This is a genomic window from Staphylococcus sp. GDY8P198P, assembly GCF_017891615.1.
GTDB lineage: Bacteria > Bacillota > Bacilli > Staphylococcales > Staphylococcaceae > Staphylococcus > Staphylococcus cohnii.
This window is the reverse complement of record NZ_JAESJQ010000005.1, coordinates 288,358-346,028: the sequence shown is the minus strand read 5'-3', so window position 1 is coordinate 346,028 and position 57,671 is coordinate 288,358. Positions and strand designations below refer to the sequence as shown.

The window sequence follows — 57,671 nt, the reverse complement described above, 5'->3', positions numbered from 1 at the left end:
AAAAAATTATATAAAAACCCATATTCATTAACCATGTAGGAACCATGTATTTGAATACGGGTTTTTTAAATTATTAATTTTCAATTGCTTGAATAAATCTTTTAGTGATTTCTTTAGGGCGTGTAATCGCACCGCCGACGACTGTACAGTGAACATTTAATTCTGTAACTTGTTTAAACATTTCAGGTGTGATGACATTTCCTTCAGCTATGACTTTCGCATGAACATGTGATAGCACATCTTTTAAAAATTGGAAATTATCTTCATACAAAATATGTCCTTTTGTATAACCAGTATAGCCACGAAGGGTAGTTCCTATGTAATCAAAACCTAATTTATCAGCATATTGTGCTTCTTCAAGTGTAGAAATATCAGCCATGATTTCTATATTTGGTGCATGCTGACGTATATATGAAACAAGTTCTTTAAGTGATTCTTTAGGACGTGCTTGCTTTGTGGCATCAAGAGCAATGACTTCACATTTACTTTCTAGTAATTCATCGACTTCTTTACGTGTTGCAGTGATAAAAACATCAGAATTTGCATAATCTCTTTTTACAATACCGATGACAGGTAAATTCACTTCTTGTTTTATAGCAATAATATCTTCTTTAGAATTTGCTCTAATGCCTACAGCCCCACCTTCGTATGCAGCTAAAGCCATTTTTGACATGATAAAAGATGAATGTAATGGCTCATTTTCCAAGGCTTGACATGAGACAATTAATCCTTGTGGTAACATAATTATACACTCCGTAACTTTAGTAGATTTAATAAAATACTTTATTATCTAATAGATTTATATTTTTAATATAACACCAAGAAAATAATAATCAATATATTTCATTGTTATGAAAAACATTTTCATTTATAATATAGCTAATATTGGGATGGGAGGATGCACAAAATGAAATTCGAAAATCGCGTTCAACGTTATCATCATTTATTTACCAAAACAGATAAACAAATCGTAGCATATATTCAAAACAATGACTTTGACGACACATTTTCAACAATTAATTCATTAGCATATGCGATTGGTACTTCACCTGCAACAATCACAAGGTTTAGTAATAAATTAAATTACGAGAACTTTCAAGATTTGAAGTTTAATTTACAGCAAGAAATGTCAGAAAGAGTAATAGAAAATAGTCCATTAATTCAACGTATTCATAAATATCATCAAAATATTATTCAACAAACAGGAGAATTTATTTCTGATGAAAAAATTCAAAGTTTTGTAAACCAAATTATTCGTAGTCGGCAAATTATTTATGCAGGACTTGGTAGTTCTGGATTATCAGCTACTGAATTTTACTATCGTATGATGAGAATGGGGTTGAAAGGGAATGTGTCTACAGATGCACATCAAATGAAAATATTTGCTTCTTTATTATCAACTTCCGATACATTTGTTGCAATTTCAAATAGTGGCGAAACTACAGAGCTTATCGCTGCAGCTAAAGTTGCACATGAACGTGGTGCATATGTCGTAGTGATAACAAATTATGAAGGAAGTCCAATTACAGCGTGTGCGGATTTAGTGCTTATTACTACTGATCAATCTAGGAATAAAGACACCCAATTTATCAATACTCAAATAGCTACATTATTTTTAATAGATATCGTCAGTTACTTATTATTGGACGATACGTATATGCATAATGTATATCAACATACTAAAAAAGTAGTATTAAATGAATAGAATCATTGTGAAAATAAATATTTTTGATTAAAACATAAACGCCAAATTCTATTGGGATAATTTAGAATTTGGCGTTTTTTATAGTTTTGCCTTTTAAAACGGAGTAACTTTCATTATTATGACAACAAAATGATGACAAAAACTTTTTAAAATCTAGAGACTGCTCCGTATAGTGCAGCGTGATTCTGTGTACTTGTTGTTTGTATTTGAGCATGACCGTATTGTTCAGGTAAATAACATTCGACTTTTGGTATGATGTATTTTAATAAATTTTGACCTTGTGACGAAACACCGCCACCGATCAGTATTAACCCAGGATCATAAATGATTTGTATTTGAGCGATGCCTTCTGCGATGGAATCACTCCATTGATTGAGTATGGCTAGTGCAAGCGTATCTTGTTGATCTGCTAGTTCAAATAATTTTGGCACATTGTCTTGATGAATAAACCCTTTTTCTAACATGAGTGCTTTTAAGGCAGTTGTTGAGGCACGTTGTTCAAAGGTTTTGTTTGTTTTTCTATCATAAAGCAAATAACCAATTTCATTAGCGCGATTTCTTTCGCCATTGTATAGTTGCGCGTATTTGTTATAAAAAGCGCCACCAATTCCTGTTCCCAGAGTTAAGCAAAAAATATTTTGTGAGCTGTAATCATGGAAAGCCAGTTCTCCTAATAATGCTGCATTGACATCATTAAATACATTCACCTGAGCATTTAACGGTTCAAGCAAAGATTTGAAGTCAGTTCCCTTATAATTGGGAATCGTTGGCCCAGCGTATTCAACTATACCGCGCTGTTCATCTATAACGCCTGCGCTAGAAATACCAACATAAAGTGGGTCGATTTGATAAGATTTCTGCAACATCATTACAAGCTCATAAACTTTATCCCTAATAAACGTATCGATGTTATTTGGGGTAGGTGTTTTGATGTACTCTATAAAATTTAATGATTGATCTACCACAGCAGCCTTAATTTCTGTTCCCCCAATATCAATAGCAATCTTATATTGATGCATATTTGCACCCTCCTTAATTTCTACAAGAAAATCAATATTGAAAAAATTTTTCACGTATATCATTATAAAATGATGCATTTTTTCAAAAAGCTATTGCCACACTCTATGATAGCGTTTACAATTCGAACTGTAAATAGAATAAATAAAAGATATTTTTTAAAGCATTATATGTTTATATAAATGATTAAAAATAATAACTTAAATATATAGATGGAGGGTTATAAAATGGAAGAGAATTTAAAAGGTTTATATGCAGCATTATTAGTACCATTTGATGAGGATGGTCAGGTTAAAGAGGAAGGATTGGCGCAAATTGCACAAAATGCCATTGAAACTGAAGGATTAGATGGACTTTATGTTAATGGCAGCTCAGGCGAAAACTTCTTATTAAATAAAGAGCAAAAGAAACAAGTTTTTAAAGTTGCTAAAGAGGCAGTGAATGAGAATGTAAAATTGATCGCTCAAGTTGGATCATTAGATTTAAATGAAGCAATAGAGCTAGGTAAATATGCAACTGAATTAGGGTATGATGCAATTTCTGCAGTTACACCATTCTATTATCCATTTTCATTTGAAGAAATCAAAGATTACTATTTTGAATTAATTGAAGCGACACAAAATAATTTGATTATTTATGCAATTCCAGATTTAACTGGCGTTAACATTTCTATAGAACAATTTGGTGAATTATTTAATCATGAAAAAGTGGTCGGTGTGAAATATACTGCTCCTAACTTTTTCTTATTAGAACGTATTCGCAAAGCGTATCCAGATAAATTAATACTTTCTGGTTTTGATGAAATGTTAGTACAAGCGGCTATTTCTGGTGTAGATGGCGCAATTGGCTCTACATATAATGTCAATGGTAGACGCGCAAGACAAATTTTTGAAAAAGCTAAAAGTGGTCAAATTGATGAAGCTTATCAAATTCAGCATGATACTAACGACATTATTGAAAATGTGCTGTCTATGGGCATTTATTCTACATTGAAAGAAATTTTAGCGACACGTGGTATTGATGGTGGATTACCAAAACGTCCGTTCAAACCGTTCAATGAAAACAACAGAGCTAAATTAGAATCATTAATTAACAAATACGATTTATAGGTTACCGTATAAGGGGATGAATTAAATGGAACAAGTTGGTTTTGGTATATGGAACTGGGTGGCAGTAGTTATTTACCTTTTAGTTATGCTTTTAGTCGGTGCATATTTTACCAAACGCGCAAGCCAAAGTACAGATAGCTTCTTTACGGCTAGTGGTCGTTTGCCTTCATGGGCAGTAGGGTTCTCTATTTATGCCACAACTTTAAGTGCGATAACTTTTATGTCTACGCCAGAAAAGGCTTTTTTGACAGACTGGTCATATATTGCAGGTAATATTGCGATTGTAGCAATTATTCCTTTACTTATATACTTTTATGTACCTTTTTTTAAAAAATTAAAGGTGACGTCTGCTTATGAATATTTAGAGGCGCGTTTTGGACCTAGTATTCGTGTTATCGGTTCATTGTTATTTGTGTTATTCCATATTGGGAGAGTAGCCATTGTTATCTATTTACCTACATTAGCGATAACTTCTATATCAGATATGAATCCATATGTAGTGGCAAGTTTGGTTGGTATTTTGTGTATTCTTTATACATTCCTTGGCGGTTTTGAAGGTGTTGTATGGAGTGATTTCATTCAAGGCGTCATTCTATTAGGTGGCGCAGCAGCAATCATTATTTTAGGTGTAGTCCACATTCAAGGGGGAATGGGGACTGTTGTAAGTGATGCATTAGAACATAAAAAAATCATTAGTGCTGATAACTGGAAATTTAATACTGCAGCCGCAGCAATTCCTATCATCTTTTTAGGGAACATTTTTAACAACTTGCATCAATATACAGCAAGTCAAGATGTGGTACAACGTTATCAAGCATCAGATTCTATATCAGAAACAAAAAAATCTTTATGGACGAATGGGGCCTTAGCTTTAATATCGGCGCCGTTATTCTACGGTATGGGAACAATGATGTACTCATTTTATAGTCATGAAAGTGCATTGCCTAAAGGGTTTAATACTTCTTCTGTAGTACCATACTTTATACTTACTGAAATGCCACCATTTGTTGCTGGACTATTAATAGCAGCCATATTTGCAGCGGCACAATCAACCATTTCTTCAAGTTTGAATTCAATTTCGGCTTGTATTTCTGTTGATATTAAGCACAGATTCTTTGGCAAGAAAGATGAAAAAAGTGAAGTTGGATTTGCTAGATGGATAATTATCCTTTCGGGATTATTTGGATTCGGTATGTCTATTTATCTAATTGCAGCAGATTCTAACGACCTTTGGGATTTATTCTTGTTAATTACTGGTTTAGTAGGAGTACCATTGGCTGGTGTATTTGCGGTTGGTATATTCACACGTCGTACCAATACGTTCGGTGTACTGATGGGATTAATATTTGGAATTATTTTTGCTTATATCTTTAACGGAATGGGTGGCGGCAATTCACCATTCTATGTATCTATTATTTCGTTTATAGTAGCATTTATTTTCTCTTATATCATAAGTATTATCGTGCCAGGTAAACCAAAAGATATTACAGGTTTAACAATCTATGATATTAAAGAAAAATCTAATTATGTTTCTATTGTTCGTATGAAAGAAGACAATCAAGAAGGCTAAAGCTTTATAAAGTTAGGTAAAATGAATCGTACATTGAACTGTCATAGAACAGATTTTTTCCAATGTTAAGCTAAGATAATTTTTAGAAAATGAATACGTTATTCAAGGCAGATAGAATCAAGCATATTGCGTATGTGCTTTCTATTCTGCCTATTTTTATTTAAAACTTTAAAAATTAGATTATTCACAACTTAAAGGATATAATTCAATTTATTTATTTTAATTTAGCGATGAATATGGATATAATGAATTACAGATATAAGCAGAGCATTTGAGGGGATGATAAGTATGATAAAAGCAATCGCAGTAGATATGGATGGTACATTTTTAGATTCAAAAAAACAATATGATCAAGAAAGATTTAATCGGATATTTCAACAATTGAAAAATGAAAATATTAAATTTATAGCAGCAAGTGGTAATCAATACGCAAAATTAAAATCTATTTTCGGAGATAAAGCTATGTTTTTTGTTGCTGAAAATGGCGCGGTTATTTATGAAGGCAATACGTTATATGATTACCAAGCATTTGAAAAAGATGTTTTCCGTAATATTGTTAATTATTTAAATATCACCCGTGGTATCAACGAAATAATTGTTTGTGGATTGAAAAGTGCTTACATATTAAAAGACAATGAGCAATCATTTAAAAAAGATGCACATTTTTATTATCGACAATTAAAAGAAATTGAATCCTTACAAAATTTACCAGAAGACGAATATGTAAAAATCGCTTTAAATATAGATAGAGCAACACATCCTACACTTGATAAGGATTTGTCAAAACGCTTTTCACAAGATTTGTCACTTGTATCAAGTGGTCGAGATAGTATCGATATTATCATTCCAGGTATGACCAAAGGAAATGCATTAGCTAGATTATTAAAAAAATGGGGATTAACGGAAGACGAGCTCATGGCATTTGGAGACGCAAATAATGATTTAGATATGTTGCAATTAGCAACATATAGTTATGTGATGGAAAATTGTGAAGATGAAACATTATTCGAAATTGCAAATTATGTAGCACCATCAAATGATAAGCAAGGTGTTTTATCTATTATTGAAGATCAAGTGCTTAAAATGAATAAGTAATATCTTATATCTTAATTCGGTATTAAGCTTAAACATTTTATTTTAATCCATGTAACAACCTATCCTATACTAAAAGGTATAAGATACAAATGGAAAGGATGGCAAACAAGAAATGAATGATATGCAACAAACAATTATAAATGCGTTTAATTTTAGACATGCAACAAAAAGGTTTGATTCAAATAAAAAGATAAATGAAAGTGAATTTGACACTATCTTAGAAGCGGGTAGACTGTCCCCGAGCTCTCTGGGATTAGAACCTTGGAAATTTATCGTAATACAAAATTCAGAAATTAGAAATAAGTTAAAAGAAATAAGTTGGGGTGCAAAAGGGCAGTTAGATACAGCAAGCCATTTCGTAATTATATTGGCACGTAAAAATGTAACTTCTAAATCACCATTTGTACAACATATGATTCGAGATATTAAGCAATACAGCGAAGATAGTATACCTGCTACGGAAGAAAAATTCGATAATTTCCAAACAAGTTTCCATATTAATGATAATGCACAAACATTGTTGGAATGGGCTAAAAAACAAACATACATTGCATTAGGTAATATGATGACGAGTGCGGCATTATTAAATATTGATTCTTGTCCGATGGAAGGATTTGATTTAGATGCTGTAACGCAATTTTTAATTGATGAAGGCTTGATGGATGAAACGCATTTTGCACCATCCGTAATGGTTGCATTTGGTTATAGAGAAACTGAAGCAAAAGAAAAAGTGCGTCAACCTCAATCTCATGTTGTAGAATGGGTTGAATAATAAGAACGACCATGACTAAAATATTTAAAGTTCGTACAAAAGAAAACCATGACATTAATGTCTTGACTTAAATAAAAAAACGTCAATTTCTATAATTATAATAGAAATTGACGTTTTTATTATTATAAACTTTAATAGCATGTTGAGTTATTATACTGTGCGTGATGTTTTAGCCTTATACTTTATCAGCTATTAATGACATTTGATTGTGTAAAGTAATATTTAAACCGTCTATTAAAAAAGTTTCTTCAACTTCATTGTTTGGTTTATAAATATCGATGTGGGCTAATCCATAGCTGTTATCATTTTCAATTCTCGGTAAGCTGGATTGCCAAGTATTTACTGCAATATGATGGTGATAATATTTAGATGACATAAACAGAGCTTGAGGAAAATCGGAAATATGTTGAAGCCCTAACTTATCAATGTAAAAATGTCTAGCTACTGCTAAGTCAGATGTTTTCAAATGCATATGCCCAATCTTTGCATTATTTGGTATTTTATCCCAACCTATCTCTGTTCTTTGATTAAGTAAATCAGCTGTATCTACTTGTAACGTATCCATTTTCACTTTGTCATTTTCCCACAACCATTCAGATTCAGGTCTGTCGTAATAAACTTCAATGCCATTTCCTTCTGGATCATTAAGGTATAAAGCTTCACTCACAAGATGGTCACCGCCACCAATCGGAATGTTTGATTGTGAAATATGAAATAAGAAATTAGCTAAATCTACGCGTTCAGGTAGTAGAATTGCTATGTGAAATAAGCCTGCTTCTCTTAAGGAAGGCTGACGTCCCTCTTGAATTTCATTTAATGTAATAGTATGGTCGCTCAAACCAACTTGTAAAATAGCAGAAGTATCATCTTTTGATACAACTTTAAGTCCTAAAATGTGTGAATAGAATTCCAACATTGTTTTTAAATTTTTAACATTTAAGGTGATATTTGTTACTTGAATTGCTGCTTTATCGTGAAAAGTCATCATTTTGCTCCTTTATAGTCAGTTGTGATTTATAACTATAAGTTAATATAAAAAGTATACCAAGTCAATTTACTTGTCTCGCTATTTAGAATTACACAACGTTTAAAATCACTACTATATTTACATTTAACAACATGTGGTAATATGTGAACATAAACAATTTGGATGATGAAGTGGGTGAGTGTATGCAAGTCTTTTGGAAATTAGGGTGGTTTTTCAGACAGCATAAAGGTAGTTATATTATAGGTTTGAGCACATTATTTTTGATTGCTGTGATTGAAATTTTACCACCACAGATTATCGGTAAGACGATTGACTATATGGTGGCTAATAAATTAACACCGAAATTATTAATAATTTATCTTTCTATATTAGTGTTGGTCGCGATTTTGACTTATGTATTAAGATATATTTGGAGATTATCGATATTTGGGACAAGTCAAAAACTAGGCCAAACATTAAGAACGTATTTATATAAAAAATATACAGTTATGAGTGCTATCTTTTATCAAAATAGAAGAACTGGTGATTTGATGGCACATGCAACCAATGATATCAGAGCAGTGCAAAATGCTGCAGGCGCAGGGATATTAATGATTGCAGATTCTTTGATAACTGGTGGAACCGTAGTTATCACAATGGCTGTAACAGTAAGCTGGAAATTAACACTGATTGCAATGATACCACTGCCTTTTATGGTGTTGTTAACAAGTTTTTATGGTTCATTACTTAGTAAAGGATTTAAAAAAGCTCAAGCAGCGTTTAGTAGATTGAATGATAAGACACAAGAAAGCGTGGCTGGTATTAAAGTCACTAAGACATTTGGTTATGAGGCTAGTGATCAACAAGATTTTAAAGATTTAAGTGATGATGTAGTAAATAAAAATTTAAAAGTTTCAAAAATTGATGCATTGTTTGACCCAACAATTACATTAGTTATAGGAATGAGTTACTTTTTATCAATTTTATTTGGTGCAAAATTAGTTTTCAATAATACAATCACACTTGGTCAACTGATTACATTTACGACTTATTTAGGCATGCTTGTTTGGCCATTACTAGCACTAGGATTATTTTTTAATATCGTTCAAAGGGCAAAGGCATCTTATGAACGAATTGAAGAAATAGGAAACACCCCTAATGATATAGATACAGATTATAAACTTAATACAAGACCATATGGGGATATTGAATTTAATATTAAACAATTTAATTTCCCGGGAAATTCGGAAGAAGGCATTTATGATGTGCATTTTGAAGTGAGTAAAGGTTCTACTGTTGGCATAGTTGGTAGAACTGGATCAGGGAAAAGCACATTAATTAGATTGTTACTTAGAGAGTTTGATACAAAGGAACCGAATGAAATCAAATATGGTGACCATCCTATTCGAGATTATAATGTACAATATTTAAGAGATCAGTTTGGGTATGTACCACAGGAACACTTTCTATTTTCTACTACCATTCGAAATAATATTGCATTTAGTAATGAAAAAATAGATGACAATCAGATATTTGCAGCAAGTAAAGCAAGTTATATTCATGAGGATATTTTATCTTTCCCTTATCAATATCAAACTGTTGTAGGTGAAAGAGGCGTATCATTGTCAGGCGGACAAAAACAAAGAATATCAATTGCGAGAGCGTTATTAATAAATCCAGAAGTATTAATACTTGATGACTCTCTTTCTGCAGTGGATGCTCAAACCGAAGAAGTGATACTAAACAATTTAGAAAAATTAAGAAAAGGAAAAACGAATATCATTACTGCACATCGGATGAGCGCTGTGAAACAAGCGGATAAAATAATTGTGATGGATCAAGGAACAATTGTTGAAAAAGGTACACATACTACTTTGATGAACCAAAAAGGATGGTATTACGAAACATATCGAGCTCAAGCTTTACAACAAAAGCTCACGCGTAATTTAGATGACTTAACGAAAGGGGACGATACTAATGGCTGAAAAAGTTAATTTAACTGCGAAAGACCAAGCCCAGTCTTTGATTAGGTTATTTAAGTATACGACCCCTTATAAAGGGATTATTGCTTTAGCGTTTTTAACATTAACAATATCTACCATAGCAAGTATGTTAACACCCTATTTGGTAAAGGTATTTATCGATGATTACCTTACGCCACGTATCTTTCCTCAGCAAGCAATGATTTGGCTTATTATAATCTTTATCAGCATTCAAATAATAGGTGCAGTAACAATGTATTTAAGTCAATATCTTTTTCAATATCTTGCTTTTAAAGTGATACAACAATTAAGGATTGACGCTTTTAATAAATTAGGGAAATTGGGAATGAAGTATTTTGATAAGGTGTCAGGCGGCAGTATTGTATCTAGGTTAACAAATGATACAGAGACAATTGTTGATATGATTATAGGCGTTTTTTCAACATTTCTTATAGCTATTTTCATGATGATCTCTAGTTATATTATGATGTTTATTTTAGAGATGAAATTAGCTTTAATTTCATTGGTGTTTTTACCAGTTATCATACTCATACTTGCGAGTTATCGGAAATACTCAGCTGTTTTATTTACAAAGTCGAGACAAAAATTGTCCGATTTAAATACAAAGTTAGCAGAATCTATAGAAGGTATGAAGATAATACAGGCATTTAATCAAGAAAAAAGGTTAAACAAAGAATTCAATCATATCAATGATGAACATTATCAATATATGTTAAAAACAGTGAAACTTGATAGCTTATTATTGAGACCTGCAATAAGTTCACTAGCTATTTTTGCTCTAGTTATGATTTTAGGTTATTTTGGTATCATCAGTTTTACAACAGGTATTACAGCTGGTGTTGTATTTGCATTTGTGCAATATATGGAACGATTTTTTGAACCAATCAACCAAGTAAGTCAAAATTTAAATATTTTACAACAAGCTTTGGTTTCAGCGAGTAGGGTATTTACTTTAATTGACGATGAAACGTATGAGCCTGAACAACAACCTGTGCCATCAAATACAATTGACAAAGGAAAGATTGAATTTAAAGAAGTGAGTTTTAGCTATGATGGTGAGACAGACGTACTTAAAAACATTAATTTTACCGTTAATCCGGGGGAAATGGTAGCGCTTGTTGGTCATACAGGTTCAGGAAAGAGTTCCATCATCAATTTGTTTATGCGTTTTTATGAATTTGAGCGAGGTAGTATTGAAGTGGATGGGCATTCAATTAAAACAATACCGAAACTAGAATTAAAGCAGAAAATAGGACTCGTACTTCAAGATGCATTTATATTTTATGGCACTGTAGCATCTAATATTAAATTGTACCACCCAACGATGACATTTGAACAAGTAAAGAAAGCTGCAGAATTTGTTCATGCACACCATTTTATTGAAAAGTTGTCAGATCAATATCAACATAGAGTAATTGAAAAAGGAAGTTCATTTTCAAGTGGTGAGCGACAATTGATAGCATTTGCAAGAACAATTGCGACCAATCGCAAAATACTTATTTTAGATGAAGCGACAGCAAATATTGATTCTGAAACGGAAGAACAAATACAACAATCTTTGAATACAATGAGAAAAGGAAGAACAACTTTAGCCATTGCGCACAGACTATCTACGATTCAAGATGCTGATAAAATACTTGTATTAAATCATGGAGAAATTGTAGAGCAAGGGACACATGAAACACTAATTCAAAAAAATGGTATTTATTATAATATGTATGTATTGCAAAATGGATAAATCATGTATTTTAGTACAAAAATAATAAAGTGCGCGAATTGCTGTTATTTTAAGGTTTAAATGCAGCTAAACAATCAAAACTAAGGTCTTCAGTCAAAGAACAATTGATGTAGATTCAATTGCTATATTTATAAAAGCGGGTTTGAATTTCATTAGAATAGAATATGGATCCGAAAAATAAAAAGAAAAAAAGAGTCTGGGACATCATTGATTCGTCCCAGACTCATTCATATTTGTGATTTAGCTTGAGCTGTTTATATCCAAATTTATTTTGGAACTTAAAGAAGTTTGTAGGCAAGCAATTAACCTGCATAAACATCTTGGAATTCTGGTTTTTTCTCAATAACTGATTTAGCAAAAGGACATGTCGCAGAGACTTTTAAATTGTTGTCTCGTGCATAGTCAACAACTGATTTTACAAGTTGAGAACCTAAACCTTGGCCACCAAGCTCATCTGGTACGCCTGTATGATCAATAGTTATTTGATTATCACCTTGAGGTTGAAATGTAATCTCTGCTTGTGGATTGTCTTCGTTATCGCCTATATAAAACTTATTCGTACCTTGTTTAATTTCCGCCATTCTAACACCTCCATGTTATTAACGTCATATATATTAAATATCACATTTCACCTTAAGTTAAACAAATATTAAAAATAAGCACGTATTTTAATCATCAATGATGTCATTAAATATTGTCGAATAACAAAAAACCATTGAAAAAATGTGAAAATAAGTTTATAGTTTTAACGGAATAATTTCGATTTGGAGGGGCGTTTTTTGAAAAAAATTATGTTACTTATTCTGACCTGTATATTTATCGTATTGTTAAGTGCATGCGGAAATATAAATTCTGAAAAAAAAGACGTCAGTTCGAATAATAAATTAAAAATATATACGACAGCATTTGCATTCCAAAGTTTTACTGATCAAATCGGGGGCAAATATGTAGATGTTGATTCGATTTATCCCCCCGGTGCTGACATGCATTCTTTTGAACCTACACAAAAAGAAATGATTAATATCGCTAAAAGTGATTTGTTTATCTATTCAAATGAAGAAATGGATCCCGTGGCTAAGAAAATTGCACGTTCAATTAATAATGATAACTTGAAATTACCTGTTGCTGCACATCTTAGTCACCATGATTTAATTGCAAATCACGAAGAACATGATGAACATGAAAACCATGATGAACATGACAATCACAATCATCATGAAGGTCATGATCATGGGGAACAAGACCCACATGTATGGCTAGATCCTGTGTTGAATAAAAAATTTGCTAAGGTGATTAAAAATGATTTAATCGAGAAGGATCCTAAACACAAAACGTATTACACGCGTAACTACAATCATTTGATCAAAGATATCGACGAAATTGATAATGAGATGAAGCGGATTACACAACATCCTAAACGTGATACAGTCGTAATTTCTCATGACTCTATAGGTTATCTAGCAAATCGCTATCAGTTTAATCAGCGAGGTGTTAGTGGCATGAATAATGAAGAACCTAGTCAACGTGAACTAATGAATATCGTTCAGAATATAGATAAAACTAAACAACCTTATGTATTATATGAACAAAATATCACTTCTAAAGTTACAGATGTTATTCAAAAGGAATCTAATACAACCCCGCTAAAATTTCATAATATGGCAACCTTATCAAAAGAAGAAGTAAAGGATAAACAGATTACTTATCAATCTTTAATGAAAGAAAATATGAAATCATTAAATAGAGCACTTAATCAGTAATTACAATCATATTGATGTCAGGATAACAATATTTTGTACTAAATCCTAAACGTCAGATAACATATTTGATGAAAAATTTCGAACTATCCATATAATGATTAAAGAGATTGGGACATAAATACCAGAAAAATAGCAATCAGATGATTTAATTTAATACATCTGATTGCTTCTTTTTTATTTAATACTTCATATTGTTGGCTCGCTTTCTTAGAGAACAGCTCAACCTGTAGACTTCAGGTTGTCCTGTTCCCTCAAGCGTCTCGCCAAAATACGTCGCATTTATATGTATTTGTCACGACATGTTAATGAAATCGTTGAAGCAATCTCTGAAAATGTATTCGATGAATTCAAACATCATCGTGGTGTTACATCATATCATCCTAAAATGATATTAAAAATTATGCTATATGCCTACACACAATCCGTATGCTATGGTCGTAAAATAGAAAAACTGCTTAATCATCGTATCCGAATGATGTGGCTGTCACAAAAACAAACACAAAATGAAAAAGGCAATTTCTATATTATTTCGATAGAAATGCCTTTTTAACTTGTCCAAGAACTTAATGTCCCAGACTATTTTATTTTTGTAAAAGAAATTGCTGTTACAGTTTGCTTAACATGCATTTAGTCATTTAAACATGTTGTGTATTTTTAAACATTTAACACTTTTAATCATATCTAATGTAAGACACTGTTGTATTGTAATATTCTTCAAGTCCACGAATACCGTCAGCGCCTCCGAGACCTGATTCTCTCCAACCAGCATGATATCCATTCACAACTTCTTCTGCTTCACAATTTGCATAAACTTCACCAAATTTAAGACGTTCAGTGGCTATCATTACTTCTTTTAAATCTTCTGAAAATATATAAGAAGATAAACCAGCGTTTGTATGATTGGCTTGTTCAATAGTTTCTTCAAAGTCAGAATATTGTACGATAGGTAGTACAGGTCCGAAAATTTCTTCTTTGAAAGCTTCGTCGTCTGGACTTACTTGATCTAAAATCGTTGGTTCATAAAAATAACCGGAACGATCAATTATGTTACCACCTGTAATTAATTTAGCACCGCTATGAATTGCATTTTGAACTTTTTCATCGATGCTATCTAATTGTTTTTGATTGATAATTGCACCGAAATCAGTTTGATCATCAAATGGATCTCCTACATTTAAAGTTTCCATTTTGTCTTTTAGCTTATTAATGAACGTTTCATGGATATCATGGTGTACAAAGATTCGTTCAGGGCAAGTACATACTTGTCCTGCGTTATTAATTCTAGCAGTAACAATGTAATCAACGGCCTTATCTAAATTCGCATTTGGTGTCACTATTACAGGCGCATTGCCGCCGAGTTCAAGATTAACTTTTTTAACCGTTTGAGCACTCTTGGCATAAACAGATTTACCAGCACGCATACTACCTGTAATTGATATTAATTGTATATCTGGATGCTCTGCTAATTGTGTACCGACAGTTTCTCCTTTACCAGGGATAATTTGAATGAGACCTGCAGGGATCGTTGATTGGCGAAACAACTCTGCAATTTTTAGAGTGACTAATGATGTTTCCTCACTTGGTTTAATTACTACAGAACAACCTGTGATTACAGCAGGAATGACTTTTCTCATTAAGACCATGATAGGTGCATTCCATGGAACGATACCTGCAGTTACGCCAATAGGTTTTTTTGTTAATTGTATCGTTTCATTTTCGCGACTATTTTGAATGACTTCACCTTTGCTATTCATACTTTGACTTGTCATATAGTCTATAAAGTGTATTGCCTTGTCTATTTCACCGATTGCAGAAATGAGAGTTTTCCCTTGTTCTTGAACATATAATTTTGCAATTTCATCTTTATGTTCTTCTAATAAAGGGATTAACATTTTCACATGGTCTGCCCGTGTTGGCTGAGGGACTTTTTCCCATTCTAATTGTGCTTGTTTAGATTTTTCCACAGCCGAATTAACTTCATTTTCCGTCGCAAATGTAATTGTGTCTATGATTTCTTCTGTCGCAGGATTAATGACATTCATTGTGTCATTAGACTCACTTTCTACAAATTGATTGTTAATAAATAATTTATTCATTATGACACCTCCACATTATGATATATACCACTTATAAGAGAGAAAGAAACTGGTTGAGAAATAATGTTAAGTACTTTTAATGTTGTTGCCATTTTAATAATAAGTATATTTTTTATACCTTATTTGTTGACTTATGTCTGAAGAGATATTATAATTTATCTCGAATTCGAAATAAATTGGAAGTTGGTGATGCAATGAATCGTACTAAAGAGTCGTTGAATACTTTTATTGGTTTAAATCGAACCGTAGATCATTTAGAACAAATCGTAAGAAATGATATCCAACGTTACGGCTTGAATATAACGGAGTTTGCAGTTTTAGAGTTATTATATAATAAAGGCGACCAGCCGATACAGCGTATTGGTGACAGAGTTTTAATTGCGAGTAGCAGTATCACATATGTCGTTGATAAGTTAGAAGCCAAAGGATATGTAGTAAGAATTCGAAATGTACAAGATAAACGCGTAACCAATGCTTCAATAACTGACGAAGGTCAAGCATTAATGAATGATATATTTCCAGAACATGCGTCTACGTTACAATCAACTTTCTCAATACTTTCAAACGAAGAATTAACAATATTACAACTAGCTTTAAAAAAATTAAGTGCTCAACCTATTAATAAGTCGTAGCACTTAAAAATTTTACTCAAAATTACTTCGAAATCGAGATAAATATAATGAAAAAGGAGTTTTATTATGACAAACAATCAATTATTAGGAATACACCATGTAACAGCAATCACAGATGATGCTGAACGAAATTATAAATTTTTTACTGAAGTATTAGGAATGAGACTTGTTAAAAAGACTGTAAATCAAGATGATATATATACTTATCATACATTCTTTGCAGATGATGTAGGTTCTCCTGGTACTGATATGACATTTTTTGATTTTCCTAATGTTCCCAAAGGGCATTCTGGTACCAATTCAATTACACGTCCGTCATTTCGTGTGCCTGATGATGCAGCGTTAGCATATTATGAACAAAGATTTAATGAATATAATATTAAACATGAAGGCATTCAAACACTATTTGGTAAAAAAGTATTACCATTTGAAGAATCAGATGGACAAAGTTACCAATTAATTTCGGATGAAAATAATAAAGGCGTGGCACCTGGACAACCTTGGAAAGAAGGTCCAGTACCAACAGATAAAGCAATTTATGGTTTAGGTCCGATTGAAATAACAGTTAGTTATTTTGAAGATTTTAAAAAGATTTTAGAAAATATATTTGATATGACAACGATTATAGAGGAAGAAAACGTTGCAGTATTAGAAGTAGGCGAAGGTGGCAATGGAGGTCAAGTATTTTTAAGAAAAGATACAACTGGTCCAGAAGCGAGACAAGGTTATGGAGAGGTGCATCATGTTTCATTCAGATTAAAAGATCATGAGGCAATATCTAAGTGGTTAGAAAAATATGAACAGTATGGTATAGGGAATTCTGGGTTAGTAGACAGATTTTATTTTGAAGCATTATATGCACGTATTGGCCATATTTTGATTGAAGTTTCTACTGACGGCCCTGGATTTATGGGAGATGAGCCATATGAAACATTGGGCGAAAGTCTTGCATTACCACCATTCTTAGAAGAACAACGTGATTATATTGAATCAGAAATACGTCCGTTTGACACAAAACGTTCGCATTAAAAATGAAAGATTGTTTAAACCTTGAAATTACAAAATGAGAAGGTGGTTATTTTATGGAAGATATCAGTCATATTCATCACATTTCGGCGATTGTAGGTAATCCAGAAGAGAATATTCAATTTTATAGAGATATACTCAATTTAAAATTAATTAAGAAAACAGTGAATTTTGATGATCCTTCCACGTATCATCTATATTTTGCAAATGGCAATGTAGATAATGGAACGATACTGACATTTTTTAATTGGCCTAACAATTATAAAGGACGGATAGGTTCTGGTCAGGTTCAACGTATAGCATTTCGGGTGCCTAATGGATCATTGGAACATTGGGAAACACATTTACAATCACATGGGATAGAGACAGTGAGAACACAATTATTTGATAAAGCTACGGTCGAATTTTCAGATATACATGAGTTGCCATTAGCACTTGTGGAAGCCGATGAAGGGCATTCATATGATAATGGAGGAAATATTTTAGGTTTTCATGGTGTTAGCATGTTATCAACTGAGCCACATCAAACAGTACGAACATTGAATGAGGATATGGGTATAGAGCTAGTAAGTGAAAACGATCATCATGTTCACCTAAAAACTAAGGGTGAATGGCAACATCACGTGATAGTTAGAAAAGAGGTAGCCAATGTCCGTGTACGATGGGGCGTCGGTGTAGTACATCATATTGCGTGGTCAGTACCTAATGATGATGCTCACAAAGCTTGGCAAATGAAAATGAAAGACAAAGGCTATCATGTAACTGACATTAAAGATCGTAATTATTTCAATGCTATTTACATGAAAGAACGTGGCGGCATTATTTTTGAGTTTGCTACTGAAGGACCTGGATTCACGATAGATGAACGATTTGAAGATTTGGGTACACATCTTATGTTACCACCACAATATGAAGAACGCAGAGAAGCATTATTGAATTTATTACCACCCATTCGAATATAACTATTTTAAAAGGAGATGATGAATAATGGAACACATCTTTAAAAAAGGTGATTTAAACGGACCAACTTTTATCCTATTGCATGGTACTGGTGGCGATGAAAATGATCTTTTACCTTTAGCGCAAGCGTTAAACCCTAGCTATAATGTATTAAGTGTAAGAGGTGAAGTATCGGAAAATGGTATGAATCGTTTCTTCAAGAGATATGGTGAAGGTCAATATGATGTTGAAGATTTGAAATATAGAACAAACAATTTAATTCAATTTTTAAAAGAAGCGGCTGCAACTTATCATTTTGATTTAGCTAAGGCTGTCCCAGTAGGTTTCTCTAATGGTTCTAATATAGCTATAAGCATGATGTTACACCCTGATATTTCATTTAACAAAGCGTTACTGTATGCACCTTTATATCCTTTAGATTCAATAAATGATAAAGATTTATCTTATACCAAGGTATTATTATCAATGGGTGAAAATGACCCAATTGTTTCTGTTCAGGATAGTCAAAATGTTATTGATATATTTAAACAAAGAGGTGCAACAGTTAAGGAACTATGGGTAAACAGTCATGAACTCACACGAGAAGGTATCATTGCGGGCCAATCATTATTAAAAGATTAACCAATATCAGTTTGCTTAGCGTTTTATATAAAAGGCGTTGCTAACAAAATAGAATACCCCTAGACTCATTCAATATTTTGATCACATCTGATTAAATGAACATAATATTGAAACACTTGTCTAGGGATTTTTATTATGATGAATGAGATTTATAAAAGATGCCTTTAATTAATATAGGTATTAACAAAATAAAACCGAAGAGACCCATTAATGGAAATACTTTTCCAATTAACTCAATAAAGCCAATAAATGTAGTAGCAAATGTAATGATTGCGATAATTATAATTAATATATAATAGTTTTGTTGGTATGGTTCTGTGAAACGAGAAGCAAATGCATACATTAAGCCCACAACCGTATTATAAATAACTAATATCATGATAATTGCCATAAAATGACCAATCACAGGTGAAATATGGTTTGCCAATAATAACGACGGTAATGATACGTTTATTATGTTTGTGAATTCTGTTACCATTCCAAGGTTCAACATTAATAATAAAAACGTTATAATGATGCCACCTAAAATACCGCCCAAATATGTTGCCTTCTCAGATTTCATGCGTCCTCCCATTACAGAAAGAAAACTAAACGCAGCTGCAATTTGTAAACTGCCATAGTTAATTGCATCAAACCACCACCATCTATCTGTCCGATTGCCACTATTGGCGTATTGTGATGCTGAGTTAAAATCAAAGCTTCCAGTAGTGAAATAATAAATAGCAATCAATGAGACAATAATGACTAAAAATGGTGTGACCATGCCTAAAACAGTTATTAAACGGTCGAATTTTAAGAACAAAGTAGCCAATATAATAATTACTAAAATTAAAGCGCTAATGGCATATGGTATACCAAAACTTTCATGAATCGTTGAAACTCCACCAGCTGTCATAATCATTGCTAATGCAAGTAAAAACAGAGTTAATATAATATCAAAAATTGTTGCAATTGTTCGAGGAAGATAATACTTTATGGGCTCGGTATGGCTGTGAGAACGCAATCGATATCCTGTATTTAATACAAGTACACCAGCGATAGTAATGATAAGTCCGGTTATAATAACGCCTAAAACACTGTATCTACCATTACTCGTAAAAAATTGAAAAATTTCTTGTCCAGTTGCAAAGCCAGCGCCCACAACAACACCTACAAACGCAAAAGCGACCGCGATACTTTCTTTTAAATTAGACATATAGTTGGAATCCTTTCTTGCCATTCATATGGTGAACATACTTATTTAATAAACATCACAATGATTTATTTTATCTTAAAAGAAAATAGAAATAAATGGAAAAGTTTATATCGAATATACATATGTATTTTTTGAAAGAACGAAAACGATAATATGGTTGAACAAGTGAAGTGAAAATAATTAAACGGTTAGCATTTAATAAAAATTAGGCTGCTAATTCCCTGTGGAATTTAGGGAGTTAGCAGCCTAGAAAATAGCATTTTTATTAGGTTTACAATTTTAGGGGACGGTGCCCATAAAAATTGACGTTTCTTTTATTTTTATGAAACATAGTAGTGTTTGCTGAGCTATTGTTTTTTGAATTTTAAGTCACACGATAATAGCATCACGTGAATAGCACCTTATGAAAAAGTGATTGATAAAATTAATTGACGAAGCGATCATGCATTAATACTTTTAAAACATCAATTTTTTCTTGTATGTCTTTGCCAGTATTGGTATCACGTATTTTTTTACGTTTTAATTCTTTGTCTACTACACGGCGTATAGAAAGCTCGTCTGCCCCATTCAGTAAGACGTGTTTTTTCGAATTAAAGTGTTGGTGTGCCACAAGCTGCATTCCAAAAGAATTATAGAGTAAAGTATAGCCAGCAATTCCAGTTGTAGATTGGTAGGCTTTTGAAAATCCACCGTCGATAACAATCATTTTTCCTTCCGCTTTGATTGGATTTTCACCATCAATTTCTTTGACTGGTGTATGACCATTGATGATATGTCCTTCTTCTGGGTCTAAACCGAAATCTTTCAACATTTTTTTGCACATATTTACGTCTTCGCGTAAATAATAATAAGGGTTTTTAGTTTCTTTGTGTGCTGATTTATCATTAATATAATAACGTTCAAATGTTGTCATTGCTCTTTTTCCAAATAATGATGAATATTTACCTGTCCATAAATACCAGACGAGATCAGTTGCTAAATCATCATGTATATCTTTATGGTCGAATGCTTCTCTTACAAAGTGTTCAAAATGATCAAGTAAATCTCTGCCATAGCATTTTTCACCATCAATAATCATAGATTCCATTTCGCCATTTTCATCCACAGGTATACAACCATGTATAAGTAGATTGCCATTATAAGGGAGATAAAGTTTGCCTTTTTGCATTAAAAATGTCATATGTCGTTTTAATTTTTCTGATTGTTGTACTGACAATAATAATTTTTCTATTACCTCGTGTTCGTCTTCAGTTAATGCGTTAGGGTTGTTTGGATCGATAGTTTGGAAGCAAGTATTTTCTAAAGTGTAAGTTTTACCATAAAGTGTTGCTGTATTATTTTCATAGTCGATACTCTCTAATACTAAGCGTTCTTCCATTTCAAAATTAGGTCTGCGCTTAATGATAGGCGCTTCCAATTTAAATTGAATGATGGCGATTGCCTGATGGATTTTAGTGATTTGCTCTATTTCAGATTGAGACAGTCCTTCAGCATTTTTAGGTTTGAAAGCGGGATTGTCACCTGAATAATACTTTTCAGCAAGTGTCAATAAAGGACGTAAATTAATACCATAAGCATCTTCTATAATATCTAAATTATCATAACGTGCACAAATTCTGAGTAAATTTGCTAAACAAACTTTAGAACCAGCATAGGCACCAATCCACAAGACATCGTGATTTCCCCATTGCACATCAACGGAAGGATAGTCAATTAAAGTGTCCATGATTTTATCAGGTTCTGGACCACGATCATAAATATCGCCTACAACATGTAAGTGGTTCACTACAAGATGTTGAATTGTAAAGGACAGGCCGATAATCAGGTCATCTGATTGTTCGAGTTCAATAATTTGATTCATTAAAGTTTGATAATACGAATGTTTATTATTATATTTATTACTTTTATATAACAGTTCTTCTATTATAAAAATATAATTTTTAGGTAAAGTTTTGCGTAATTTCGTGCGTGTATATTTAGAAGAAGCATAAGTTATTAATTTGATAAGACGATTAATCGTTGTGATATACCATTCATCTAAACGCTCTTTTGAGGTGAAACTATTTTTAATTAATTTTAATTTTTCCTCTGGATAATATACAAGTGCTGAAAACTCATTTATTTCTTGGCGTGTTAATGTATCTTGAAATATATCACTGATTTTAGATCGAACATTTCCTGAACCATTCCTTAATACATGCTGAAATGCATGGAATTCACCATGTAGGTCACTGACGAAATGTTCCGTGCCTTTAGGAAGTTCTAAAATAGATTCAAGATTTATAATTTCAGTTGCTAATTCCTCTCTGTTATTAAATTGTTGAGATAATAAATCTAAATATTTTTCTTTTACGCTTTTTTCTGTTGCATCATGCATTATTTATGTCACTCCAATTAGGTAGTTTTGTTACTCATTATATTTAGTAAAACGTTTCCATTGTATGTGTAATATTGTAGCATTAATTTTGGGGTGGGTGTCTAGTATTGATTATATTATTTAGACTATATTTTAATTAATATAAATGACTTCATTTTTTTGTCAAAAAAGCGATAAAATTCTTATAAATAATGATGTTACTCAAATACATTAAATCGCATATAAATGTAAATATTGCAGGAAACATACATTTTTTTGAATTTAAAAAATGATTATTTAACCCTGTAATTGTAAAAATACACATATTATTTCAAACGGTAAAAATAGCTTAATAACAATTGTTCAAAGCGTATTATAGGCGTTTTGAAATACATTTAAAAATTATTTTTAAAATAGCGGTTTAAAAAATTTTTAACTTTTGTATAATAAGTGCATGTAACAAAATTATATAAAGGGAGTTTATTTTATGTTTACATTGGGAGCATCGTTATCGAGTCAAGTAAATCCAAACTGGCAGACATATATTATGCTTGGTGCTTATTTTGTTGTGTTATTAGTCATTGGATATTACGGCTATAAACAAGCGACAGGTAATATCAGTGAATATATGTTAGGCGGTAGAAGCATAGGACCATATGTTACAGCATTATCAGCTGGGGCCTCGGATATGAGTGGTTGGATGATTATGGGGCTGCCTGGTGAAGTTTATACGACAGGATTATCAGCTGCTTGGTTGGCAATTGGTCTGACAATTGGTGCATACATAAATTATCTCGTTGTGGCTCCACGGTTACGTGTGTATACAGAAAAAGCTGGAGATGCTATAACATTACCTGATTTCTTTAGAAATCGTTTAGATGATCAATCGAATGTGATCAAAATTATATCAGGTGGTATTATTGTCGTGTTCTTTACACTTTATACACATTCCGGAATGGTCGCAGGCGGTAAATTATTTGATAGTGCATTTGGCTTAAACTATCATTTTGGATTATTATTAGTTGCTATTATTGTAATTGCATATACTTTCTTTGGCGGCTATTTAGCCGTGTCCTTAACAGACTTTTTCCAAGGGGTAATCATGTTAATTGCTATGGTAATGGTACCAGTAGTAGCAATGATGCAATTAAGTGGGTTGGATACTTTATCGCAAGCGGCAGATTTGAAACCGACAAACCTTGATTTATTTAAAGGTACAACAGTCATTGGTATCATATCATTCTTTGCTTGGGGCTTAGGTTATTTTGGACAGCCACATATTATTGTACGTTTTATGTCTATTAAATCAGTGAAGCAATTACCGACAGCAAGACGTTTTGGTATAGGTTGGATGGCAATTAGCTTGTTAGGTGCAGTTGGAGTTGGCCTTGTAGGTATTACATTTGTCAATCGCGGTGGAGTAACACTTGAGGATCCAGAAACATTGTTTATATTAATGGGTCAAATATTGTTCCATCCACTTGTTGGTGGTTTCTTACTTGCAGCTATTTTAGCGGCTATTATGAGTACGATTTCGTCACAACTATTGGTGACATCAAGTTCACTAACCGAAGATTTTTATAAATTGTTCCGTGGTGAGGAAGCAGCAAAAAAACATGAAAAAGAATTCGTTTTTGTTGGACGTATGTCAGTTATTTTAGTTGCAATTGTATCAATTATAATTGCATGGTCACCTAATGATACAATTTTGAATCTTGTAGGTAACGCTTGGGCAGGTTTTGGTGCTGCATTTGGACCACTTGTATTAATGAGTTTATATTGGAAAGGTTTAAGTCGTACTGGTGCAGTCAGCGGAATGGTATCAGGTGCAATTGTTGTAATTGTTTGGATTGCGTTTGTTAAACCATTAGGTGAAATTAATGATTTCTTTAATTTATATGAGATTGTTCCAGGATTTTTAACAAGTTTAATTGTTACAATTTTAGTTAGTAAAATGACGAAGAAACCTCAAATTGATGTAGAAGGCGATTTAGAAGAAGTTCGTCAAATAGTAAAAGGTAATAATTAATCGTTATCAGTGTAGTTTGATAAAGGGGTAGTATTTTAATTATATAAATATTCAATGAGCACATAAATAATAGAAAATTTTCTGCTCAAAAGTTTAGGGAGAAATTAAAGTTCGTGAAAGGCTAACTTCGAAGGGGGAAGTTAGTCTTTTTTTTATAAAAAAAATCAGACAAAAACCCGTTTGGATTTTGTCTGATTGTTAAGATAGATATAAGTCATATGACCATGTGTTGTAAAAGTTTTCTAACTACTTCAAAGCATACATTTATTGATGTGTGCGGTTTTTTTTGTAGATTCGAATAAAGAGATATATCACAGCTATAGCGATGATGACATACATAATATATGAATAAGTGTGTAAGCCATTCATTAACATATCAAAACTGTTGCTCAACATGCTACCTAAGAAAATGAGTGCAATGTTCCAAATTGTAGTACCTATCAACGAAAGGATGGTAAATACAAAAATATTCATTCTATTAATGCCTGCTGGTATAGTGATTAATACACGTAAAACAGGAATAAAACGACAAACAAAGACTGCAACTGCACCATATTTTTTAAACCATTCATTAGCGCGAGCGATATCTTTTCCTTTGAGTTTGATCCATTTTCCATATTTATCTACAAAACGATATAAACGTGCTTCGGAGACAATGCTACTGATGTAATAAAGTATGATTAAACCGATTAATGATGAAATGGTAGATATGATAAAAAGTAAAGGTATAGATAAATCAGATTTAACTGTCATAAGCCCAGCAAATGTCAAAATAATTTCAGATGGAATAAAAGGTAATATATTTTCTAGTAGGATTAATATTGCGATTGCAGTATAACCCCAAGCATTTATAAAGTTTGTCAGTATTTGTTCCATAGTGATAAATGTTGCTCCTTTTCATAATAAAACGTGATGATATTTTATAATTACTTCTGTATTATAATCTAAATTAATGCTTAATGCATATTTTAAGGTGGCACAAAAGTAATTAAATGATTTATTGCGGTAAAGTCACACTAAACTATATGCCTATGAGGAACATAGTTTAACTAATGTGATAGCTAATACCTAAGATTTTTAAAAGTAGAAATAGAAATGCTCCCAATATTTGTCACATAAACGCTGTATGTTGATCACACGAATTTACAGCGTGTTATAAAAAAATGAAAAAAGTTATTGTAAGCGATTTCATATTGTGGTAATATCTAGAAACACAATAGGTCATATGATGACTAGTGATATAGGGAGAGAGTGTGGGTAAAAAAAATGGAACAAAAAAGAACAAATATAAGATGGTATTTTGCTATTGCGTTTTTTATTATAGGTGTAATTGCTTATATGGATAGATCGAATATTTCAATTATTGCAGGACCTATGATGGAAGATTTACATTTGACAAAAACACAGTTTGGTTTATTAGCATCATTTTTCTCGTTAGGTTATGCGTTGATGCAAGTACCTTCAGGCTTTTTGGCAGAAAAGTTTGGATCTAAAAAAATGTTGACAGTCGCGCTCGTATGGTGGAGTGCTTTCACGATTTTAACTGGTGTTGTTAAAAATCATGGTTTATTGTATGCTGTACGTTTTTTATTTGGTATAGGTGAAGCACCTATGTATCCTTCGAATGCAGTGTTTAACTCATTTTGGTTTGCGAAAGGTGAAAAGGGGCGTGCTTCGAGTGCATTGTTGGCAGGTTCATATTTTGGGCCAGTGATTGCACCTGTAGTTACGATTGCTATCGTTAATATGTTTGGATGGCAAGCTGTATTTTATATTTTTGGTGCTATTGGTATCGTCATTGCATTATTATGGATTATTATTTCAAAAGATTTACCGGAACAACATAAAATGGTTAATGAAGCAGAAAAAAGATATATTATGGAAAATCGTGATATCATTAAAACAGAAAAAAGTAACGCTCCGTGGAATATTTTCCTAAGAAGATTTAGCTTTTATGCATTGGCAGCACAATATTTTGTTGTTCAATTTGTTGTGTCACTATTCTTAATATGGTTACCTACATATCTAACCGAACAATATAATGTTAAATTAACTGATCCTGATATGGCTTGGGCAGCGGGCGCACCTTGGATTGCTATGTTCTTGTTAATATTATGTGGCGGTGCTATCTCTGATAAATTATTACAAAATGGAAAATCAAGATTTGTTGCGAGAGCGTCTATTGCGATTATTGGGTTTGTGGTATTTTGTATCTCATTATTCATGTCAATTCAAACAATTTAGTAACAAATGTGCTATGGCTGTCATTATGTTTAGGCGGAATAGGAATTGCTACAGGAATGAGTTGGGCAGCAGCTACAGATTTAGGACGTAATTTCTCTGGTTCAGTATCTGGATGGATGAATTTATGGGGAAATATCGGTGCATTACTGAGTCCTTTATTAGCAGGTATGATGGTTGATATTGTTGGCTGGACAGTGACGTTAGAATTAGTTATTATCCCAGTAGTATTTGCAATAATTATGTGGTTTTTTGTTAAAACAGATCAACCGCTAATCATTGAAAAAGAAGAACTTTAATATCTCTAAAAATTAGTTTTGCAAAAACGATTATCACAGGAGGTTATACATGATTCTAGTAACTGCAGTAATGAAGATTAAAGTGGAGCATAGAGAAAATTATTTAGCAGAGGTTGAACGTTTAGTCATTGCAGCAAATAAAGAAGAAGGCGCATTATATTATGATCACTTTGAAAATACGAATGAACCTCAAACTTTTGCTTTTATAGAAAAATATAAAGATGAAGCTGCTTTGGAAGCACATAATCAATCTGAACATTTTCAAACATTTTTTAAAGAAATAGAAAATTATTTACTTGAAGCGCCTAAAATAGAAGTTGCTTCAATTAAATAATTATGAAAATAAGCCAATAGAAGATAATCATCTGTGAATAACGCATAAGCGTCCATTTCTAATTCAATTGAATAGAAAAGGACGCTTTCATTTTTTTGAAATATTGTAGCGTAAGGATTGAACTTGTGGGCATCATCTTGGCGAATCGAAGTTTGTGTTTACTTATTTAGTACTTGAATGTATATAATTAGTGAAATCAAAGTTTATTTTTATCATAATTTTAAAATAAGCATATAAGATTGATATCGATAAATATTCAGGGTTCGCATAACACTATGTGAGCACAAAGATATTGAAAAATGCAATTATATTGTATAAAAATATGTTGTAAATAATTGTAAAGAGCGAAATATTTAAAATTAATATTGATATAAGGAGAGAAAATATCATGCTATATCAACATGGCACGCTTGGTACTTTGATGGCTGGATTATTAGAAGGCACTATGGAAATGAATGAAATTTTAAAACATGGTGATTTAGGTATCGGCACGTTAACAGGATCAGACGGTGAAGTTATTATATTAGATGGTGTCGCTTATCATGCTGATGCTCATGGTAATTTCAAACAGTTGGATGGTAGTGAAATGACACCTTTTTCTACTGTGACACCATTCAAACCAGATGTAAGCTTTGATGTGAGACACATTACCGATTCTGAAAATTTATTAAATAAAACAAAAAGCCACGCTGCCAGTGAAAATTTATTTTTTGCAGTTAAAATATCTGGGAAATTTGAAAATGTACATGTCAGAATGATGCCAAAGCAAGAAAAGCCATATACTAAATTAATTGAATCTGCTAAACAACAACCTGAATATCATTATGACCAAATTGACGGTACAATAGTAGGTTTTTATGCACCAACACTTTTTCATGGCATAGCTGCTGGAGGTTTCCATTTGCATTTTGTAGATAGAGATAAAACAGTAGGCGGGCATGTTTTAGATTTTGAAATGAATCATGGCGATGTAGAAATAAGCAATATTGAAACACTTGAACAACATTTCCCAGTAAATAACGCAACATTTTTAGAATCTGATATTGATTATTCTACAGTGCATGAAGATATCAAACAATCAGAATAAAAATACGAGTTATAGCAGAATATAGTCATGATTTAACATTTTCATTTAAACGATTTGTAGGAAATGCTCTAGCAGAATTCAATAAAAGTGTTAAAATAGTTTAGTAATCGTTAAATAAAATGTATATGATTTCTCAACCAAAATTTGTGAAATGAACAATTTTACAATTAACTTTCCCATTTGTAGATACATGTATTCGTTAAAGTGAGCTGAAGGATAAATTAAATATCTATAATATTGTATAGCAACAGTGTATTCATATTTAAATCTATGTATAATAAGCTTTTCACAAAATAAAATGACCTTAACGGGGACGGGACTATGAAATCGAAATATAAATTTTAGATTTCTAACACCCGTCTTTTTTATGTTTTGCTATTATTTCATACGCTATATCATTGCTAAAATAAAATGAAAAGGAGATGTGAACCGCCATTGATTAAATATTTAAAGTCACTCACAAAATTTAATGCAATGAAAATCGATGTTGCTAAAGGTATTAGACAGGCTATATTAATGTTTTTGCCTTTAATGATTGGCTATTTAGTCGGTTATTTTTCAATCGGTCTATTAATTTCAACAGGTACGTTAGCACATATTTATGTGTTTGGCGGTACGGCAAAATCTAAACTTCGTACGGTATTCTTTACATCAATCGTATTTGCAATATCGATGATGTTAGGTACGTTGACTGTCAATCAACCAATCATATTTGGAATTTTGTTATTGATTGTAGCAGTAGTACCATATTATGTATTTAGTTCATTAAATATTCCTGGACCTTCGTCAACTTTTTTCATTGTGGCATTCAGTTTGCCAATCAATTTACCAGTTGCTCCAGATGAAGCAATAACAAGAGGTATTGCAGTATTTATTGGAGGTTTATTAGCAACATTTGTAGTAATTGTTGTGATTTTACTTTCAAAAGAATCAGCTGAAGTTAAATCAATTAAAAATGACTATAATATTATAAAACAGTTAGTTTATAATTTTGATGATCCAAAAGCATTTTCAAAAGCATCTCGGTTTGCGGTGACGGCTTTTAGAAATACAGATAACCAGCTCATCACTGCAAGTTCTGCCAAATCTCAAAAGTCACCGCAATTCCAGCGGTTAATCTTGTTACATAATATTGCGCAAGGTATACATTCAGAATTACTGGAATTAAATGAAAAAAATGTGCGCCCTTTACCTCAAGATATTAAATTGATGGTGGACTATGTTATCAATTTAGTATATACGCAAGGTAAGACAAATAAAACATGGACACAACAAGTTGATATTGATGAAGCTTATCAAAAACTTGTAGATAATATATTTAAAGTTGATGCTATTATGAATGCAAATGATGCACAGCTGGAACACGAAGTAGATATACGTGTACCTATTTACGGTCATCGCTTAGTTACAAATTTGACAATAGATTCATTTGTCTTTAGAAATACAATCCGCTATATCGTTATCATGGCAATTGCAATTTTTATCGCATTGATGTTTGATTTTGACAAAGCATATTGGATTCCGCTTAGTACACATACAGTATTATTGGGCTCAACAACATTACACAGCTTTGAACGTGCAGGATCAAGAGGCATTGGTACGATTATTGGTGTGCTTGTACTGTCATTAATATTATTATCTACGCCACCTGTACCTATCGCTATCATACTCCTTGCGGTTGCAGCAGGGGTAACAGAAATGTTTGTAGGTGCAAATTATTCATTTGCAGTTATATTTATCACAATCCAAGTTATATTATTAAATGGCTTAGCATCAAACCATCTTTCAATTTTAATAGCACTTCCAAGAATTATCGATGTGATTGTTGGTATTATTATTGCCGTTATTTTGTTACTTGTAATAGGTAGAAAGACTGCATCTTCAATGTTACCGGGCACGCTTGCCACAGTGGCACGTAATGAAGCGGTGTTATTTCATTACTTGTTTTCAAGCAACAAATACTCATCCAGAGAACGTGATAAAACAAAAATGTTGCATTTAAGTGTCCAACTAAATAATATGAAACAAATATATAACAGTGCGAATGGTGAAGTATTTAGTAATAAAATGGTTATACAATATTATTATCCTAGTATATATGCATTAGAAGAAATTAGCTTTATGCTGACGAGAGCGTTAAGTAATGAGAAACGTTACCATATTGATGATGAAACCATGGGAGAATATTTATTAGTATTTGAAAATATAGCAAAACATTTTGAAATTGGTTCTAATATCAATGTTCAAGAAATTACAACTTTACCACAATACACGCACATTAGAACTTCTTTAATGAGTATTCAACATAATTGTCAAAATGCTAGACAAGCAATTAAATTATCTTATGAATAATACAATATAAGCCAATGTCACGATAGTTAAAATCGATGACATTGGCTTGTTTTATATTTAAATCTTATAATTTAATGTAGTTTTTGTGAAGTCGCTATAAATTTGAAAAATTAATAGTAGCATAATAAATATTTCTACTTTTTATATCTAGTTGGAATCTTGTTGTTTTCTAACTTTTTGTTCTTCTTCTTGTCTTTTTTCCTGTATATCTGCTTGCGCTTTTCTTTGTTGTTGTTCTTGTTGCTGTTGTTCTTTGTGTAATTGCTTGTATCGTTGTTTTTGTCTATATCCATAAGTACTTTCAAGTATGAGTGTTTCATTATTTAGACCAACACCTATTGCACCTGCTACTGTCGAAATTGATGCAGCAAACCAAGCTAAATTTATGTAAGTTATTAAGCTTGCAGATGTCTTAAATTGTAATGCTTGGCCTAAATAGTCCGATGGGAGTACGATTAAACTTGCGACCAAAAAGAGCGAGAATAAGATGACATAATAAATCATAACAGAAACAGTTAAAGTCATCGTTGTAGTTAAGTTATATAAGGTGGTAATCTGCTTATTCGTGCTCTCTTTTTTGGACTCCCATAAATTATGTGCAATAATCATCCAAATCATCATACCAAATATGGCTACAAGCATCATTAATAACAAGCGCCACTCAGAATATACAAAGCTTAAATTCCACATAGTCGTAAAGATAATTCCGAAAGCACCAGTAGTGAATGCAATTGCCACAACATTACTTAAGCTTTTTAACATATTAAATGGGTTATTCGCAAATGTCATGCCACTAACCAGACGAAATATACCTTTTGATCTTGAAGACACATAGTATTGTGTATGTTGAGAGGTAGTATTTTCAAAATAAACAGTTCGAGATTGTAAATTGGTTAAAGGAAACTGTGCATTCATTAGTGGCATTGCATGTTCGTTATTATTACTTTTTTCTGAACGCTTAAATTCATCTATTGCTGTTAAAATAGCCAATATAGAGTTTTGAATTCTTTTTTTAATTGGGCGCCATCCATAAGCAGGGATAGAAATTAAACTAGCACCATTTTGTCTATTGATATCAAAGGCAACTACTTTTTGTTGTTCAATCATCGGTAGGTCAGTGAGTCCGATTGTAAAATGCCAATGATTATGTTCTTGATAATCAGCTATTTTACTAAAAATTTGTTGGACGCTTTCAGCTGAACCAGTTAAAGGATCAATAATTGTATCGATTTCCCATTTAACTGAATGATCATATCGCTCACTAAGAATATTAGGTAACTCAATTTCAAGGTTACGAGCAATTTTTTCAGTTACTCCCGGTGCAGCAATGATACCTATTTTAGCTGTTGTTGTGTTCATTTAATCCCTCCTCGTGATGTGATTGTTTTTCGCCTTCGTAGTAATCAGCTTTAGCATAGGCACTAGAGCTGTCTTCATCTTCTTGTTCCAATGATTTAGATCTATAGTATTGTCTGAAAGAATAAGTCACGCGTTTAATTTTTTCAGCGTTTTCAACAGTGGATCCCATAGCTCCAGCAAGAATACCTAATGATGTAATAAACCAAATTAAATTAATATAGTTTAAAATAGTTGGATGCTTACTGTTTAACGATGTCCAATTTGAAAATAACTCCGGCGGTACAAATAGTATTGTACTTAAAGATAGTAAAATATATAGTACTATAAAATTTAAAAAGGTAATGGTCAATAAGGTTGTAAAAGTCGTAATGTTATAAATAAAGCGATAAAGTTTTTGTGTATTAGCACTAGGTCTTTCCCATAATTTATAAGAATAAATTAACCAACCAACCATGCCTAATACAGAGAGTAGCATCAGTAAAATAAACCGCCAATAACTATAATCTAGACTGATATCCCAAGGTGTAGAAAATATTGCAATATAAGTTCCTGTGGCAAATGAAACAGAAATGATTTTTTTGAAATCAAAAATTGCAGACCAAGGTTCATTGGCAAAAGTCATGCCGCAAATTAAATGGAGCCAACCTAAAAATGTAGATTTGGCGATAATGCGAGATCTATGATTTTCATTATGGTCCTTAGGAATAACTTCTTTAAATTGAGTTAATTTAAAATGTTTAAAGTTTAAAGTGCTTTTGTTTCTACCAGAAGAATGCAAGTATTCAACAATAAATATTAAGCATTGTCTTAATTTCTCTTTTAACTTAACTGTTCCTAACGCTGGTAATGATAAAAGCGCTGTTTTAGTATCAAAATCAATATCATATAATGCACTTTTATTTTTAGAAAAGTTAGGTAAATCCGTAATACAAATTGTATAATCCCAATTTTTTTGCTGTTTCATATTGGATGCAATATCCAAAACTTTATCCATATGTTCTGCAGTCCCAATCATAGATGCAACATGTATGTCGAATTGCCATTCCACGCCATTATCTACATGTTTTGTGAAATCTTTTGGAAGTTCTGAATAAATTTTATTAATTAATTTATGAGGCATATCAGGAGAAGGGATTAATCCAATAGATAGATTCATGTTAGTTAAACCTCCTTTTACTTAACACTGATTCTTACTCATCATTCCCTTTCAATTAAAGAACAAATCATGGTTAACTTAAATAATTATATTATTTTTTGTGAATTTATTTAGTTTGTTAAAGGGAAAAGGTGGTAAAAGAGAATTAATATAAGTTATGAAGATGGAGGTTTTATCACATGCCTTGGACAATGGAAGATTATCCGCAAAGTTGGAAAAATATGGAAAAATTGGAAAGAAAAAAAGCAATCGACATTGGAAATGCGATGCTTAAAGATGGATATCAAGAGGAAAATGCGATTCCAATCGCTACCAAACAAGCTGAAAATTGGTATGAGAATGCGACTGAAGATGAATTGAAAGCGCTAAAAAATAAAAAAATCACGGTACATGAACGTGATCAATCTGCGAACCCACAATTAAATCACAAAGATGTTCATGTCTATTATGAGAATGAAGAATGGAAAATAAAATCTGATGGTGCCAAACAAGCTACAGATAGCTTTGATAAAAAAGCAGATGCTATGAAGCGGGCGCGTAATATTGCTGATAATAGAAGGACTCAAATTATTGAACATAAAATGAATGAATAGCGTAGAAAATCATTGTGAAGACGAAGTTAAAAGTTTTTTATATAAATAAAAAAGTGTCACGCAATTGAAATAGTTGCCTATTCCCTAATGTTAGGCAACTATGGATTTTTGTGAGCTGAAATAACCAAAACCAAAAATGTCATTGCCATCACACAAATAACTTCTGAATCGTGTAATGCATTGTAAATATCTACTGTATTATTTCAAGTATCCTTTTAATTTAGCTATAATGTTTGAAGAGAGAAGAATTTAAAGAGAGTTTATCTTATATAAATAATTACGAAGAAGCATTCGAAATGGTCATTGATTTTGTTGCTTTAGAGCAACTCTATTCTTCTGCACTAAAAGAAATTAGCACTAAGCTCGATATTTTAGACGATCATTTTCAACAATTATATAAACACAATCCAATTCATCACATGGAACGTCGTGTTAAGGAAATGAGAAGTCTGATTAAAAAATTAGATAGAAAAGGTTACCAAATCAACACAGCATCAGCGAAAACATATATATACGATATTGCAGGTATAAGAGTTATTTGTAATTATATAGATGATATTTATGTCATTGAAGAATTATTGTTAAAACAAGCAGATGTGCAGTTATTAAAAAGAAAAGATTATATTATGAATCCGAAAGATAACGGTTATAGAAGTTTGCATATTGTAGTCTCAATACCAGTATTTTTAGCGAATTCTGTAGAAAAAGTACCAGTAGAAATTCAAATTAGAACAATAGGTATGGATATGTGGGCGAGTTTAGAACACAAAATACGTTACAAAAATAATAAAAATACAGAGGACTATAGAGAAGTTTTAAAACAATGTGCCAATGAAATTACAACTGTTGAAAGTAAAATGCAAAATATTCATTCCGAAATTTTTGATAATTAGAGGCACGAACAAATATCCCGCACTAAAAACGATTGTTACACTTGCTCGTTACGTTAGGTCACCATGTATGATTAACGTCAAGGAGGTTATTTTATGACACTATATCAAACAGGAGAACTAGCTAAACATTGCAATGTAACAGTAAGAACAATTCAGTATTATGATAAGAAAGGATTGTTACAATCGGTACCATCATCAAGTAATGGTAGACGTCTATTTGATGAACAAAGCAAAGTAAATTTAGAAATTATCTTAATATTGAAATCGATGGGATTTTCGTTAAAAGATATAAAAAAGCTATTAACTGAAGACAAAAAATTACAAGCAGTAAAATTCATGTTATATCAAAAGAGATCTGAGATTACTGAAGAAATTGATAAAATGAAGCTTACTGCTTATGAAATCAAACAACTGGAAAACAGTATCAGTGACAATACGCAAGCGCCGATTGAAAAGTTGGTTAACACACATAAATATACCATTCAAAATCAGCGGGGCACGGCGTTATACATGTCGCTACTATATAAATTAAGTCCAGCCATCATAATACAGTATACATCAATCATGGCTAGTATATTACTAAAAAAATGGGTGCCATTTTTAGTAACATTACCTATTTTAGTGGCTTATGCTGGGGTTATGACAAAAGCGATATATCAACGCGTGAATTATTTATGCCCGAATTGTCAACAAATATTCAAACCTAAATTGGCGACGTGGATGTTTGCTACACATACACCTAAAACCAGAAAATTACAATGTCCGTATTGTCATCAAACACATCATTGTGTATCGCGGTAAAAATATAAAACCATTAAAATAAAAAATTTCGGTATGTCTAGTGAAAACTTGGCATGCCGCTTTTTTATGGAATTAAAAGGATATCTATACAATTGCAAGCGCTTGCAATCAAGCGGAATGTATATTACTATACTTGTATACAAGTATATCGATTAAGTGGAGAGGTGAAGTCGGTTGGAATATATTTATCCAGAACAATGGCTTGAAGGTGTTTCTAAAGGTGAAATGATTGCTTCAGAAATACGCTTAAGGATTGTTGATGGGATGATTACACCAGACACATTGTTAACTGAAAACCAAATTGCTCAAGAATTTAATGTGAGTCGTTCTCCAGTAAGAGATGCATTTAAATTATTAAAACAAGATCAGTTAATTCATTTAGAACGTATGGGTGCCTATGTCTTACCTTTTAAAGATAATGAAAAAAAAGAACTGTATGATTTAAGAATTATGTTAGAATCATTCGCTTTTAATAAGATAAAAAAAGATAATCATAAGCAAATAGTTAAAGAAATGCGAAAACAACTAGAAATGATGAAAGTTGCTGTTAAATTTGAAGACGCTGAGGCATTTACAGAACACGACATGAAATTTCATGAAGTGACGATATTAGCTTCAAAACATCAATATTTAAAAACATTTTGGAATAATTTAAGGCCAGTAATGGAAGCGCTTATTTTATTATCTATGCGCAAGCGCATGAATGAAAACCCAGTGGATTTTGAACGAATCCATCATAATCATGAAGTGTTTATCGATGCAGTTGCAGCGCAAAATGCAACAAAACTAAGAGAAGCATTTCATTTGAACTTTGACGATGTTGGCGAAGATATAGATAGTTTTTGGATGAAATAATAACTGTCAAGCAAGAGGTATAAATAGGAGGCAAAACCATGAAATACATGATAGGCGTTGATATAGGTACGACAAGTACGAAAGCTGTGCTTTATGATGAAAAAGGGCAGTTTATTATGAAACATAATATTGGTTATCCTTTGCATACACCAAATGTAGAAGTGTCAGAAGAAAACCCTGATGAGTTATTTGATGCAGTACTGATGACAATTAAATATGTTATGAGAGAAGCGAATATTCATAAAAACGATTTGAAATTAATTTCATTTAGCGCTCAGATGCATAGTTTGATTTCAATGAATGCTAGTCATCAACGATTAACTGAGAATTTGACATGGGCAGATAATCGCGCGACTAAATATGCAGAAATGATTAAAGACAAGTATGACGGTGATGCGATATACAGTAGAACAGGTACACCGATTCATCCAATGTCACCTTTATCTAAAATATTTTGGATGAAACATGAACAACAAGAAATATACAATCAAACAGAGATGTTTGCAGACATTAAAACGTATATTTTTTATCAGTTATTTGAGACATATGTAATTGATCAATCGATGGCTTCATCTACCGGTATGTTCAATCTAGAAAATCTAGACTGGGATCAAGAAGCATTAGCATTGTTAGGTATTCAATCATCTCAATTGCCTGAAATTGTGCCGACAACACATATATTAAAAGGGATGAAACGTCGCTATGCAACTTTAATGGGCATAGACGAAAATACACCAATTGTGGTAGGCGCTAGTGATGGCGTATTGTCAAACCTAGGTGTAAATGCGTTTAAAAAAGGTGAAGTTGCTGTAACAATTGGAACTTCTGGTGCAATAAGAACCGTAATAGATAAGCCACGAACAGATTATAAGGGAAGAATTTTCTGTTATGTTTTGACTGAAGATCATTATGTCATTGGAGGACCAGTGAATAATGGTGGTGTGGTATTACGATGGTTGCGTGATGAATTGTTGGCAAGTGAAGTGGAAACAGCAAAACGTTTGGGCGTTGATCCTTATGATGTACTGACTAAAATTGCTAATCGTGTCAAACCAGGTGCAGATGGGTTGATATTCCATCCGTATTTAGCAGGTGAACGTGCACCATTGTGGAATGCAGACGCAAGAGGCTCATTCTTTGGATTAACCTTAGCTCACCAGAAAGAACATATGATTCGAGCAGCATTAGAAGGCGTGCTATATAACCTTTATACAGTCTATCTCGCACTAATTGAAGTAATGAATGAAACACCGTCAACAATTAAAGCAACGGGTGGTTTTGCTAAGAGTGAAATGTGGCGCCAAATGATGGCGGATATCTTTGATACGGATTTAATCGTCCCAGAGAGTTATGAAAGCTCATGTTTAGGTGCTTGTGTACTTGGTATGAAAGCACTTGGTGAAATTGAAGATTTTTCCATTATTGAAGAGATGGTAGGTACAACAAATCAACACCATCCAAATCCAGATAATGTGAATGTTTATCAAAAACTAATATCAATTTTCATCAATTTAAGTCGTTCTTTAGAAGAGCGCTATGCTGAAATCGCTACGTTTCAGCGTGAACATATGGTTAAAGATAAAGCATAGATACTGTTGATACAAATTGAGTGAATGACAAGCTATAAATAAAAATATGCAATTTTCATTTATAGCTGTATATTCATTCAAGTTAAAAAAATTAAATTTTTAGACATTTAAGTAAGCGTTATCATGATGAAGGTAATACCTTTTGAAATTATGAACGGTTATGCTAAATGTTGAAGGGGAGAACAATTATGTTTGAAACAATTTGGCCGTTAATTACAGTGGTTATAGGTATCGTCGTATTACTATCACTGATTATTTTCTTGAAGTTAAATACATTTATATCATTGATTATTACATCTATTGTCACTGCTATTTTACTAGGTATGCCTTTAGATAAAATTATAGAAACCATTGAAAACGGTATGGGAAGTACTTTAGGTCATATCGCTTTAATTTTTGGCTTAGGTGCGATTTTAGGTAAACTATTGGCAGATGGTGGAGGCGCTACACGTATTGCTGATACACTTATTAAAAAGTTTGGACATAAACATGTCCAATGGGCAATGCTAATTGCAGCCTTTATTGTAGGTATAGCGTTATTCTTTGAAGTAGGATTAGTACTATTAATCCCATTAGTATTTACGATTGCAAAACGTGCTAATGTCTCACAATTAAAACTAGGACTTCCTATGGTTGTAGCACTATCTGTGACTCATGGTTTCTTACCGCCACATCCAGGACCAGTTGTCATTGCTAAAGAACTACAAGCTAATTTAGGTCATGTGTTACTTTACGGTATTATCATAGCCATACCTGTTACTATTATTGCAGGTCCATTATTTAATAAAGTGGCACAAAAGCTTACGCCAACTGCTTATCAACGCGAAGGGGATATATCAGCTTTAGGCGCACAAAAAGAATTTTCAGAGTCTGAAATGCCTGGATTTGGCATCAGTTTACTCACAGCAATTTCACCAGTTATTCTTATGTTACTTTCTACAATTGTTCAGTTAGTGACAGGTAATGAAGAAGCGACGAATGGCTTTGAATCATTCATTTACTTTATTGGTACTGCTGGTACAGCGATGTTAATTGCTGTGCTATTTGCGATTATAACAATGGGTGTAAGACAAGGTAGAAAAAATGCTGAAATCATGGATTCTGTATCAAACGCGATCTATCCTATTGGAATGATGATTTTGATTATAGGTGGTGGCGGTACGTTCAAACAAGTACTTATAGATGGTGGTGTTGGTGACACTATAGCTAAATTGTTTGAAGGCACTGAAATGTCTCCTATATTACTCGCATGGGTAGTTGCAGCTGTTTTAAGAATTGCATTAGGCTCATCTACAGTAGCAGCTATTTCATCAACAGGTATTGTATTACCATTACTACAATCATCAGATGTAAATGTTGCATTAGTAGTATTAGCTATTGGAGCAGGAAGTGTTATCTTGTCTCACGTGAATGATGCAGGTTTCTGGATGTTTAAAGAATACTTTGGATTAACTGTTAAAGAAACATTTCTAACATGGTCATTACTTGAAACGGTTATTTCAGTTTCAGGATTAGTATTCATCCTTATACTAAGTATCTTTGTATAATAAAATAACATAGAAGCATATATATCATTGAGTGTGACTCAATGGCATATGATTATAAAGAGGCTGAGACATAATGGATTCGCCCAACCTCATTTCATATTGTCAGTAGATGGCTTTTAATTATTAATTTTAAAAATATATGTCATTTATATCTATATAATTGTTAGTAAAAGGCTAGCTTAAAGGTAATAATAATAATTCGTTATCAATCATATGTGCAACAAACTGTATGCTTAATAGACAGGTAGATGAAATCAAACGGAATATATTTGATTTCAACTACCTGTCTTTTTTATTTACTACTTAATACAATCAATCAAAATATGAGCTAGCGCTATAATACTTCTTTAAGGTATTTCAACATAACTTATGGATAAAATGATAAAATTAAGTAACTATAATGGTTTTAAGTATTTCATATAACAAATGTAAAGTAATCATAGATATTATGATTGAAATTTTACTTGAGTTGTATATAGTAGATTCAATAAGGGGGTAAAATGATGAAAAGAATATTACTGATTGCTAGTGCTTTTATCGGTGTCATCGTTGGGGCTGGCTTTGCTTCTGGACAAGAAGTGCTGCAATATTTTACTAGTTTTGGTATTTTGGGTACTTTGGGTGCTATCATTACCACGGCATTGTTTGCTTATGTTGGGATGATGTTAGTTTGGTTAGGGAGCAAGTTTGATACAGACTCACACAAAGTAGTTATACATAATATTACTGGTGAATCACTATTTGGAAAATTATTGGGATGGATTATTGATTTAGTCATTATCTTTACTTTGTTTGGTGTTGGTGTAGTGATGATTGCAGGTGCTGGGTCAAATTTAAATCAACAATTCGGCGTACCATCGATCGTTGGTACATTACTAATGACCATACTAATCATACTTGCAGGTATGTTGAAGGTAGAAGGTGTAGTGAAAGTTATTGGTAATATCACGCCATTTTTAATTGTGTTTATATTAATTATTTCGGTTTATAGTTTCATGACTACGAATGTACCTTTTTCAGAATTAAATACAATTTCAGATGCAAAACCTTCAACATTGCCTAATTGGTTTGTTGCAGGCATCAATTATGCTTCGTTTAATACTGCAGTAGGTGCATCAATGGCTATTGTTATGGGGGGAGCAGAAAAAAATTCGAAAGTGGCAGCAATTGGTGGTTTATTAGGTGGTCTGATTTTAGGCGCTATGATTGTGTTAAGTCATTTAGCAATTTTTACACAAATCAATATTGTCGGTAATATGGAAATGCCAATGTTAGGTATTGTAAATCATATATCACCAATCCTAGGTATCATCATGGCACTTGTGATCTTTGGCATGATTTTCAATACAGGGTTGGGCATGTTTTATGCCTTTGCCACACGTTTCACCGTAGTTGATTCTATACGTTTTAAAATATTTTATACGCTTGCAATCCTAGTAGGGCTTTGCTTAAGTTTTGTTGGATTTACGGATCTAGTAGCAATCTTTTATCCTTTAATCGGTTATTTAGGTTTGGTACTTATCTTTGTCCTATTTTATGCACCGTTTAAATTAAAATTCGGTAAGAAACATAAACAATAGATATATGGCCATGAAGCGTCTTGTAGGTCTAAATATATAAAATCTAAAAAACAAATTAAATATTTTTTATTCATTTGATACTCTATTCCTTAATATTTAGATATAATAAAAATATAAGGAATGGGGTGTTTTTTTTATGAAAAATGAAACGCTAGAAATATTGCAAATGCATGCTATACAATTATTAGGTATTCAGTTGGAAGGTTATGATATGGACGACATAAAAGCAATTAGTAACCATATTAAGACACCGTTTATGAATACTACTAGAAAACAATATAAAAATGAGTTAAAACATTTTATTGTGCATATGCAGAGTAACAAAATTTACCATTATAAAAATAGTTTTAATGTTAGCTTTTTGATTTTTAAATTTAAAAAATATAGAAAGATTTATATTATTGGGCCTTATATGGATAAACGACCCAATGAGCGACAATGTAATGAGATGTTACTTAATTTAAATATTAAAATTTCTAAGTTGCCCACATTGAAACAATATTTACTTAAAATTCCGATATGTCATCATGTTAAAGCGCAAAAAATGTGTCGTTTAGCAATTCGTTTTTTGAAGAATAGAAACATCGTCTATGAAACGGTGGATATTGACTTCAGTTTTCATGCAAATGAAGCATTTTTAGCTGATTCTAAGCTTCAAAGTGATTACACACTACAAGAAATAGAGTATAGATATAATTTAGAAAATCAATTGTTGACTGCGGTAGAAAACGGAAATGTTGAAGAAGCATTATCTATTTTAAAAAAGATGAGTTTGTCTGTGACTGGTTTACGTCGAGTGAAGGATGATCTATCAAATGAGCAATATAAAGCATATTTAATCAATACTTTATGCCGCAAAGCTGGAGAAAAAGCTGGTGTGAGTCTCATACATATTGATGAAATATCCGCTAAATATGCTGCGATGATTGATCGGACACTGGATGTAGAAGTACTAGAAGAATTAACGTATGCAATCGTTAAGGAATACGCAGAAAGAGCTATGAAAATAAAAGCGAATGCCTTTAGCCCTAAAGTAAGTAAAGTGATTCAATATATTGAAAGAAACTTAGATAGTAATTTAACGTTAGAAGAGTTAGCGAATTATGTTGATTTGGCACCTAGCTACCTATCAAGAATTTTTAATCAAGAATGTCATCAATCTTTATCTCAATTTATTACATCGTTAAGAATAAAAAAAGGACGTGACTTAATAGCACGGACAAAAATGACTGTAGCGGAAGTTGCAAAATATGTCGGTTTCAGGGAACAGAGTTATTTCGCACAATGCTTTAAAAAGCAATATGGTAAGACACCATTGAAATATCGGACTGAACATAAAGAATTTTATTAGTTGATATAGTATAAAAAATCAGAAAATTAAATATTCAATATAAAAATTGTAAATAAAATTAGGAAAATATCAAAAAAATCATAATATCCTCTAAAATTAATTGAAATATTACCAATTCACATTAAATTTAGACTGAATTTGTGATTTTTAGCTTAATCGTATGTAGTAAAGTATTGTATCAATTTGAACTGGCGTTATTACAGACTTTAGCAATAGTTGAAAAAGAATAACATAAAAGAGAAAAGTGGTTTGTTTTTTAACAACGTTGTTATTTTTTGTTGACTGTTGCTATTATAAAAATATAATAAAAGTAAGAGCTCTATCAAAAGTGTTAAGGGTGTATGCACGTGAAAATAATAAGCGAATCTATTTTATAGGGTAAAAATTTTTATGCATGGAAGAAAACGCTTTCAATTCTATGGATAATGTAATGATTGATGGCCACATTCAATAAAACATACTATGAAACTACAAAGATGAGGTGCACAAATGTTGTTTCGATAGTGGAAAGAGGTAATCCTTATGGTTACAGCCAGATTAAAACCGGCAAATACGAAATTGAAAAAGTTTAATGAAATTGAATCACCGAAATTGAAATTTAAAGAAAAATTAGCTTATGGTTTTGGGGATTTAGGGAACGGATTAATGTTTGATATGGGGCAAATTTATTTATTGCTTTTTTATACAGATATTTTGGGAATTCCCTCTGCTATAGGTGGGCTAGTATTTTTAGTTGCTAAATTTTTCGATGCATTTGTAGACACGGGTGTAGGTACCCTTGTTGATAATCAGAAAAATTTTTCAAAACGAGGCAAATTTAGACCATTTATATTATATGGAAGTATTCCTTTGGCAATATTGACTGTCTTAACCTTTATTTCACCTGATATCAGTGAGACTGGTAAAATTATATGGGCATTTGGAACATATTTACTCTTTAATGCTGCTTATTCTGTCGTTAATATACCTTATGGTTCATTGTCTGCTTCAATGACAATTAATGCAGATGATCGTACGCAACTATCAGTATTCCGTAATTTAGGTTCACAAGGTGCTATGTTTATTTCGGGTATAGTTATTATTCCTTTAGTAAGTTTATTTCCGAATCATGCGATTGGCTATCCGATTGCAGTAGGTATACTTGCAATTGCAGGTGTGACACTACATATGTTGTGCTATAAAGGAGTTAAAGAGCGTCATACAATAGAACGTCCACAAGTAAAAGGTTTGGGACGTAAAGCGTTTTTTAATTTACTGAAAAATAGACCATTTATTATTTTAGCAATTTATACATTGTTAACGATTACTGCTTTATTTTTACAACAAGGTGCACAACTTTACTATTACAAAAATGTACTTGGTTTCGATAATTTAATAGGTATTGTAAGTACATTGAATTTTATTGTTTTAATACCAGCATTATTCCTTACTACTTTCTTAAGTAAAAAAGTAGGTAAAAAAATGACGGCAGTCATAGGCGTAAGTGGTTTTATTATTTTCCAAATCGTAAACTTTTCATTATTTTCAGAGCAAATTATTCCGTTCTTAATCATTAACACGATTGCACAATTATTCTTGGTTATTCCTAATACAGTAACATGGGCATTTATAGCTGATGTTGTAGAATACGGACAATGGCAATCATGACTTAGATCTGAAGGTATTATTTATGCAAGTTATAGCTTTACTAGAAAAATATCACAAGGCTTAGCAGGTTTTATACCAGGTATGGCATTAACGATTATTGGTTATGTACCTAATGCGGCACAAACGCCGGATACAATATTCGGTTTAAAAATATTATTCTTTGTGGTACCCGCAGTCATTTGTTTAATTGCGGTGATACTTTTCTTCTTTGCATACCCATTAACAGATCAGAAACATAAACAAATTGTTAAAGAGTTGGCACTTAGAGAGGAATTATAATTATTTTGTATTTCATTTTATGAGAGGAGCATTTATATGCTATATCCAGTAACAAACGAACAGAGAAGTATTATAGACTTAAACGGTGTTTGGCAATTCAAATTAGAAGAGAACCATGATCAAATCGATGTAACGAAACCTTTAGACACTGATTTAGTTATGGCAGTGCCAGGTTCATATAATGATCAAGGCGTAACTGCTAACATACGAAATCATGTAGGGAACGTATGGTATGAAAGAATGTTTACGATACCTAAAGTACTATCAGATGAACGAATTGTATTGAGATTTGGTTCTGCTACACATAAAGCAACAGTATATATTGATGGTCAAGAAGTCACATCACATCAAGGGGGATTTTTACCTTTTGAAGTGGAATTAGGGCAAAAATTCAGTTCAGGGCAACATCGCTTAACTGTATGTGTAAATAATATATTAGACGAAACGACGTTACCTGTTGGTAATTATAGCGAAACAACGGACAAAGACGGCAATTTGATTAAAAGAAATAAACCTAATTTTGACTTTTTTAATTATGCTGGTTTGCATAGACCTGTAAAAATTTACACAACACCACAAATATTTATTGAAGATATTGAAATTGTTCCGGAGGTTAAAAATGATGTAGCAGACATCAATTATAATATTTCTATCAATGAGTCGGTGGATGATATTTTAGTTAAATTGATAGATGAAGCGGGAGAGGTTGTAGCAGAAACTTCTGGTGCTAATGGTTCTATTAAGATAGAACAGCCTCATTTATGGCAACCACTGAATGCTTATTTGTATCATTTAGAAGTAACGTTAATAGATAATAACCAAGTTGTAGACAGCTATGCTGAACGTTTTGGTGTACGTTCTGTAGAAGTGAAGCAGGGACAATTTTTAATCAATGAACAACCATTTTATTTTAAAGGGTTTGGTAAGCATGAAGATACCTACTATAATGGCCGAGGATTAAACGAAGTAACGAATGTTATGGATTTCAATCTTATTAAATGGATTGGCGGTAACTCATTCAGAACTTCACATTACCCTTATTCTGAAGAAATGATGCGATTGGCAGATGAACTAGGTATTGTTGTCATAGATGAAACAACTGCTGTTGGTGTGCACTTAAACTTTAGTACCATATTATCTGGAGTTGAGGCAAGAAATACATTTAAAGAAATTGGCACGAAAAAAGCACATGAATCCGTAATCAAAGATTTGATTGCTCGAGATAAAAACCATGCATGTGTAGTTATGTGGTCAATAGCTAATGAACCAGCTTCTACTGAAGAAGGCGCAAAAGAATACTTTGAGCCATTAATCAACTTAGCACGTTCTTGCGATCCACAAAACAGACCTGTAACCATCGTAACTATTTTAATGTCACAACCAGATAATTGCCAAGTTCAAGATTTAGTAGATGTATTATGTCTGAACAGATATTATGGTTGGTATACACAAACAGGTGACTTGGAAGCCGCTAAAGAAGCTTTACGAACTGAGTTAGATGGTTGGAGTGAAAAACAGCCGCACAAGCCAATTATGTTTACAGAATATGGTGCAGACACTGTAGCTGGCATGCATTCATTAAATGACGAATTATTTACAGAAGAGTACCAAATTCGTTATTATTAAGCAAATCATGAAGTCATTGATCAATATCCACAATTTATTGGTGAACAGACATGGAATTTTGCAGATTTTGAAACTTCTACCGAGATTATACGTGTTCAAGGAAACAAAAAAGGAATATTCACGCGTGAACGTCGTCCTAAAGCGGTAGCACATTACTTTAAGAAACGTTGGGAAAATATTCCTAATTTTGGTTATAAATCATAATTATATAAGAACAATGACAAGTATATTTACCCTGAAGCCGATACCAAGCTTTAGGGTTATTTTTAATTTATAGAAAGTGATATTAACCTATACCAATATTAATATAAAAATTTTCTTGTAATGGTAAGCGAGTTATATTATAAATTAGTTCCTTTATTTGGCTTAAGGGCAGATATTAAATAAGACGAAAGTGTTTAATGATGCTATTCTAAACATTTCTATTCATTACGATTTTGTATCATGTTAACACCATAACAATGAAGTATGTGAGAGAAAACAAGCTCAACCATGCATCTCCAAGTAAATACATACGATTTAAAACAAAAGCACTGCAAAATAAAAAGGACTAATCCTTATTTGATAAGGATTAGTCCTTTGTTTGAGCATGGGTTTTATAACGATAGATTATATTGTAAAACGTGGTTCATTTATAATTTTGCTTGCCATTTATCTGTCCAAACTAAATCATTATATTGCCCATTAAATTCACTTTCTCCCATGATTTTATCAATGGTCTGTTTAATTGTTTCTTTATTAGAATGATAAGCGTTTATATAAGCTTTAACCATTGTTGCATCATGCAAATGAGTGGTGAAATTGGTAGAAATAAATACGGTTGGTACTTCATGTACATACCATGGTATTTCATTACTCATGGCAGTACCCCATTTAATACGATAGTTATTTTCTGCAGCATAACCGATAATGTTTGCAAATACTAACGCGGCATCTACTTTTTCACGATATTCTAATGTTTTACCTTTAATACGTGTTGAACCATCATTCAATGTGACATTGAATCCACGTGATTCAAGTTCATTTATAATATCATCTGTGACGTTATTAGCAGATTTATAGATACCATCTTTTTCACCTTCTATCACATAAAGCATAATATTTTTATGTGTTTCAGGTCGGATAGGTAACTGATTTAAAGTGTTTTTCACAAGTGTGATCCCCATATCGGCTGCTTCTGCACGCATTTCTAAATGTTCTGTACAACCGATGATATCTAATGCTTCTTGTGGTTGAATAATTGAACCATCTTCTTGTTTAATGTGTAGATTGAGTTGTGCTTTTAAACCTAAGATACGTCTTACGGCATCATTTAATCTCTCTTCTGTTATGACGCCGTTTTTATAACCATCGAGCATAAATTGGTAATCTTCTTCTAAATCATTAAAGAACAAGAACATATCACAGCCAGATGCAATGGCTAATGGAACATAATCTTCACGACGCATAGAAGCAGTCATACCTAACATATGACTAGCGTCGGTAACGACTAAACCGTTAAAATGCATATCATCTTTTAGTAAATCAGTTATAAGTTCAGAAGAAAGTGTTGCAGGCAAAATGTCTTTATCTTCCAGACTAGGATTTAATTTTTTAGAATAAGCAGGTTGTGCAATATGTCCTGCCATTATCATTTGTACACCACGGTCGATATGATGTTGATAAACTTTACGGAAGCTATCGTCCCATTCTTCGGTAGATAGTTCATTTACGCCGAGCACTAAATGTTGGTCACGTTCTTCCGTACCATCACCGGGGAAATGTTTGATACATGTAATCATATCGCGTTCTGCATTAAAGCCGTCAATAAATGCACTTGAATATTTAATAACTGTTTCAGCATCTGTGCCATATGCACGTGTATTAACGATTGTGTTGCGCCAATTTTTAAGTATATCTACACAAGGATCGAAATTAATATGAACACCTAGTGCGGATGATTCACGTGCTGATACAAGACCAGCATTATATGAAACTTTTGTATCTTGAGCAGCTTCACATTGTGCAGCACTTGCGATATAAGTACCATCTTTACATGCACCATTTCCACCAGAATCACAGTTTGCTGCTACAAGTACGGGAACTTTAGTATGTCTTTGTAAATCATTGAGTAAGTTTTGAACATCTTCTTTGTTCCCACCTTCATATCGTGCGCCTCCAATGTGATAACGTTCAAGTATATCTTTATTAGTTAAGTCTGCATCAAAGAATTTTTTACCACCCTCTAAGGAAAATAAGTTGAAAAATAATTGACCAATTTTTTCTTCGTCTGTTAATTTGCCAAGTGTTTCTTCTACCCATGTTATTTGATTGTCATTTAAATGATATGGTGATGCTGTCAAATCTACTTTAACCATAGTTTATGCCTCTCCTTCAAAATTATTAAAAAATATTTGTTTTAAAGTGTCGTGTGTGTATTGGTTGAATTTACCATTTTTAAACAATTTTAAATATTTATTGTTAAAGTCTAGCCATGATTGATTTTCATGGCCTGCTAATATTGGATAAAAGTACATATTATGCGATTCTGCTGCTTCTAAGTCTCCTTTGGCATCTCCTAACATGATGATGTCTTCTAAATTGTAATATTGTTTTAAGTGCTCTAAACAGTGCTCTTTTGTACCTGCTTCTTGCGCAAACATGCCACTTAAATAGTCTGTTAATTTGTATGTGTTCCATTCATATTCAACTGCTGCCAAATTTGCTGATGACACTATTGCGATATCAGCAAAAGTTGAAGCGTTTTTTAGAGATGCTTGTACATATTTAAATGGTCCAATACTTGGTAAGGTTTTGATAATATCATTCACACGGTGTGACCAAGATAATGCTTTTTGTAATCCAATTTGTTGTGGATAGTTTGATATGGCTTTTTCCAGTGCTGGGTTAGAGAAAGCATCTGTTGTTTGTACCCAATGCTTAATATGTTCATAGCCCTCAATTTGAATGCCTTGTTCAACAAGTTCACTTAACATACGTTCTAACCCTTTAAAGCGATTAATGCCTCTAGTGATTTCATATAAGTTTATATCATTCCAGCGCTTTAATAGCTTGGACTCTATATTTTGTAATTGCCATTCTTCAACAATAGCTGGACCAAACGCACGCTCATGCTTTATAGTCATCGAATCGATGACACACCCGTCAGAATCAACACAAATTAATTTTTTAAATCTAGGTTTATAAAGTGATAAAGAATCAATCATTTAATCTGTTCCTCTCAAGTTAAATTACAATCTTAATGATTATTTAATTAAAAATATGTGTGCTTTATCATAACCATCGCTTTACTTAGGATTGTATTTTAAGCAAAGTTTACGAATATAATAAAGCGCTTTCTTTATACTATTAAAGTTAGCATTCATAATAGAAAAAAACTAGCACATTTCGTGTAACTTTGTGAGTTTAATCACAAAGTTAATGTTTTATGTCATTTTATTACTAAAATAGTTATTTTATTAATAAAACTATTATCTATTTGATTGAAGTACGTAATCAGAGGTGCGTACGTTCCTTCTTTGGTGTATAACATCTCTGGCATTCGTTTTGTGAATAAAACACCAATATGCTACATAGAAACTAGTGTTTGAGCAAATCCGTCAACGGAATAAAATGTAGCATCGTATTAAAGGTTCGTTTAGTATTCATTGACGAAAATGAGATAAAAATTACAATGAAATAAAATGACGTAGAAAGGACAGGCGCTAATGGATAAATTGCTTACTTTGGAACAATTACATCGTAATTACTTGATAGGAGTAGTGAAAGGATGTACTTGTGAAGATGCTATATTGAAAAGTGAAAAAATGATTGAGAGTGGTATCAAAAATATTGAAATAACATTTAACACGCCTTATGGAGAATTAGCCATAAAAACGTTAACGCAAAAATTTGATAAATCAATTATTGTTGGTGCAGGTGCGATTCAAAATGCTGTAACAGCACGTGTAGCGATTATAAATGGTGCCCGCTATATAGCAACTCCACATTTAGATGTCCAAATAGCGCATATTTGTAATGTATACCAAATACCTTACTTGCCAAGATGCGGTTCGAAAGATGAAATCATACAAGCGATGCAATATGAAGTAGAAGTGATTAAACTGTATCCTGCAAATATATTAGGAGTGAATTTTATGGAAAACATCTATGGAACCATTCCAAATATAAATATAATACCTTATGGTGGCGTGTCATTAGAAAATATAGATCAATGGTATAAAAACGGTGCATTTGCTATTGGGATTGGTAATGCATTAACTAAAGGGGCTCAAAAAAACCAGTTAGATACGATTATTAATCAAACACATGCGTTTGTAGAAAAGCTAAATTCAATGCGTTTGCACTAAAGTGATTAGCTGAAATATTACAGAACTACTTACTATAAACGATTAAGCAAAATATTGAAGAGACAAACAGCTTAAACGTAAAGTTCTCACTGGCCTATGCGGAATATTTAGAAAAGCATTCATTTTTAAAATTAAACAATTTGTCAATCTAAAAATATGTGAAATATATTAAAAAAGGCTAAAAGTGAGTATTTTGTGAAATTAATCACAAAATACTTTAAAATTCTATTACTTTCGATTATGATAAGAGTGTAGAAGATAACAATGCCTAGCGAAAGAAAAAATACGGAGTGATTATTAAATGAGAAAAGTAATTGAAGAAGTCATTTTTTCAAATGAAAGTAGTTATGACATATACACACATACTGGTGTGAATCAAGGCATTATTAATGACATTAAAGATGGATACAGAAGTATTGATTATATAGCTTATATTGACGCAGAAAAACTATACAACTATGGATTAGAAAAAAGCTACTAGTAAGTAATTAATACACTGTATTCATCTAGTAGCATCGAAGTTTGTGCACACATATTTCATCGTGTGTTGTGCATAAAACTTCATGTATATTATTCTCCCTAGTATCACCTTTCATGATTTATTTAGAGCCCTTACAAAGTGGAAAAGCCTATGTTACTGTTCGTCCAGTAATGTGGGCTTTTCTCATCATTATTAAACATATGATTTAAAGTTTTGTTTGATTTCATTATAGTTATAAACAGAGTTATACATGCGCATGCGAATGTGATCTTGTGAAGCATATGAGATACGTAATTGCTTACTTTGGCTCACAAATCTACGAAATTCACGCTCATATCGTTGGCGCTGGTTAAGTGATAGTCCGAGCCATTCTGCTTCATTAAACAATTGTTCAAAACGAAAATCGAAACTTGTGCTATCTATATTATTTCTTAAATTTTTAATTCTTTCATGAAAGTCCATAAGTCATCCTCCTAAATTATAAAAGGTAAGTTAGTTATGTATTATATACCCACTCTATAATTATTTATTGTTTATGACAAGTATGCAAATTCATGAGCTGACTCATTGTTTCAAGATGGAGGGCACATGGTATAATCTGTGTGGATAGGGTATAAAAATATGAAATACGTTTGATGAAAGGAAGATTTGATGGTTAAATTAGAGCACAAAGTTGCAATCGTTACTGGTGCTAGTAGTGGCATTGGTGCTAGCATAGCAGAGGAGCTATCTAGTCATGGTGTACAATTATTATTAGCTGGTCGTGATGAAACACGACTTAAAGATGTTGTAAATCGTATTCGTTCAAATGAATATCAAGCGAAGATTGAATTTTTAACAGCGGATGTGACACAACAACAAGAAGTTGAACGTTTAGTAGCATATGCAAAAGAGCATTTCGGTCGCTTGGATATACTCGTAAATAGTGCCGGCCAAATGATTTCTTCTGCTGTTACTGATGGAGATGTAAAGGCTTGGGAATCAATGATTGATACAAACGTAAAAGGGACACTGTATGGCATTAATGCTGTCATACCAACATTTTTAGATCAATCTAGTGGCCATATTATTAACATTGCTTCTATCTCAGGTTTTGAAGTGACGAAAATGAGTACTATATACAGTGCAACGAAAGCTGCGGTGCACACGATTACGCAAGGATTAGAAAAAGAGTTGGCTAAAACTGGCGTTCGAGTGACAAGCGTTTCACCGGGTATGGTAGATACGCCTTTAAGTGGTCAGAAAGATTGGGGAGAGCGCAAAAAGCTAGAACCCAAAGATATTGCTGAAGCGGTAGTTTATGCGTTACAACAACCTTCACATGTAAATGTAAATGAAATTACGGTCAGACCAGTCTGATACGTCCTTCTTATATTTAGTTTAAAATAAAGTTAATGGTAAAGTGAAAATATACTTTGAAAGTAGGCAAAACATGGAGTTTAGATATCTTAAGAAAGGTGATGTAGAAGCGTATCGTTTATTGCGCTTACAGTCTCTACAAACTGATCCTACAGGTTTTGCTTCAACTTATCAACGCGAGATTCATTTGCCTATTGAACGTTTTGAAGATAGGATAGGGATGAATGAAAGACATTTTACAATGGGTGTATTTGATGGTGAAAAATTGATTGGCTATGCAACTTTTTATCGAGAAACTTTAGAGAAAATTAAACACAGAGGTAATTTAGTCGGTGTATATTGCGACCCACAATATAGAAGACGAGGCTTTACACAACAATTAATTCAAAAAATGATAGATATTGTCAGTGAACAAGGTGTAGTTAAAACTATAGGTTTATCGGTACTTGCGGAAAATCTAAGTGCTATTAAATTATATGAAAAATTAGGATTTCAAAGATATGGCACAGAACCTAAGGCACTTTATGATGGCAAACGGTATTATGATGAAGATCTGATGGTGTTATTTTTATAAAAATAAAATGAATCAAACAATTTAGGCTGAAACAGCGATTAGCTGTTTCAGCCTAAATTTTGTTATGTGGCTATAGATTGGTGGAAATATCTTAATATAGAAAATTATTGAATAATCAGTGAGTGCAATTTACCAATCTTTTATATCTGATCTTTCGCCTTTAAAGTTATTAGAAACTTGATGACGTTTTGCCAAAATTGCCTCTATATCTTCAAATTTGATATTCAACGCATGCAAGAGCACAAAGAGATGATACATTAAATCAGCAGTTTCATTTGTTACCTCGTCGCGGTTCGATTTCATAGCACCGATTACAACTTCAAATGCTTCTTCACCAAATTTTTTCGATATTTTTTCTAAACCTTCATTCAATAAATATTGTGTGTATGAATTTTCTTTATTTGACTTAGCACTTGAAGTTACTGTGTCTTCGAGCTGTTGAACATAGAAGGGAACAGTGGTGTTGAAACAGCTCTGGCTTCCAGTATGACAAGTTGGACCATTAGGGATTACATCTATCAATAAGGTGTCTTGATCACAGTCTAGGTGTATGTTTTGAACGGCTTGGGTATGACCAGATGTTTCACCTTTTGTCCATAAGCGGTCTTTAGAACGTGAATAAAAACAAACCATGCCATCAGCTATTGTTTTGTTGTAAGCATCTTCATTCATATAGCCAAGCATAAGCACTTGCTTTGTCTGAACATCTTGCAATATTGCGGGGATAAGCCCTTTACTAAAATCAGGTTGTTGTGTCATCTTATTGGAATACCTCCTTGAGCCATCGTTTGTTTGATTTCATTTACTGTGGTTTCTTTGTCATGAAGTATGCTAGCAGCAAGTCCTGCCGAAACATTCGTTTGTTTGAATAAATCTACAAAATGATCAGGATTGCCGCCGCCACCAGAAGCAATAATAGGGATGTGCACAAGTTGTTCAATCTCATGTAAATGGTTGACGTCAAAGCCTTCTTTCATGCCATCGTGTGTCATGCTCGTTATTAATAGTTCGCCTGCACCTAAAGATTCTACTTCTTGAACCCAATCATAGACACGCTTATTTGTACGTTTTTTTCCCCCATGAGTATAGCAAAAATAATCGTTTAATTCTGTATCATAGTTACTATCTATAGCAATACAAATACATTGGCTTCCAAATTTTTCACTGGCTTCTTGGATAAATGAAGGGTTCTTTAGAGCACTAGAGTTTAGAGACACTTTATCAGCACCATGATTTAGCAACTGCGATATATCATCGATTGTGGAGATACCGCCACCTACAGTAAGTGGAATAAACAATTTTTCAGCAGTTTCCTCAATGACATCTAACATAAGCCCATGGCCAGCTTCAGTGCGGGATATATCTAAAAAGACTAATTCATCTGCGCCTTGTTCATTGTAATAAAGTGCATAATCCACAGGGTTTCCAAGGTCACGTAGTCCTTTAAATTGTATTCCTTTGACAACGCGCCCATCTTTCACATCTAAACAGGGGATAATTCTTTTTTTTATCATGATAATCCCTCCCAAAATGCAGGATTGTGTGCTGCTTTACCAACAATTGCTGCATAAACACCAGATTTTTCTAATTGTTCTAAGTCTTGTTGATGACGAATGCCACCAGAAGCAATGACAGGTTTTTGTGTTGCTTCGACAAGTTGCGTTGTTATTTCAAAGTTTGGACCAGATAAGTGTCCATCTTTCGAAATATCCGTATAGATAATGCCACCCAAAGGTAGTGATTCAATTTGCTGAACGAAATCAAATAAATCTAAATGTGCATCTTGTTCCCAGCCATTTATTTTTATCTCACGCTGATAAGCATCAACCGATAGATATAATTTGTACGGAAATTGATGAGACATTTTGGCCAACCATTCAATATCTTGAATACCTTTAGTCCCAATAATACAATAATCTATGCCATCAGCAAAATATGCATTAATTGTTTCAAGACTACGTATGCCACCACCGACTTCCATCGGTTTGTTGGTCAGGCTTCTCAGTTGCTTGATATAGTCCTTTTCAATAGATGTTTGCTGCTTTGCACCGATTAAATCGACAATATGAATACGTTCTACACATTTAAACTTGTTATAATAAACGACACTATCTTCAGCGCTGCGAGTCATTTTTTCTTCTGAGTCATATTTTCCTTCCGTCAGTCTCACACTCGTTGCATTAATTAAATCAATGGCTGGCCAAATATTAATCATTTAAGAAACCACCTTTCAGAGCTTGATTAAGTATTGCTAAACCATCTTCACCACTTTTTTCTGGATGGAATTGAATGCCTATAAGATTTTTATATTGGACAATTGCAGGAATCAATGTGCCATAATCTGCATACGCAACAACATGTTCTGACATTTCAGCTTGATATGAATGTACAAAATATACATCCTGTGTTAATTCTGTAAGGTTGCTGATTAAATTGTTCCAACCTAAATGGGGCACCGGATAAGATGTTTGGATAGGTATGATATTTCCTGGGAAAAGTTGTAAGCCATCTACATCACCTTCTGCGCTGTGTTCGTATAGCAACTGCATACCTAGGCAAATGCCTATGATTGGTTTATTTGTTATCGTTTTTAAAATGGATTTTAATCCCCGTTTTTCAATCGCTTGCATAGCATCTTTAAAATGACCTACACCAGGTAATATGATGACATCTGCTGCTTTAATATCGTTGGGACTATCCGTTAAAATCGCATTAAAACCTAAACGATTAATCGCACGTTGTATGTTTTTAATGTTCCCTAAACCATAGTCAATCACTGCAATCATTCAATCACGCCCTTAGATGAAGGGGTGATATTCGTGTCATTCGATGCTAGTGCATCTTTAAGCGCTCGAGCAAAAGATTTAAATATACTTTCGATCTCATGATGTGTGTTTCCACCGCGAATTAAGTCAATATGTGTTGTTAGGCGAGAATTGATAACAAGTGCTCTGAAAAATTCCTCTACGAGTTCTGTATCAAACGTACCTACTTTTTCTTTACTGAATTGTGCATTAAATGATAAATAAGGTCGGCCACTAATATCAACGACTGTACGTGCAAGTGTTTCATCCATAGGTATGTAACTAAACCCATAACGCTGAAAGTATTTGCGTTCCTTCACTAAGGATAATAGTAGCTGACCGAGAACAATACCAATATCTTCGGTTACATGATGATCATCTACTTGAACATCTCCATTTGCTTCTATAGATAAGGATAATTGGCTGTGAAAAGTAAAGAGCGTCAACATATGATCCAAAAATCCAACGCCTGTATTGATATTACTTTCACGATGATCATCAGCTAGAGAAATAGTTAATTGTGTTTCAGCTGTATTGCGTGTTTTATTTACTATCATATTGTGACCTCCAATTTTTAATAAGTACAAATAATTGATCTAATTGTTCATCTGTAGCAATAGAGTATCGGACATAGTCAGACATTTCTGGTTCGTCATATAATCTTGGAAGGAAACCATTGGACTTAATATAAGCGCCTAAACTTTGTGCAGCTTCTCCCTTTGTTAACACGAAATTTGTAGCAGAAGGGAAGACTACCATGACATCTGAGACAAGTTCATGAAACATATTTTTAAGTTTGTGAGCAAGCTGTCGTTGTTGCTTTACAAACGCGCGAGTCATTGCTTGATTTTCAAACATATAAATCGCAATATGAAGCGTAATTGTATTCAGAGGATACAGGTGCTCGATGCTTTGGATGAGTTTGATGGTATCTTTAGTGCCAATTAATACACCTAATCTTAGGCCAGCAATGCCAAATGCTTTTGAGAGCGTGCGCATTTGAATAATATGCGGTTGCATCTTAATATCATAAGCTTCACCAAAATCTAAATAAGCTTCATCTATGATAAAGTAGCCACCAAGCGTCTGCATCTTATCCGCGATAGCCATTAAAAATGTCGTACTATATTGTATGCCTGATGGATTATGTGGATTGCTCATAATAAAGAATGCAGGTTGTACTTCATCAATGCGTTTTAAAATCGTCTCTAAATCAAATGTTAAATCTGAATTTGCTGGTACAAATTTAATAGGGCGAGCGACTTGATTGGCATATGCTTGATACATAAAAAAGTCAGGGTCTAGCGTTAAAGCTGGGCCTTCTGGCATGATTAACATTAACTTTTGAATAAGTTCATCAGAACCATTACCTGCAATGACTTGGTCAGGTGAAATATTATGAAAAGCTGCATAAGCTTGTTTGAAGCGTTCATATTCATCATCAGGATAAAGATTGAATGCTGCTTTTTGAATAATTGTAGCGAGTTGTTCATTAGATAATGGTTTAAGTGGACTTTCATTTTTATTAATTCTAATCATTGTGTGGCTCCTTTGTTGTTCGAATTTCTATTGATTTTTCATGATTATACAAACGCTCGATATGTGCTAACTTACGTGCGGATTGTTCAATATTATTAAATGTTTGTTGAGATAAATCGATAACAGAATGTCTCGTTAAGAAATCATTCACTGATAGACCATTGGTGAAACGTGCAGTCTGATTTGTAGGTAAAACATGGCTTGGTCCAGCAACATAATCCCCGATAACTTCTGGAGAATAATGACCCAAGAAGAGCGCGCCTACATATTTCACATGGTTGACATAGTCTTGGGGACATTGTGTTTGTATAGATGCATGTTCCGG

48 protein-coding genes and 4 pseudogenes (1 of these 52 running past the window's edge) are annotated in these 57,671 nt (G+C 32.7%); 32 read left to right on the top strand and 20 right to left on the bottom strand.

Annotation, left to right across the window (positions count from 1 at the left end; genetic code table 11):
* Window positions 1–73 precede the first annotated feature (73 nt).
* Complete coding sequence (locus KA824_RS06095; RefSeq protein ID WP_107384226.1) at window positions 74–742, bottom strand: N-acetylmannosamine-6-phosphate 2-epimerase; 669 nt, start codon at window positions 740–742, stop codon at window positions 74–76.
* Window positions 743–907: 165 nt separating this feature from the next.
* Between KA824_RS06095 and KA824_RS06090 the strand changes: the two genes are divergently transcribed.
* Window positions 908–1,705, top strand: a complete 798-nt coding sequence (locus KA824_RS06090) for a MurR/RpiR family transcriptional regulator (protein WP_107384225.1) — start codon at window positions 908–910, stop codon at window positions 1,703–1,705.
* A gap of 146 nt (window positions 1,706–1,851) precedes the next feature.
* Here KA824_RS06090 and KA824_RS06085 read toward each other — a convergent pair whose 3' ends face one another.
* Window positions 1,852–2,724, bottom strand: a complete 873-nt coding sequence (locus tag KA824_RS06085; protein WP_107384224.1) for an ROK family protein — start codon at window positions 2,722–2,724, stop codon at window positions 1,852–1,854.
* Window positions 2,725–2,949: 225 nt separating this feature from the next.
* Between KA824_RS06085 and KA824_RS06080 the strand changes: the two genes are divergently transcribed.
* The 4 genes from KA824_RS06080 to KA824_RS06065 all read left to right on the top strand — a co-directional run bounded on the left by KA824_RS06080 (window position 2,950) and on the right by KA824_RS06065 (window position 7,268).
* A complete protein-coding gene (locus tag KA824_RS06080; RefSeq protein WP_107384223.1) occupies window positions 2,950–3,831 on the top strand; it encodes an N-acetylneuraminate lyase in 882 nt (293 codons plus the stop codon).
* A gap of 25 nt (window positions 3,832–3,856) precedes the next feature.
* Entirely contained in the window at window positions 3,857–5,401 is a 1,545-nt protein-coding gene (locus tag KA824_RS06075) for a sodium:solute symporter family protein (RefSeq protein ID WP_181187351.1), read from the top strand.
* 288 nt (window positions 5,402–5,689) lie between these two features.
* A complete protein-coding gene (locus tag KA824_RS06070; protein ID WP_107384221.1) occupies window positions 5,690–6,496 on the top strand; it encodes a Cof-type HAD-IIB family hydrolase in 807 nt (268 codons plus the stop codon).
* Between the two features lie 112 nt (window positions 6,497–6,608).
* The gene (locus KA824_RS06065) at window positions 6,609–7,268 is read left to right on the top strand and encodes an NAD(P)H-dependent oxidoreductase (protein WP_107386190.1); all 660 of its coding nucleotides are present in this window, start codon (window positions 6,609–6,611) and stop codon (window positions 7,266–7,268) included.
* A 175-nt stretch (window positions 7,269–7,443) separates the two neighbouring features.
* On the opposite strand, the gene KA824_RS06060 is transcribed toward KA824_RS06065, so the two are convergent.
* Complete coding sequence (locus tag KA824_RS06060; protein WP_107384219.1) at window positions 7,444–8,253, bottom strand: VOC family protein; 810 nt, start codon at window positions 8,251–8,253, stop codon at window positions 7,444–7,446.
* 185 nt (window positions 8,254–8,438) lie between these two features.
* Here KA824_RS06060 and KA824_RS06055 point away from each other — a divergent pair, with 185 nt between their 5' ends.
* Both KA824_RS06055 and KA824_RS06050 read left to right on the top strand, forming a co-directional pair.
* The gene (locus KA824_RS06055; protein ID WP_107504917.1) at window positions 8,439–10,220 is read left to right on the top strand and encodes an ABC transporter ATP-binding protein; all 1,782 of its coding nucleotides are present in this window, start codon (window positions 8,439–8,441) and stop codon (window positions 10,218–10,220) included.
* A complete protein-coding gene (locus tag KA824_RS06050; RefSeq protein ID WP_107384217.1) occupies window positions 10,213–11,976 on the top strand; it encodes an ABC transporter ATP-binding protein in 1,764 nt (587 codons plus the stop codon). The genes KA824_RS06055 and KA824_RS06050 overlap by 8 nt, the downstream gene beginning before the upstream one ends.
* Before the next feature lie 302 nt (window positions 11,977–12,278).
* Here KA824_RS06050 and KA824_RS06045 read toward each other — a convergent pair whose 3' ends face one another.
* Complete coding sequence (locus tag KA824_RS06045) at window positions 12,279–12,557, bottom strand: GNAT family N-acetyltransferase (RefSeq protein ID WP_107384216.1); 279 nt, start codon at window positions 12,555–12,557, stop codon at window positions 12,279–12,281.
* Window positions 12,558–12,755: 198 nt separating this feature from the next.
* Between KA824_RS06045 and KA824_RS06040 the strand changes: the two genes are divergently transcribed.
* The gene (locus KA824_RS06040) at window positions 12,756–13,736 is read left to right on the top strand and encodes a metal ABC transporter solute-binding protein, Zn/Mn family (RefSeq protein WP_181187352.1); all 981 of its coding nucleotides are present in this window, start codon (window positions 12,756–12,758) and stop codon (window positions 13,734–13,736) included.
* A 289-nt stretch (window positions 13,737–14,025) separates the two neighbouring features.
* Window positions 14,026–14,247 (top strand): annotated as a pseudogene (locus KA824_RS06035) (transposase); the annotation flags it as partial.
* A 160-nt stretch (window positions 14,248–14,407) separates the two neighbouring features.
* Here KA824_RS06035 and aldA read toward each other — a convergent pair.
* Window positions 14,408–15,835 (bottom strand): aldehyde dehydrogenase, encoded by a 1,428-nt coding sequence (gene aldA, locus KA824_RS06030; RefSeq protein WP_181187391.1) that lies wholly within the window; start codon window positions 15,833–15,835, stop codon window positions 14,408–14,410.
* Window positions 15,836–16,026: 191 nt separating this feature from the next.
* On the opposite strand from aldA, the gene KA824_RS06025 reads away from it, so the two are divergent.
* The 4 genes from KA824_RS06025 (at window position 16,027) to mhqD (ending at window position 19,071) form a co-directional block, all read left to right on the top strand.
* Window positions 16,027–16,464 (top strand): MarR family winged helix-turn-helix transcriptional regulator, encoded by a 438-nt coding sequence (locus KA824_RS06025; RefSeq protein ID WP_181187353.1) that lies wholly within the window; start codon window positions 16,027–16,029, stop codon window positions 16,462–16,464.
* Between the two features lie 66 nt (window positions 16,465–16,530).
* A complete protein-coding gene (gene mhqE, locus KA824_RS06020; protein ID WP_107384214.1) occupies window positions 16,531–17,493 on the top strand; it encodes a ring-cleaving dioxygenase MhqE in 963 nt (320 codons plus the stop codon).
* 53 nt (window positions 17,494–17,546) lie between these two features.
* Window positions 17,547–18,452, top strand: coding sequence for a VOC family protein (locus KA824_RS06015; protein ID WP_107384213.1), 906 nt, complete (start codon window positions 17,547–17,549; stop codon window positions 18,450–18,452).
* Window positions 18,453–18,477: 25 nt separating this feature from the next.
* Window positions 18,478–19,071 (top strand): methylhydroquinone degradation carboxylesterase MhqD, encoded by a 594-nt coding sequence (mhqD, locus tag KA824_RS06010; RefSeq protein WP_107384212.1) that lies wholly within the window; start codon window positions 18,478–18,480, stop codon window positions 19,069–19,071.
* A gap of 133 nt (window positions 19,072–19,204) precedes the next feature.
* Here the strand turns inward: mhqD and KA824_RS06005 are convergent, their stop codons facing one another.
* Together KA824_RS06005 and KA824_RS06000 are read right to left on the bottom strand one after the other, a co-directional pair.
* On the bottom strand, window positions 19,205–20,266 hold the full coding sequence (locus KA824_RS06005) for a YkvI family membrane protein (protein ID WP_107384211.1): 1,062 nt from the start codon (window positions 20,264–20,266) through the stop codon (window positions 19,205–19,207).
* Window positions 20,267–20,690: 424 nt separating this feature from the next.
* Window positions 20,691–22,643, bottom strand: a complete 1,953-nt coding sequence (locus KA824_RS06000) for a fructose-1,6-bisphosphatase (protein ID WP_181187354.1) — start codon at window positions 22,641–22,643, stop codon at window positions 20,691–20,693.
* A 466-nt stretch (window positions 22,644–23,109) separates the two neighbouring features.
* Here KA824_RS06000 and putP point away from each other — a divergent pair, with 466 nt between their 5' ends.
* Entirely contained in the window at window positions 23,110–24,651 is a 1,542-nt protein-coding gene (gene putP / locus KA824_RS05995) for a sodium/proline symporter PutP (RefSeq protein WP_107384256.1), read from the top strand.
* 264 nt (window positions 24,652–24,915) lie between these two features.
* Here putP and uptA read toward each other — a convergent pair whose 3' ends face one another.
* Entirely contained in the window at window positions 24,916–25,527 is a 612-nt protein-coding gene (uptA, locus tag KA824_RS05990) for an undecaprenyl phosphate transporter UptA (RefSeq protein ID WP_107385963.1), read from the bottom strand.
* A 390-nt stretch (window positions 25,528–25,917) separates the two neighbouring features.
* On the opposite strand from uptA, the pseudogene KA824_RS05985 reads away from it, so the two are divergent.
* From KA824_RS05985 to KA824_RS05970, 4 genes and pseudogenes are all read left to right on the top strand, one after another.
* A pseudogene (locus KA824_RS05985) lies at window positions 25,918–27,191 on the top strand (pyruvate MFS transporter).
* Window positions 27,192–27,240: 49 nt separating this feature from the next.
* Window positions 27,241–27,525, top strand: a complete 285-nt coding sequence (locus KA824_RS05980) for a putative quinol monooxygenase (RefSeq protein ID WP_107384259.1) — start codon at window positions 27,241–27,243, stop codon at window positions 27,523–27,525.
* Window positions 27,526–27,913: 388 nt separating this feature from the next.
* Complete coding sequence (gene budA / locus KA824_RS05975; RefSeq protein WP_107384260.1) at window positions 27,914–28,612, top strand: acetolactate decarboxylase; 699 nt, start codon at window positions 27,914–27,916, stop codon at window positions 28,610–28,612.
* Window positions 28,613–29,047: 435 nt separating this feature from the next.
* Window positions 29,048–30,964: an FUSC family protein gene (locus KA824_RS05970; RefSeq protein ID WP_107385962.1), complete on the top strand. Its 1,917-nt coding sequence runs from the start codon at window positions 29,048–29,050 to the stop codon at window positions 30,962–30,964.
* Window positions 30,965–31,111: 147 nt separating this feature from the next.
* Here KA824_RS05970 and KA824_RS05965 read toward each other — a convergent pair whose 3' ends face one another.
* Complete coding sequence (locus KA824_RS05965; protein WP_181187355.1) at window positions 31,112–32,323, bottom strand: 5,10-methylene-tetrahydrofolate dehydrogenase; 1,212 nt, start codon at window positions 32,321–32,323, stop codon at window positions 31,112–31,114.
* A complete protein-coding gene (locus KA824_RS05960; protein ID WP_107384263.1) occupies window positions 32,304–33,479 on the bottom strand; it encodes a hypothetical protein in 1,176 nt (391 codons plus the stop codon). Before KA824_RS05960 ends, KA824_RS05965 begins: the two co-directional genes overlap by 20 nt.
* A gap of 179 nt (window positions 33,480–33,658) precedes the next feature.
* On the opposite strand from KA824_RS05960, the gene KA824_RS05955 reads away from it, so the two are divergent.
* The 10 genes and pseudogenes from KA824_RS05955 to uidA all read left to right on the top strand — a co-directional run bounded on the left by KA824_RS05955 (window position 33,659) and on the right by uidA (window position 46,444).
* Window positions 33,659–34,072, top strand: coding sequence for a DUF2188 domain-containing protein (locus tag KA824_RS05955; RefSeq protein WP_107384264.1), 414 nt, complete (start codon window positions 33,659–33,661; stop codon window positions 34,070–34,072).
* A 233-nt stretch (window positions 34,073–34,305) separates the two neighbouring features.
* A complete protein-coding gene (locus KA824_RS05950; protein WP_181187356.1) occupies window positions 34,306–34,965 on the top strand; it encodes a GTP pyrophosphokinase in 660 nt (219 codons plus the stop codon).
* Window positions 34,966–35,058: 93 nt separating this feature from the next.
* The gene (locus KA824_RS05945) at window positions 35,059–35,766 is read left to right on the top strand and encodes a MerR family transcriptional regulator (RefSeq protein WP_107384266.1); all 708 of its coding nucleotides are present in this window, start codon (window positions 35,059–35,061) and stop codon (window positions 35,764–35,766) included.
* A 174-nt stretch (window positions 35,767–35,940) separates the two neighbouring features.
* Complete coding sequence (locus KA824_RS05940) at window positions 35,941–36,621, top strand: GntR family transcriptional regulator (RefSeq protein ID WP_107384267.1); 681 nt, start codon at window positions 35,941–35,943, stop codon at window positions 36,619–36,621.
* Between the two features lie 38 nt (window positions 36,622–36,659).
* On the top strand, window positions 36,660–38,210 hold the full coding sequence (gene gntK / locus KA824_RS05935; protein WP_181187357.1) for a gluconokinase: 1,551 nt from the start codon (window positions 36,660–36,662) through the stop codon (window positions 38,208–38,210).
* Between the two features lie 188 nt (window positions 38,211–38,398).
* Window positions 38,399–39,757 carry a gluconate:H+ symporter gene (locus tag KA824_RS05930; protein ID WP_107384269.1) on the top strand — a complete coding sequence of 453 codons (1,359 nt, stop codon included), beginning with the start codon at window positions 38,399–38,401 and terminating at the stop codon, window positions 39,755–39,757.
* Between the two features lie 503 nt (window positions 39,758–40,260).
* Entirely contained in the window at window positions 40,261–41,337 is a 1,077-nt protein-coding gene (locus KA824_RS05925; RefSeq protein ID WP_107384270.1) for a YkvI family membrane protein, read from the top strand.
* Between the two features lie 136 nt (window positions 41,338–41,473).
* Window positions 41,474–42,688 carry a helix-turn-helix domain-containing protein gene (locus KA824_RS05920; protein ID WP_107385956.1) on the top strand — a complete coding sequence of 405 codons (1,215 nt, stop codon included), beginning with the start codon at window positions 41,474–41,476 and terminating at the stop codon, window positions 42,686–42,688.
* A gap of 522 nt (window positions 42,689–43,210) precedes the next feature.
* A pseudogene (locus KA824_RS05915) lies at window positions 43,211–44,614 on the top strand (MFS transporter).
* 36 nt (window positions 44,615–44,650) lie between these two features.
* Window positions 44,651–46,444: pseudogene (gene uidA, locus KA824_RS05910) on the top strand (beta-glucuronidase).
* A gap of 428 nt (window positions 46,445–46,872) precedes the next feature.
* On the opposite strand, the gene KA824_RS05905 reads toward uidA, so the two are convergent.
* Together KA824_RS05905 and KA824_RS05900 are read right to left on the bottom strand one after the other, a co-directional pair.
* Window positions 46,873–48,597 carry a glycoside hydrolase family 3 protein gene (locus KA824_RS05905; RefSeq protein WP_181187358.1) on the bottom strand — a complete coding sequence of 575 codons (1,725 nt, stop codon included), beginning with the start codon at window positions 48,595–48,597 and terminating at the stop codon, window positions 46,873–46,875.
* Window positions 48,598–48,600: 3 nt separating this feature from the next.
* Entirely contained in the window at window positions 48,601–49,446 is an 846-nt protein-coding gene (locus KA824_RS05900; RefSeq protein ID WP_181187359.1) for an HAD family hydrolase, read from the bottom strand.
* A gap of 501 nt (window positions 49,447–49,947) precedes the next feature.
* On the opposite strand from KA824_RS05900, the gene KA824_RS05895 reads away from it, so the two are divergent.
* Together KA824_RS05895 and KA824_RS05890 are read left to right on the top strand one after the other, a co-directional pair.
* Window positions 49,948–50,589: a beta/alpha barrel domain-containing protein gene (locus KA824_RS05895; RefSeq protein ID WP_107384275.1), complete on the top strand. Its 642-nt coding sequence runs from the start codon at window positions 49,948–49,950 to the stop codon at window positions 50,587–50,589.
* A gap of 301 nt (window positions 50,590–50,890) precedes the next feature.
* Window positions 50,891–51,070 (top strand): hypothetical protein, encoded by a 180-nt coding sequence (locus tag KA824_RS05890; RefSeq protein ID WP_107384276.1) that lies wholly within the window; start codon window positions 50,891–50,893, stop codon window positions 51,068–51,070.
* 192 nt (window positions 51,071–51,262) lie between these two features.
* Here the strand turns inward: KA824_RS05890 and KA824_RS05885 are convergent, their stop codons facing one another.
* Complete coding sequence (locus KA824_RS05885; protein WP_107384277.1) at window positions 51,263–51,532, bottom strand: DUF1413 domain-containing protein; 270 nt, start codon at window positions 51,530–51,532, stop codon at window positions 51,263–51,265.
* Window positions 51,533–51,721: 189 nt separating this feature from the next.
* On the opposite strand from KA824_RS05885, the gene KA824_RS05880 reads away from it, so the two are divergent.
* Window positions 51,722–52,429, top strand: a complete 708-nt coding sequence (locus KA824_RS05880; RefSeq protein ID WP_107384278.1) for an SDR family oxidoreductase — start codon at window positions 51,722–51,724, stop codon at window positions 52,427–52,429.
* Window positions 52,430–52,502: 73 nt separating this feature from the next.
* Complete coding sequence (locus KA824_RS05875; protein WP_107384279.1) at window positions 52,503–53,003, top strand: GNAT family N-acetyltransferase; 501 nt, start codon at window positions 52,503–52,505, stop codon at window positions 53,001–53,003.
* A 129-nt stretch (window positions 53,004–53,132) separates the two neighbouring features.
* Here KA824_RS05875 and hisIE read toward each other — a convergent pair whose 3' ends face one another.
* The 7 genes in view from hisIE to hisD are tightly spaced (each overlapping or abutting the next) and all read right to left on the bottom strand, a layout consistent with a single transcriptional unit that may run on beyond the window.
* Window positions 53,133–53,762: a bifunctional phosphoribosyl-AMP cyclohydrolase/phosphoribosyl-ATP diphosphatase HisIE gene (hisIE, locus tag KA824_RS05870; RefSeq protein ID WP_107384116.1), complete on the bottom strand. Its 630-nt coding sequence runs from the start codon at window positions 53,760–53,762 to the stop codon at window positions 53,133–53,135.
* Window positions 53,759–54,517, bottom strand: a complete 759-nt coding sequence (gene hisF, locus KA824_RS05865; protein ID WP_107385952.1) for an imidazole glycerol phosphate synthase subunit HisF — start codon at window positions 54,515–54,517, stop codon at window positions 53,759–53,761. The genes hisIE and hisF overlap by 4 nt, the downstream gene beginning before the upstream one ends.
* Window positions 54,514–55,218 (bottom strand): 1-(5-phosphoribosyl)-5-((5-phosphoribosylamino)methylideneamino)imidazole-4-carboxamide isomerase, encoded by a 705-nt coding sequence (hisA, locus tag KA824_RS05860; RefSeq protein ID WP_181187360.1) that lies wholly within the window; start codon window positions 55,216–55,218, stop codon window positions 54,514–54,516. The genes hisF and hisA overlap by 4 nt, the downstream gene beginning before the upstream one ends.
* Window positions 55,211–55,789: an imidazole glycerol phosphate synthase subunit HisH gene (gene hisH / locus KA824_RS05855; protein ID WP_107384113.1), complete on the bottom strand. Its 579-nt coding sequence runs from the start codon at window positions 55,787–55,789 to the stop codon at window positions 55,211–55,213. Before hisH ends, hisA begins: the two co-directional genes overlap by 8 nt.
* Window positions 55,786–56,364 carry an imidazoleglycerol-phosphate dehydratase HisB gene (hisB, locus tag KA824_RS05850; RefSeq protein ID WP_107384112.1) on the bottom strand — a complete coding sequence of 193 codons (579 nt, stop codon included), beginning with the start codon at window positions 56,362–56,364 and terminating at the stop codon, window positions 55,786–55,788. Before hisB ends, hisH begins: the two co-directional genes overlap by 4 nt.
* On the bottom strand, window positions 56,351–57,346 hold the full coding sequence (locus KA824_RS05845) for a pyridoxal phosphate-dependent aminotransferase (RefSeq protein WP_210133248.1): 996 nt from the start codon (window positions 57,344–57,346) through the stop codon (window positions 56,351–56,353). The genes hisB and KA824_RS05845 overlap by 14 nt, the downstream gene beginning before the upstream one ends.
* On the bottom strand, window positions 57,339–57,671 hold the end of the coding sequence (hisD, locus tag KA824_RS05840) for a histidinol dehydrogenase (RefSeq protein ID WP_233422628.1). It continues 930 nt past the right edge of the window; 333 of the gene's 1,263 nt are visible here — the last part of the coding sequence; its start codon lies beyond the right edge, outside the window; the stop codon is at window positions 57,339–57,341. Before hisD ends, KA824_RS05845 begins: the two co-directional genes overlap by 8 nt.

Coding starts and splice junctions, on each gene's coding strand:
- KA824_RS06095 (WP_107384226.1), bottom strand. CDS start 742: ATGTTACCACAAGGATTAATTGTCTCATGTCAAGCCTTGGAAAATGAG.
- KA824_RS06090 (WP_107384225.1), top strand. CDS start 908: ATGAAATTCGAAAATCGCGTTCAACGTTATCATCATTTATTTACCAAA.
- KA824_RS06085 (WP_107384224.1), bottom strand. CDS start 2,724: ATGCATCAATATAAGATTGCTATTGATATTGGGGGAACAGAAATTAAG.
- KA824_RS06080 (WP_107384223.1), top strand. CDS start 2,950: ATGGAAGAGAATTTAAAAGGTTTATATGCAGCATTATTAGTACCATTT.
- KA824_RS06075 (WP_181187351.1), top strand. CDS start 3,857: ATGGAACAAGTTGGTTTTGGTATATGGAACTGGGTGGCAGTAGTTATT.
- KA824_RS06070 (WP_107384221.1), top strand. CDS start 5,690: ATGATAAAAGCAATCGCAGTAGATATGGATGGTACATTTTTAGATTCA.
- KA824_RS06065 (WP_107386190.1), top strand. CDS start 6,609: ATGAATGATATGCAACAAACAATTATAAATGCGTTTAATTTTAGACAT.
- KA824_RS06060 (WP_107384219.1), bottom strand. CDS start 8,253: ATGACTTTTCACGATAAAGCAGCAATTCAAGTAACAAATATCACCTTA.
- KA824_RS06055 (WP_107504917.1), top strand. CDS start 8,439: ATGCAAGTCTTTTGGAAATTAGGGTGGTTTTTCAGACAGCATAAAGGT.
- KA824_RS06050 (WP_107384217.1), top strand. CDS start 10,213: ATGGCTGAAAAAGTTAATTTAACTGCGAAAGACCAAGCCCAGTCTTTG.
- KA824_RS06045 (WP_107384216.1), bottom strand. CDS start 12,557: ATGGCGGAAATTAAACAAGGTACGAATAAGTTTTATATAGGCGATAAC.
- KA824_RS06025 (WP_181187353.1), top strand. CDS start 16,027: ATGAATCGTACTAAAGAGTCGTTGAATACTTTTATTGGTTTAAATCGA.
- mhqE (WP_107384214.1), top strand. CDS start 16,531: ATGACAAACAATCAATTATTAGGAATACACCATGTAACAGCAATCACA.
- KA824_RS06015 (WP_107384213.1), top strand. CDS start 17,547: ATGGAAGATATCAGTCATATTCATCACATTTCGGCGATTGTAGGTAAT.
- mhqD (WP_107384212.1), top strand. CDS start 18,478: ATGGAACACATCTTTAAAAAAGGTGATTTAAACGGACCAACTTTTATC.
- KA824_RS06005 (WP_107384211.1), bottom strand. CDS start 20,266: ATGTCTAATTTAAAAGAAAGTATCGCGGTCGCTTTTGCGTTTGTAGGT.
- KA824_RS06000 (WP_181187354.1), bottom strand. CDS start 22,643: ATGCATGATGCAACAGAAAAAAGCGTAAAAGAAAAATATTTAGATTTA.
- putP (WP_107384256.1), top strand. CDS start 23,110: ATGTTTACATTGGGAGCATCGTTATCGAGTCAAGTAAATCCAAACTGG.
- uptA (WP_107385963.1), bottom strand. CDS start 25,527: ATGGAACAAATACTGACAAACTTTATAAATGCTTGGGGTTATACTGCA.
- KA824_RS05980 (WP_107384259.1), top strand. CDS start 27,241: ATGATTCTAGTAACTGCAGTAATGAAGATTAAAGTGGAGCATAGAGAA.
- budA (WP_107384260.1), top strand. CDS start 27,914: ATGCTATATCAACATGGCACGCTTGGTACTTTGATGGCTGGATTATTA.
- KA824_RS05965 (WP_181187355.1), bottom strand. CDS start 32,323: ATGAACACAACAACAGCTAAAATAGGTATCATTGCTGCACCGGGAGTA.
- KA824_RS05960 (WP_107384263.1), bottom strand. CDS start 33,479: ATGAATCTATCTATTGGATTAATCCCTTCTCCTGATATGCCTCATAAA.
- KA824_RS05955 (WP_107384264.1), top strand. CDS start 33,659: ATGCCTTGGACAATGGAAGATTATCCGCAAAGTTGGAAAAATATGGAA.
- KA824_RS05945 (WP_107384266.1), top strand. CDS start 35,059: ATGACACTATATCAAACAGGAGAACTAGCTAAACATTGCAATGTAACA.
- gntK (WP_181187357.1), top strand. CDS start 36,660: ATGAAATACATGATAGGCGTTGATATAGGTACGACAAGTACGAAAGCT.
- KA824_RS05930 (WP_107384269.1), top strand. CDS start 38,399: ATGTTTGAAACAATTTGGCCGTTAATTACAGTGGTTATAGGTATCGTC.
- KA824_RS05925 (WP_107384270.1), top strand. CDS start 40,261: ATGAAAAGAATATTACTGATTGCTAGTGCTTTTATCGGTGTCATCGTT.
- KA824_RS05920 (WP_107385956.1), top strand. CDS start 41,474: ATGAAAAATGAAACGCTAGAAATATTGCAAATGCATGCTATACAATTA.
- KA824_RS05905 (WP_181187358.1), bottom strand. CDS start 48,597: ATGGTTAAAGTAGATTTGACAGCATCACCATATCATTTAAATGACAAT.
- KA824_RS05900 (WP_181187359.1), bottom strand. CDS start 49,446: ATGATTGATTCTTTATCACTTTATAAACCTAGATTTAAAAAATTAATT.
- KA824_RS05895 (WP_107384275.1), top strand. CDS start 49,948: ATGGATAAATTGCTTACTTTGGAACAATTACATCGTAATTACTTGATA.
- KA824_RS05890 (WP_107384276.1), top strand. CDS start 50,891: ATGAGAAAAGTAATTGAAGAAGTCATTTTTTCAAATGAAAGTAGTTAT.
- KA824_RS05885 (WP_107384277.1), bottom strand. CDS start 51,532: ATGGACTTTCATGAAAGAATTAAAAATTTAAGAAATAATATAGATAGC.
- KA824_RS05880 (WP_107384278.1), top strand. CDS start 51,722: ATGGTTAAATTAGAGCACAAAGTTGCAATCGTTACTGGTGCTAGTAGT.
- KA824_RS05875 (WP_107384279.1), top strand. CDS start 52,503: ATGGAGTTTAGATATCTTAAGAAAGGTGATGTAGAAGCGTATCGTTTA.
- hisIE (WP_107384116.1), bottom strand. CDS start 53,762: ATGACACAACAACCTGATTTTAGTAAAGGGCTTATCCCCGCAATATTG.
- hisF (WP_107385952.1), bottom strand. CDS start 54,517: ATGATAAAAAAAAGAATTATCCCCTGTTTAGATGTGAAAGATGGGCGC.
- hisA (WP_181187360.1), bottom strand. CDS start 55,218: ATGATTAATATTTGGCCAGCCATTGATTTAATTAATGCAACGAGTGTG.
- hisH (WP_107384113.1), bottom strand. CDS start 55,789: ATGATTGCAGTGATTGACTATGGTTTAGGGAACATTAAAAACATACAA.
- hisB (WP_107384112.1), bottom strand. CDS start 56,364: ATGATAGTAAATAAAACACGCAATACAGCTGAAACACAATTAACTATT.
- KA824_RS05845 (WP_210133248.1), bottom strand. CDS start 57,346: ATGATTAGAATTAATAAAAATGAAAGTCCACTTAAACCATTATCTAAT.